This window comes from Bacillus sp. AM 13(2015), from assembly GCF_001518755.1.
GTDB lineage: Bacteria > Bacillota > Bacilli > Bacillales > Bacillaceae > Bacillus > Bacillus safensis.
In genome coordinates, this window is sequence record NZ_LKCP01000050.1 from 1 (window position 1) to 57,671 (window position 57,671).

Consider the following 57,671-nt stretch of genomic DNA (forward strand, 5'->3'; position numbering starts at 1 on the left):
CTGGCGCAACGGGTATTACTGGAGCTACTGGGTCTACCGGGGCTACAGGTATCACTGGTGCAACGGGTATTACCGGAGCCACCGGACCTACCGGCGCAACGGGTATTACTGGCGTAACGGGTAGCACTGGAGCTACCGGACCTACTGGCACCACAGGTATTACCGGGGCTACCGGACCTACTGGCGCTACGGGTATTACTGGAGCTACTGGGCCTACCGGCGCCACAGGCATTACAGGTGCAACTGGTCCTACTGGCGTGACAGGTGTTACTGGTGTCACTGGGGCAACTGGAACAGGTGGTTTTACAGATACTGCACTTTATGCTGCTAATAGTTCTGGACCTACCATTGTTACTGTAGCCGGTGGAACGAATATTCCTCTGCCAAACTTTCAAAACATTACTGGTTTTACGGCAAACGGCACAAGTACTGTTTTTACCGTTCTGCAAACTGGTAAATATTATATTACGTATCAAGTCAACACCACTACAGCTCTTTTGATTAGTACACGTTTGCTTTTAAATGGAGCAACTACTATTTCTGGTTCTGTTCAATCACCTGTTATCTCAACTTCATTTATCAACAACACTGTTATTGTTAATTTAACAGCTGGAAGCACTATTTCACTGCAGTTTTTTGGGGCAGTTGTCACAGCTATTTTAGTTGGCGGGGGCGGTGCTGCAGGAGCAGCCTTGACCATTATACGGCTAAGCTAAACGAAAAAAGAAAGGCTTTTTCAGCCTTTCTTTTTTATGTCTTCTATTACATTTATACACTGTTCAATATCATCAGATTGCAAAAGGTGAAAAACAGATTGGATGATTGAAAACTCTAAATTCCACCATTCTAATAACTGCAGTTTTTCGATTATTTCGGATGAAAATCGATATTTCATGAGCTGCTGGGGATTTCCTGCGGCTATTGCATATGGAGGCACATCTTTTGTGATCACACTATTTGCTCCTATCACAGCCCCGTTGCCTATACATACTCCGGACATAATCGTCGCACCATATCCAATCCATACGTCATGTCCAATATGAACATCCCCCTTCGATTTTGGGTGTCCTTTAATATGTGCAGCTTCTTTGAAAATTTGATTAAATGGATACGTTGTGACCCAATCTGTACGGTGTTCCCCGCCTAGAAAAATTTTCACTTCGTTTGCGATGGAACAAAACTTCCCAATATGTAATGTCGTTCCTTCCCCCCATGTCAGCACTTGGAAATCTGGTCCGGCATAAGAAAAGTCACCGATATTGTACGAGCTTAGTTCACTTCTTTGATTCAAAAACATAGAAGATCCGGCCTCCTTAAAAGTGATAGATCTTCGTATGTATATGCTACTTTACGCCTTCACATTATGATTGAACAAGCGCTACAATTTGTTTTTTCTTCCATACGAGCTGATAGTAGCTGTATTGGAGGAGTAAGTTCACAAAGAACGCAGCAGGGTAGCCAATCCATATTCCCTTAATGCCGAGGGATGTATAATGTGATAGCACATAGGCGACTGGTACTTCTACAAGCCAAATGGAACAAATACTAAAGATCGTCGGCCAAAGAACTGTCCCGCTTGCTCTCATTGTGGCTGCAACAATTTGGGCCGTTCCAAAAATGAGATAGCTCCATAGTGTAATGACAACCAAACTATAGGCAATGTCTATCGTCTTAGGATCTGTTAAAAAGATAGATAAAATCTGCGGTGCAAAAATATAAACGAAAATAATGATACATCCGCCTATGGCGAAGTTAAGTCCTAACCCAATTTTAATGACATCTTTCAGTCGATTCATATTCCCTGCACCAATGAATTGTGCTGCAAAGATTGAGACCGCAATGCCAAGACTCACTGCCGGCATCTGCACATAACTCACGACTTGATTGACAACACCATAGGCAGCTGTCGCCTGTGATCCATAATCGTTGACGAAAGAAATAACGGCAATTTCTGATAAAGAAATAAGGATCATATTAATGCTTGATGGGATACTGAGCTTTAATAACGTTTTTAATAGATCCCCTTTCATCAATAAATGCTTTCTCACCGATGCATCAATACGAAGTGGATGTTTTGTCTTATATAAGTAGATATGTAGAATGATAAACGTCACAATTGTTGAAATCACTGAAGCATACGCAGCGCCATATAAGCCGAACGCCGGTAGTCCCAGCCAGCCAAATAATAAAATGGGCAGCATCAGAATATTCGTTGCCGTACTAATCATTAAGAAATAAAAAGGTGTTTTCGAATCCCCTGTTCCCCGCAAGAATGTTGTATAAACAAAATAAAGAAATAAGATCGGCATTGAGATGAATAAAATTCTGGCGTAAGCCGCACTTTCCTCCACGATATTAGCAGGTGTTCCCATGAGGTTTAAGATGTCTGTTGCGAAAAAACCTCCAATGATCGCTAAAGAGACGCCGATCAAAAAAGTGAATGAAAGCGTTGTGCCAATGATTTCTTTTAATTTCTGTTCATTTTTTGCTCCATACGCCTGTCCAATAAGGATCGAGCTTCCCGATCCAATTCCAATGGAAAAAGAAACGAGCAAAAAGAAAAGCGGAAAGAATGCAGAAATGGCAGCTACTGCATCCTCTCCAATCCATCTTCCGACAAGAACAATGGACACTAACTGTCCGATCGATTGCAAAATATTGCTTAGCAAAAGCGGGATGAGAAAAATGGACATGGTTTTTACTAAAGATTGATTGTTATCTAACGTCATGATGGTTCTCCTTCTCTCTCTAAATCTAAAGGTTCTCAGCTAATATGCTGACAATACGGTCTTCTATCTCTTTCCCTTTTTCGTCATCAACAAGGTGATTTAATAAGATGGAAAAAGCGAGCGTTTTTCCGCCCTGCGTGTCAATATATCCAGAAAGTGTGCTGACCGTTGTTAACGACCCTGTTTTTGCACGTACTTTTTCTAGTGTAGCTGGTTCTTTCAATCTGTTCCTTAACGTGGCCCCCACCATTCGTTCACTCGCCCCTGCTAAAGGGAGCGCATGTTCATAGGTTTTAAACCATTTTTCCTTTTGAATGTTTGTCAAAAATAAAGTGAACTGGTTAGCAGAGACAAGGTTAATAGGTGATATCCCCGATCCGTCACGCAAAACTGCAAGCGAAGGATCGATGCCAAACGCAGGAAGCCGTTCATTCATGACGTCCAGCCCAGCTTCAAAGCTCCCTTTGTTCTTCACTTTTTTGCCTAGTTCCTTTAGCAAAATTTCTGCATGTGTATTGTTGCTTAATTTCATCATAGGAACGAGCAGCTCTGATAATGGCATCGATGTATGGGAGGCGATTTTTTTGGCTTTTTTAGGAACTTGTTTTGCTTTCAGTGGTCCTTTTACTTGAATGCCTTCCGCCTTTAACGCTCGTTTCATTAAGTCTAAAGCATAGGCGGCCGGATCCCATAAAGCGACCCATTGTTTAGATGAGCTTGCTTTAACCGGAATGGTCCCAGTTAACGTAATCTTGTTGGTTCCGTGAGAACGCTTAAAAGAGATTTTCTTTTTTCCGCCTTCAGGAACTGTTTTCACTTGATTGATGACTTGAGCGACATCCGTCTTCGGGATCATCTCATATGCGGCTTTCTGTCCTGCTTTTTTTCCTGGTTTTACTTCGAGAATTACGGTCCCTGCATCATAATCTTGATTCGGTGAAGCCGTGAGAGCAGAAATTTGTGCCCCGTAATATTGATCCTCATCACTCCAAGGCAGATCAATGGAGTATCTCGTGTCATCAAACCAAGTGTCATCTGCCGCAAGCTGTCCGCGAATGGTATGTATTCCGGCCCTTTTGACTTGTTTGGCAAGTGCTGCAAAATCCTTCTCTAATAAAGTCGGATCGCCGGTGCCGCGAAGATAAAGGCTGCCATGTAACGTTTTCTTTTGAATGGAACCATCCATCCAGATGTCTGTAGGGAATGTGTGTGTTTCTCCAAGTATATCAAGTGCGATGGCTGATGTGAGCAGTTTCATATTAGAAGCAGGAGTAAGACGAATATCGGCTTGATGTTCATAAAGAAGAGAGTTGTCAGAAGTATCGCGGACGCTGATGCCAGAGATCGCGCCCTCTAAATCAGGTGCTGTTCGTATGAGTTCGTCTAAAGCGGTCATCCAAGCCAGTGAATCGTCACGAGCTGTGAGCTGTTCATCTTTCGCTGAAAAAGGAAGAAATAAAATCGACAGGATACATATTTGTAAAAACATGAGCTGTGAAAAACGCTTCACGTAATCCCTCCTTATTGTAGCCGCCAAATTTAGAAGAATATGTTCATTATACACAAAAGAACGTTTGTTCTCAAAGGTTTTTTAAACAGAAAAGTCAGCTTTCTTTGACGAAAACTGACAAGCCCTTTACCTGTTTTCTGGATTCCAACCATCGGCTCCGCCAAGAACTGCTTGAACCGTGATCTGACTTGCTTCGTTATTGGTTAAAATAGTTGACCATTTTACGCGGTTTGCTGGACTGCTCCCTGCTCCTGTCGATCCAAATTCTTTATACCTGGCCGTTCTTTCGTTGTCACGGTTATCCCAGTTATGCCATCCCTCTGCTTTTATATGGTCATCCATTTTTGTATGGAGGAATGTCACAGCCGAATAAGGTCTCCACGGACGTCCTAAATAAACCGATTGCGCAGCTGCCGTTCCCTTTTTCAACGTAGAATCTATGAATACGTAACCGTACCTTTGTGCTTCTGTTGTGGATGCTGCAGTAATATACCCATTTCCAAGGCTTTTTATTTCAGCTCTTTTAAACACAGCCGTGGCTGATCCAAAAATAAAATCGACCGTGCCCTCGATATAGCAGTTTTCATAATATTGCCGCCCTGTGCCTGTTGCATAAAGTGTATCTTGATAGCCTAACACACGTATTTGTTTGAACACAGCCCGGTCGCCAGACACATACAGCGCCACCGCCTGACCAGCATGTCTGCCAGCTGTATTTTGGAAGGTAATATTTTCTGCATAAAAATCGTTTGCACGAATCATTGTGCTTGAGCTATTGGTTGTACTCCCAGTGCTTGCATTTGTGTCATCATACGTAAGGATCGTTTTGTGCTGGTTTTCACCGATAAAAGATACGTGTGGTTTATTTTGCGGAAGCAAAATTTTTTCTCTATATACGCCATTTTTAATATAGATCGTTGCCCGCTGTTGATTGTTTGTTGGAATCGCATCAATTGCAGACTGAACGGTGCGGTATGCCCCGCTTCCCTTTTGATCAACGACAAGGACGCGGTTATGCCCTGCTTCTGCTGCTTGAAGTGAAGTTGGGTCAAAAAGAAATAAAGACAAGACCATGACAATCCATACGTTTCTATATTTCATCACATATCTCCTCCTCATTTTGTGAACGTTTTCATCAAACATTCTTTTTGATCCTATTCCATACACACGCAAAAAAACACCCACGTTTTTATGTTGTGGATGTTTTTTTAGATTTTTCATATTGCATCGCATAAATTCCTTCATTTTCAATCCATTCACAAAAGAGAACGTCTCGATAAGAGGAAATATGCTGCTTTTTTAATTGATCACTCAGCCAGGATTCATCAAAGCCGGCTTCTTGTAAATCATCTTTTAAAATTTCGCCGTCAATAATAAACGTTCTAGGCAATTTCACTTCTTTTCCCTTCACGTTCACATCTTCTGCTGTGGCTGGTGCGTATTTCATTTTCGGAAGAACACTGACAGAGCCGTCAGTTTCCAAAATGGCATATTCAATTTCATTCAGGGCAAAATGGCCTTTTGCGCGAACCAGTGTCTGCAGCTGATTGATATCAAGCATATTCCTCTTCAACCGGTTGTAGTGAATCTTCCCCTTATCAATCACAAGCGTAGGTCTTCCTTCTAAAAACGCACGAATGGACTTAAAGCGCTGTGAAAGCCATTCAACTGTATATATGAGAACGCCCCATACCGCAACAGCAAATAAAATGTGCTGAATCTTGACTTCTGGGTCAAAAATGGCGTTTCCGACCATTTCGCCTAAAATAAGTGCAGAAATGAAATCAAACGGTGTGATTTGTGCAAATTGTGTTTTTCCTAATAATTTTGTAATTAAAAATAAAGCAAAAAATCCAATGAAGAGTTCAGTCAAAATATTAACGAACGGCACAAAAGTTCCTTCCTTTCTTACTGCATTTATAACAGCATATACATGAAAGGAGGGATCTAAACGTGTTCGTCATTTCCATCAATGCATCATTCTTCATCTCTATCTCCAATACATAAAAAGCCATGACCACACTTCGGTCATGGCTTTTCTTTATATTGTAACACCCTTTGTTTGACCTATTTTGGCAGAACCGAACTCCCCATTAAATAACGGTCTACCTCGTGCGCCACTTGTCTGCCTTCATTAATTGCCCAGACAATCAAGCTTTGCCCGCGTCTTGCATCTCCCGCTGCAAATACGCCTTCTACATTTGTTGTATATTCCCCATACTTTGCGTCAATGCGATTGTTTTTGCTGTCCACGCCAAAGTGTTTCACAAGCGGCTGTTCAGTTCCCTCAAAACCAATTGCAATAAAGACGAGCTGAGCAGGCCATACCTTCTCTGTCCCTGGAATCTCATGAAATTCAAACTTCCCTTGTTCGTTTTTCACCTTTTCCATTTGAATGGTATGAAGCTCTTTTAATTTCCCATTTTTATCTGCCACAATTTTTGTGGTTTGAATTGAATATTGACGCGGATCTTCTCCGAATTTTGCTTGTGCTTCTTCATAAGCATAATCCAGTGAGAAGACATAAGGCTGTTCTGGCCACATGTTATCCCCTACACGTGTATCTGGAAGCTTTGGATGCTTCCCGAATTGAACAACACTTTTTGCTTTTTGGCGAAGTGCAGTTGCGACGCAGTCAGCGCCTGTATCTCCTCCGCCAATCACAATCACATCTTTCCCTTTTGCGTCAATAAAGTTTTTGTCTTTGAATCCTGAATCAAGCATGCTTTTCGTTGCGAGTGTTAAATAATCCATTGCAAGGTGAATCCCTTTTGCTTCCCTGCCTTCAATTAACAGGTCACGCTGCTTTTGTGCACCTGTACAAAGGATAACCGCATCAAACTGCTCTTTCAGTTCGTCGGCAGTGATATCCACGCCGATTTCTGTGTTTGTCACAAAGTCAATGCCTTCTTGTCTTAGCAATTTGACTCTTCGCTCGACCACTTCTTTGTCGAGCTTCATATTTGGAATCCCGTAAGTCAGCAGTCCGCCAAGGCGGTCAGAACGCTCGAACACTGTAACAGCGTGTCCTGCTTGGTTTAATTGATCAGCACTTGCAAGTCCTGCTGGTCCTGAGCCGACAATGGCAATTTTCTTCCCTGTACGGCTTGAAGGGATCCTTGGCGTGATCCATCCATTTTCAAAACCTTTATCAATGATCGTGCGTTCGATATTTTTAATCGAAACAGCTGGATCATTAATAGCGACTGTACATGAACCTTCACAAGGCGCAGGACATACTCTCCCAGTAAACTCAGGGAAATTATTTGTTTTTTGCAGTCTTTCGAGCGCTTCTTTCCATCGTCCGCGATAGACCAGGTCATTCCACTCTGGAATTAAATTGTAGATCGGGCAGCCAGACACGCCGCCCCTGATCTCCATACCAATTTGACAAAACGGTGTTCCGCAATCCATACATCTAGCGCCCTGCTTCTTCAATACGTCATCTGTATAAGGAGCTGAATATTCTTTCCAGTCATTTTGACGAGTGAGAGGGTCACGTTCATTTGGCTTTTCTCTTTTATATTCCATAAAACCTGTTGCTTTGCCCATTGTCCTCTCCCCTTTCTTAATGAGCGAGGGCTGCTTTTTGCCCGTTTGCCGTTTCTTGATTTTTCGGTTTTGTATTTGCTTCAAAGGCAAACATCACCGCTTCTTCATGACTGAGGCCCGCTTGTTTTTGTTCTTCGATGCTTTGAAGCATCATTTTGTAATTTCTCGGAATGACTTTGATAAATTGATCCTTTTCTTGCTCCCAGTTTTCAAGAAGTGCTGCTGCTTTTGAGCTGTTTGTATAATCAAGGTGTTCCTTGATCATTTGCTTCACTTCTTGTTCTTCTTCATGATCTGTGAGCTTTTCAAACATGATCATTTCCATGTTGCACATTCTTTTGAACTGTTTGGCATCCGATGTATGGATGTAAGCCACACCACCAGACATACCTGCACCAAAGTTTTTCCCAACGTCTCCTAAAATGACGACACGTCCGCCAGTCATGTATTCACAGCCGTGATCTCCGATTCCTTCAACAACCACATGTACACCTGAATTACGAACAGCAAATCGTTCACCAGCACGTCCGTTAATATAAGCTTTTCCGCTAGTTGCACCGTAAAATGCGACGTTTCCTACAATGACGTTTTCATGTCCATTTTGTACAAAATGATCAGAGGTTTTAACAGCAATTTTGCCTCCTGAGAGTCCTTTGCCGATATAGTCATTTGAATCACCTGTTAAATAGAGAGACATACCCTTTGGCACAAATGCGCCAAAGCTTTGTCCAGCTGAACCAGTGAATCTTAGTGTGATCGTATCCTCTGGCAAGCCCTCTTCCCCGTAGCGCTTAGACACTTCACTGCCAGTGATGGTTCCGGCCACACGGTTGATATTGCGAATGCTCAATGATAGATCAACTGGTGTTTGATGATTCAGCGCTTCTTGTACATAAGGAAGGATTTCATTCATATCCAGCGATTCATCAATTTTATGATTTTGCGGTGTTCTGAATGTCCGCGCTCCTTCTGGCTGATAAAGCAGTGTTTCAAGGTTTAGCTGCCCTGCTTTCCAGTGAGCTTTTGCTCGTTCACTGACCGCTAGGACGTCCGTGCGACCAATTAATTCATCCATTGATGTAAAGCCGAGTTCTGCTAAGATTTCTCTTACTTCCTCTGCAATAAACATCATGAAGTTCACAATGTGATCAGGGTTACCCATGAATTTTTTGCGAAGCTCTGGATTTTGTGTGGCAACACCGACCGGGCAAGTATCTAAATGACATGCTCTCATCATTACGCAGCCCAGCACGACAAGTGGAGCTGTCGCAAAGCCATACTCTTCTGCTCCTAAAATCGCAGCCATGACAACGTCGCGGCCAGTCATTAACTTTCCGTCCGTTTCAAGAACAACTCTCTCGCGAAGACCGTTTAGCACAAGGGTTTGATGCGCCTCTGCCAATCCAAGCTCCCAAGGAAGTCCTGTGTGTTTAATACTCGTTTTCGGTGAAGCTCCTGTACCGCCGTCATAGCCGCTAATGACAATGACGTCTGCAGTTCCTTTTGCTACACCTGCTGCGATCGTGCCAACGCCTGCTTTAGATACAAGCTTGACACTGATGCGTGCATCACGGTTTGCGTTTTTCAAATCATGAATCAGCTGTGCCAAATCCTCAATGGAATAAATATCATGATGCGGCGGTGGTGAAATTAATCCGACACCTGGCGTAGAACCACGTACATCGGCCACCCAAGGATACACTTTATTTCCTGGAAGCTGTCCGCCTTCTCCCGGCTTTGCCCCTTGCGCCATTTTAATTTGCAATTCATCTGCATTGACTAAGTAATGACTTTTCACACCAAATCGGCCAGAAGCGATTTGTTTAATGGCGCTTCTGCGGTCATCACCGTGTTCATCTACTGTAAAGCGGGCAGGATCTTCTCCGCCTTCTCCGCTGTTACTTTTACCGCCAATTCGGTTCATCGCAATCGCAAGTGCCTCATGCGCTTCTTTACTTAAAGATCCAAATGACATAGCACCTGTCTTAAAGCGGCGCACGATGGATTCAGCAGATTCAACCTCTTCCAGACGAACCGGCTTTTGTTTTGGCTGAAATGCAAACAAATTTCTGAGGAAGCCGATTCTTTCTTCATCCGCTGCCTTTGTATATTGTTTAAATAGGTCGTAATCTTCATTACGGCATGCCCACTGGAGCGTATGGATCGTTTTTGGATTAAAGGCATGGTGCTCTCCATTTTTTCTCCACTGGAATTCACTGCCTGATTCAAGTGTCTGGTCAGTTGCTGCTTGGTACCCTGCTTCATGACGAAGTTTTGCCTCATGAGCAATGGTGTCAAGATCAATCCCGCCAAGCTGAGAAGCTGTTCCTGTGAAATACTCTTGAATGACGTCTTCACTAATCCCGACTGCTTCAAAGATTTGTGCGCCTCTATAGCTTTGCACAGTGGAAATCCCCACTTTGGACATGACTTTGACGACACCTTCTGTCACGCTTTTACCAAACTTTGTAACAGCTTCATCAAAGCTGATCGAAATCGCTTCGTCTGCAATTAGCTGTTTGTACGTTTCATAGACAAGGTAAGGATGGATCGCATCTGCCCCATAGCCAATCAGTGCGGCAAAATGATGAACCTCTCTCACCTCTCCAGATTCAACGATCAGACTGACCTTTGTCCGCAGACCTTGACGCACAAGGTGCTGATGAAGTGCACTTAGCGCAAGAATTGGTGGAATTGGTACTTTTTGTTCTGTCATTTCACGATCTGAAAGGATTAATAAAGAGACACCTTCTCTAATCGCTTTTTCTGCCTCTTCAAACATCGCATCCAGTCCGCGCTTTAAATCATCGGTGAAAAGTGTATGAATTGTTTTGCTTTTAAAGGCATTATGAACAATTGTTTTCAAGCCGTTAAATTGTCCGCTCGTTAAGACCGGAGTATAAAGTTTAATTCTTCGGCATGAATATTCATTCGGATGTAAAATATCGCCTTCGGCACCTAACCAAGTCATGGTTGATGTCACCAGCTGCTCACGAATGGCATCAATCGGCGGGTTCGTGACTTGTGCGAACAACTGCTTAAAATAAGAAAACAGAGACTGCGCACGATCTGATAACACAGCAAGCGGTGTGTCACTTCCCATTGAACCAATTGGGTCCTTGCCTTCCTCTAGTAAAGGAATTAAATACTTTTGAATGTCTTCGTACGTATAATGGAACGCACGCTGACGTGTCAACAAATCATCCATTATACTAGAATTTTCTGAATTTTCTTCCGAGCGATTGACGTGGACCATTTCTTCATCGAGCCATTTTTGATAAGGAAGTTCATTTGCAATGGTTGATTTCACTTCTTCGTCAGAAATAATTCTTCCTTCTTCTAAATCAATGAGTAGCATTTTGCCAGGCTCAAGACGATCTTTATACTTCACATCTTCTTCATTTGTGTCAATTACGCCGACCTCAGAAGAGAAAATGATATGATCATCATTCGTGACATAGTATCTAGCCGGTCTTAATCCGTTTCGGTCTAAGATGGCCCCGATTTGTTTACCGTCCGTAAAGGAAATCGCTGTTGGTCCATCCCATGGCTCCATGAGAGAACTATGGTATTCATAAAATGCCCGTTTCTCTTTTGACATGTGCGTGTTTTCCGTCCAAGGCTCAGGAATCAGCATCATTGCTGTATGAGCAGGTGTACGGCCTGCAAGCACAAAGAATTCAAAGGCATTGTCTAAAATGGATGAATCACTTCCGTCTGCATTCAGCACTGGCAAAATCTTGTCTAAATCGTCTCCGAAGGCTTCAGATACGAATTGTTGTTCTCTTGCTCTCATCCAATTGATGTTTCCTCTTAATGTGTTGATTTCTCCGTTGTGAATTAAGTAACGGTTTGGATGGGCTCTTTCCCATGTAGGAAATGTATTTGTACTAAATCTTGAATGAACAAGTGAAAATGCAGAAACAAATGTTTCATCCTGTAGATCAAGATAAAAAGCATCGACTTGATCTGATGTTAAAAGCCCCTTATATACGATGGTTTGACTCGACAGGCTGACAAAGTAAAATTGCTTTTCCTCTTTTGTTCCCCAGTTCTCAGCCTGTTTACGGATGACATATAATTTTCTTTCAAATGACAAACGATCTGTGATGTTGTCGTTTGCTCCGATAAAGACCTGCCTCACAACCGGACAGCTCTTCGCTGCGACAGTACCAATTTTCCCAGCATCGACAGGAACCGTTCTCCAGCCGATTAATGTTTGACCTTCTTGTTTAATGAACCCGTTGATTTTCTGTTCGATGGCTTGACGCGTTTTTTCGTCATCATCTTTTGAAAAGAAGACCATTCCTACCCCGTAACGGCCCTTTTCTGGAAGTGCAAATTCTTTGCAGTTCTTTCTAAAGAAAGCGTCTGGCAGCTGTACCATTAAACCGGCACCATCACCTGTATACGGATCACTGCCTTGCCCGCCGCGGTGATCAAGCTGGCACAGCATTTGTAATCCCTTTTTGACGATGCTATGTGTCGCCTCCCCTTTTAAATGGGCGTACAGTCCGATTCCACATGCATCATGTTCAAATTCAGGACGGTAGAGACCTTGTGGTTGTGGTAGTTGATTATAAGTCATCGTTTCTCTCCCCCGTTTAAAAGATCCGTTTTTCACAGTAATAAAATCTCACAAACTCTGTAACTTATTTTAAGTTTTCAAATTGATATAAACAATATATAATTTAGATCAAAACAATCTCTTTTTGAGATAGATGGGTGTGAAGTGCAAAAATGGAGCTTCGTCAGTTACGTTATTTTGTAGAAGTCGCAGACCGTGAACACGTGTCAGAAGCGGCTGAAAACTTACATGTTGCCCAATCTGCCATCAGCCGGCAGATTGCGAATTTAGAAGAAGAACTTGGAGTGGCCTTATTCGAACGAGAAGGACGAAATATCAAATTAACGAAGATCGGCAGACAATTTTTAGATCATGTCAGAACTGCACTCAAAGCCATTGATTACGCAAAAGAGCAAATTGATGAATACTTAGATCCGCACAAAGGGACGGTGAATATTGGCTTTCCTACAAGTCTAGCAAGCCAAGTGCTCCCTTCTGTCATCTCCGCTTTTAAGCAGGAATATCCTGAGGTCGATTTTTTACTTCGTCAAGGATCCTATAAGTTTCTCATTGAAGCCGTTAAAAATCGTGATATCGATCTTGCCTTTTTAGGACCTGTACCGACAAACGATTCTCAAATAGAAGGAAATATTTTGTTTTCTGAAAGCATTTATGCCCTTTTACCGGTTAGCCACCCCTTTAGCGGACAAAGGAGCATTCATTTAAGTGATTTAAGAAAGGATCATTTCGTGTTATTTCCTGAAGGGTATGTGCTGAGACAAATTGCGGTTGATGCTTGCAAGCAGGCAGGCTATGAGCCTACCATTTCATCTGAAGGAGAAGATTTGGATGCCATAAAAGGTCTCGTATCGGCAGGTATGGGCGTTACCTTATTACCCGAAAGTGCCTTTTATGAAACAACACCGCGATTTACAGTGAAAATTCCGATCGATTTTCCTCAAGTGAGAAGAACGGTTGGCATTATTGCATCTAAAACGCGAGAAATGTCTCCTTCTGCCCATGATTTTTATGTGTTTGTGAAGGATTTCTTTTCTAAAATTGAACAATATAAATAATTCACTAAAACAAGACATTTCATTTGTAGAAATAATCCCTCTTTGTATATGATGGGTTACAGAACAAAAGACTATATGGAAGAAAGGTATTTGTATGAAATCAATTTTATCATTTTTAAAGCCGTATCGGCTGTCCGTTGTGTCCATTGTTATTCTCACCTTTTTAAGCAGTATGCTCCAGCTGTATTTACCGACGTTAACAGCAGATATCGTTGATGTCGGAATCGTCCAGGGAGATATTGCTTACATATGGAAGGTTGGCGGTTGGATGGTGGCTTGTTCTTTACTCGCCATTTTGCTCACCATTTGGAAGTCTTACTTGTCATCAAAGACAGCACTAGGCTTCGGCCGTGATATGAGAAGACAGCTGTTTGTACATGTCGAACAATTTTCATTAGAGGAATTTCAAAAGATCGGCACGTCTTCCTTTATTACAAGATCAACAAATGATGTGAAACAAGTCCAAGATGTGACGATCATGATTTTACAAATGATGACGCGGGCTCCGCTTATGCTTGTGGGAGGAATCATTTTGGCTGTTTCCAGGGATGCTGTCCTGTCTCTTATCTTTTTAGCAGCCCTCCCCCTTCTTGGCGGATTTATTTATTTGGTGTCAAGAAAAGCCATTCCGCTATTTGGCCAGCTTCAGAAAAAAACAGACCGGCTGAATTTAATTATGCGAGAATCTCTTTCAGGCATCCGGGTCATTCGTGCATTTAACCGTGTGGATGATGAAAAGGAGCGATTCCAAGAAGCTAACACCTCCTATAAGGATACTGGCCTTAGAGTCAACCGATTAATGGCTTACTTGTTTCCATTTATGCTGATCATCATGAACTTCACGAATATCGGTATTGTCTGGCTCGGGGCAAACCGAATTGATGCCGGAGAAATGGAAGTTGGGAATCTCATTGCCTTCATTCAATATGCGATGATGATTTTAATGGCACTGATTATGCTGTCGATGAGCTTTATTATGGTTCCAAGAGCACAAGCATCAGCTAAACGTATGAATGAAGTGTTAAACATGGAACCAAAGATTAAAGACAAAGAAGTGTCTATGACTGAGCTTCACGAGCCCGCACAATCCATTCGCTTTGAGGATGTGTCATTTTATTACTCAAATGCAGAGAAACCGGCCGTTCAAAACATCACGTTTGAAGCCAAAACTGGCGAAACAACAGCCATTATCGGAAGTACGGGTTCTGGGAAAACTACCCTTCTCCAGCTGATGACGCGCTTTTATGAAGTGACAGAAGGCCGGATTACACTAGATGGTGTAGACATTAGAGAGCTGCCACAGGAGAAACTGAGAAACCAGATGGGCTATGTCTCGCAAAAAGCTGTTTTATTCAGCGGAACCATTGCCGAGAATGTGCGCTTTGGCAATCAGGATGCAAGCGATGAAGACGTCTGGCAGGCGCTGCGAACTGCGCAGGCCGAGGAATTTGTTTTGCAAAAAGATGGCGGAATTGATGCAGAAATTGATCAGGGTGGTTCAAATCTATCGGGCGGCCAAAAGCAGCGGCTTTCCATTGCAAGGGCGCTAGTGCGAAAACCATCATTCTATTTGTTTGACGATAGCTTTTCAGCACTTGATTACAAAACAGATGCAAAGCTGCGGGCATCATTAGAAGCAGAAAAAGCACATGCAGCCCTCATCATTGTCGCTCAACGAATCAGCACAGTGAAGCATAGTGATAAAATCATTGTACTTGATGAAGGGAAAATCGCAGGTATCGGAACACACGAACAATTAATAAAGGATAATCTTGTGTACCAAGAAATTGTCGCATCACAGGAAGGTCAGGAGGTGAGCGAGGATGAGTAAGAAAATGTCTTCCGGCATGGGCCATAAAGGCGCCCACCCTAAAGGGCCAGCCGCAAAACCGAAGGAATTTAAGAAAACACTGCTTCGGTTGACAGGCTATTTAAAACCAAGAAAATTTCAGCTGATCATCGTCTTTATTGCAGCAATTGGTTCAACTGTCTTTAATGTCATTAGTCCAAAGCTGCTTGGGGATGCCACCTCTTCCCTATTTGACAGCTTTACGAATGGAACAGCTGTTCAATTTGATGTCATTTCACGAATACTTTTGCTGCTTGTCGTCCTGTACGTCGTTGCTTCTCTCTTTTCATTCGTTCAGCAATATGTCATGGCCGGTGTCTCTCAACAGACCATTGCTGAATTACGCCAGGAAGCAAATGACAAGCTCACACGTCTCCCCCTTCGTTATTTTGATAAAACAACCCACGGGGACACACTAAGCCGTGTGATGAATGATATCGATAATATTAATACATCGCTTCAGCAGGCGCTCACCCAAGTGATTACATCTGTTATTACAGTCATTGGAATTGTCGTGATGATGCTCTTCATCAGTCCGCTGCTTACGCTGCTTGTTTGTTTGACGCTGCCACTCAGCCTGTTTGCGATTCGCGGCATTACGTCATTTTCACAAAAGCATTTTAAAGCGCAACAAAAAGAGCTTGGGACGATCAATGGACATATTAATGAGATGTTCACAGGTCATCAGACAGTCCGTGCGTATGGCTACGAAAAGAAAGCGATCGATACATTTGATCAATTAAACGAAAAGCTATATGAATCCTCAAGGAAAGCGCAGTTCATTTCTGGTTTAATGATGCCAATGATGACCTTTATCGGGAACCTTGGCTATGTGGCAGTCAGTGTAGCCGGCGGGATTCTTGTCATTAACGGGAATATTCGTGTCGGGGATGTGCAGGCGTTTATCCAATACACACAGCAAATGTCTCAGCCGCTTGTGCAAGCATCAAGCGTCGCAAACTTAGTTCAATCAGCGATCGCTTCTGCTGAAAGGGTCTTTGAAATTCTTGATGAGGAAGAAGAAAGTACCGAAGAAGATGAGGCAATTGATCTTGCATCACTCTCAGGTGATGTGAGCTTTGAACAAGTTCAATTCGGATATGAAAAAGATCATCCGATTATTAAAGATTTGAATTTAGATGTGCAAGAAGGACAAACGGTTGCCATTGTCGGACCAACAGGCGCAGGAAAAACAACCATCATCAATCTTTTAATGCGTTTTTACGAATTAGATCAAGGCTCCATACGCATTGGCGATGTCAAAACAACTGATCTCAGCCGTCAGCAAGTACGAGAATTATTTGCGATGGTTCTTCAGGATACGTGGCTCTTTGAAGGAACGATTTACGACAACATTGCCTACGGCAGGCAGCACGTTTCCAAAGAGGATGTCATCAAAGCCGCCAAACATGCCTATGCGGATGATTTCATCCGTACACTTCCAGATGGATATGACACACTGTTAACAGAAGATGCCGGCAACCTGTCACAAGGTCAGCGCCAGCTGTTAACCATTGCCCGTGCCATTTTATCTGATCCAAAGATCTTGATATTAGATGAAGCAACAAGCAGTGTGGATACTCGGACAGAGATGCATATTCAAAAAGCAATGAATGAATTGATGAAAGGCAGAACGAGCTTCGTGATTGCACACAGACTTTCAACAATTAAGGATGCAGACCTCATTTTAGTTATGAAGGATGGAAGCATCATAGAAAAAGGATCGCACAGCGAACTTTTAAAACAAAAAGGCTTCTATGCAGATTTATATATGAGTCAATTTGCCGAAAATCAAGTTGGTTAACATCAAAAAAGAGGGTAAACACGCATGTCACATGCTGTCTACCCTCTTTTCAATTGTTATCTGCTCGCTTCTTCACTTTTACACTGAGCTTCGTTATATACTCTGCTTCATCTTTAGACATGAGCGAATGAATTAAATACTCCTCAAATACATCTCCATCCAGCAACATGCCCTCTTTCTCGATTTCATCTAATAAATGCGAATAAGCAGACTCAATCTCATCATATGTTCCTTGATCATACATCACCGCATAGATCCCGCCAGGTTTTTTCACTGCCCCCGGTCCATCCATTCGGCAGAACAGTTGATCTGACTGATGATAGTGGCGCTTACGAAACTGTTCTTTTTTTAAGACAGAACCATTTGCCGCAGCCCCTTTTATGCCAACTTCCTTTAAAAATTCCCCTACAATACGCGATATTTCTTCTACAGGTGTATTTAAGTCGATCGGGTTTGATGCACTTAGTATGACTGGTTCTTCTGGCAGCTCTTGAAACAGGACCTCCCCTATTTTCACAGTTGATAATTCATGCGTTGTCTCGATCACCCGCATAAGAAAAGCTTGGATATCTTGCAGCTTTTCAATCTCTTGTTTGACCTTTTCTACTTGGTCGGCCGCTAGGCTTTGCAGTCTCTCGCGAGAAGGTTCTGTGAAATATTGTTTTAACTCTTTGATTGGAAATTGAACAGCCCGCAAGGATTGAATCGCAATAAAATGGTCAAATTGCTCAAGTGTATAGTAACGGTAGCCATTTTCATGAACACCAGCCGGCTTAAATAAATCGATTTTATCATAATACAGAAGCGTATCTTTTTTTACATCAAATAGCTTGGCAAATTCTCCAGTGAAAAACGTTTTTTGCACATCATTGATCATGATGAAGGCTCCTTTCTTGACTATGGAGTTACTCCATCCTTTATCATAACATGCAGAAACACCATTACGCAGGGAAAGGATAAGAAAATGAACAAAATAACTCAACATGAAGTGACATTAGCACATGCAAATAAAGAAGATTTCCCTTCTATGAAAAAAGAGCTTCAGAAAGCTTTTACAGCTGGCGTGATCGATGCATTCGGCGATGCGCAGGATGGACCGATTCCACCAGATGAAGTGATTGATGAATCTTTTCATTCGAATGAACACATTGTTTATCATATTATGCTAAATGGTGAAAAGGCAGGCGGCGTTGTCATCAAAATCAACCAAGAGACACATCACAACTCGGTTGATTTGCTATACATCTCCTCATCCTCTCACGGCCGGGGCATTGGTCAGGCAGCATGGAAAGCCATCGAGGCGCAATATCCAGAAACAATTGTATGGGAGGTTGTGACCCCATATTTTGAAAAACGCAACATTCATTTCTATGTCAACAAGTGCGGCTTTCAAATTGTTGAATTTTATCACTTACACCATCCAGACCCAAACGCACCTCGTGAAGCAGATCAGGGCAATGGCCCTTTAGCACCTGAGGAATTTGAATTTTTTAAATTTGAAAAGGTGATGAAGAAAAACGGTTCAAACGGATGATAACGAGCATTTCTTTAAGATAAAGTTAAAAACACTACCTCATAAAAAGGTAGTGTTTCTTGAATCTTCTCTATCTTCTAATCTGACCGTCGCCACATAGAAGCAGCTTAGTTGTCGTGAGTGCAGGAAGTCCCATTGGCCCTCTTGCGTGGAGTTTTTGAGTAGAAATACCGATTTCAGCTCCATAGCCAAGTGCGCCGCCGTCTGTAAAGCGAGTCGATGCGTTATGATAAACAGCCGCCGCATCGACTTCGTTTAGAAACGTGAGTGCATGTTTTTCATCTTCTGTCACGATGGCTTCTGAATGCTTTGTGCCGTACTGATCGATATGGCTGATCGCTTCCTCGATTGAATCGACTACCTTTACCGCAAGATCAAGACTTAAATACTCATCTGTCCAATCTACTTCCCCAGCAGGAACCGCATGTGAAAAGTAAGACTCTGCTGCCTGATCTCCATGTACAGTGACACGGTGCTCCTGCAAAGCTTCATTTAATGAGGCTGCATTCTCTTTCAGCCAATCGCGATGAATAATCAGCGTCTCAAGTGCATTACATACAGCCGGACGATTCGTTTTCGCATTGATCACAATCTCAATGGCTTTTTTCACATTCGCGGTTTGATCAATAAAGACATGACAGTTTCCTGTCCCTGTTTCAAGCACTGGAATAGTGGATTCCTCCACCACTGTTTTAATTAAAGAAGCGCCGCCTCGCGGAATTAACACATCGATCCATTCTTTAAGTTGAAACATCGCCTGAACCGATGAACGGTCTGTTTGTTCAATCAATTGCACCGCATCACGAGGAATTGTTGTTTGATCCAATGCTTCATGAATCACACTGACAATGGCTTTGTTGGAAGAAATAGCGGAGGAACCGCCTTTTAAAATCACTGAGTTGCCTGCCTTTAAGGCAAGGCCTGCTGCATCGACAGTGACGTTCGGTCTCGCTTCATAGATCATCCCGATCACGCCGAGCGGTACTCTTCGGCTTTTCACATGTAAGCCGTTATCAAGAGTCCATTCATCCAATATTTCTCCAACAGGATCTGTTAATCTCGTCACAAGCCGCAAACTTTCAGCAAACTCATGAATTCTTTCTTCATTTAACATTAACCGATCTAAGAGTGCCTCCGAGAAGCCCTTTTCTTTCCCAGCATTTAAATCCTTTTGATTCTCCTGTAAAATGAAGCGGCTTTTTTGCTCTAACGCTTCTGCCATTTTAAGCAGCGCGTCATTCTTTTCCTCTGTCTGAAGTAAACTTAGTTTTTTTGAAACGTACTTTGCTTTTTTCGCTTTTTCTTTGACCGATGTGACAACTTCAGCTGTCAGTGTCATGGAATTCCTCCCTTTTGGTTAACAAACTGGAATCGATAAATCTAAATGACAAACAAATGCTTCAAGATCGACGACATGCACGATTTCATCTTGTAACAAGTCACTCTTACGTGCGAGTTCATCTGACGCATAATTCACAATGCCAAGCCCTATTTCTCTTTCATCTTGATCTAAAATACGGACGACATCGCCTTTTTTAAATGAACCTTTCACACTGACAATCCCATCAGAATCAAGACTTCCCTCTCGGTGCATGAGAAATTCCTGTGTTTTCTCTTGAACCACGATCTCACCTTTTGGTCCAGAATGAAAGGCAATCCACTGTTTCTTATAGTTCAGCGGCGCTACATTTTCGTCAGCGGTAAAATAAGTCCCGTCCTCTGTCCCATTGATCGCTTTGTCTAAAATGTGAGGCGTATCTGCTTTTCCTAAAAAGCCATTGATACCTGCGGCCATTGATATTTTAAAAGCATCGAGCTTTGATTTCATTCCGCCTGTACCTACACTGCTGCCTGCGTCTCCAGCAGCTGCTTCGATGTCTTCTGTAATGTCAGTGACTTCAAGAATTCTCTTTGCATTTGGATTTGTATGAGGATTATCTTCATACAAGCCATCAATATCAGATAAAATGGCAAGGAAATCCGCATCAATTAAGCCAGCTACTTTTGCAGACAATGTATCGTTGTCTCCAAACTTCAACCGATTGATCGTCACTGTATCATTTTCGTTAATAATGGGGATGATGCCTCGATCTAATAACACATTCATTGTGTTGCGCACATTTTGATAGCGCGTTTCATCAGAAAAATCACTTCTTGTGATTAAGAGCTGTGAGGCAATATAACCGTGTGATAAAAATAAAGTAGAATATGATTCCATTAAAAGCCCTTGCCCAATTGAGGCAGATGCCTGCTTTTCCGGCAGTGTTTTCGGTCTATCGATAAATCCTAGTTTTCGGTAACCAGCTGCAACCGCACCAGATGAAACCAAAATGACTTCGTGTCCCTCATCTTTCAGTTTCACAATTTGATTGACGAGGTTTTCTAGTTTTTTCAAACTAATCTCACCTTGAAAGCTAGTAAGAGAGCTGCTTCCGATTTTCACAACAATTCGTTTTCTCTCTTTATCTGCGTACACCTTATCACTCCTGCATCTGAATTCTATTTATATAGATACTTTTTGTTTTTGCTGATTGCTTATTTCTTTTGATCGATTGGCAGCATGTTTAACGGCCTGCTTGATCGCTTCTCCTCCGCCAAAATCATCTAATGCATTCAGTCCAGCAGCAGTTGTTCCATTTGGTGACGTAATTTTCTCTCTTAGGACTGAAGGATTTTCCTCTGTTTCTTGGAGCATTTTTGCCGCACCGAGGAGTGTCTGCGCGCCAATTTGGCGAGACAATTCCTTTGATAAACCTGCCTCTTCTCCTGCTTCTTCGATTCTTTCCATTAAGAAATAAAAGTAGGCGGGCCCGCTTCCAGCAATTCCAGTGAAGATATCCATTTGCTCTTCCTGAATGGTATAGACTTCGCCCATTTCAGATAAAAAAGCCTGACTTATGCTCATATGGTCGTTTTTCACATAACGTCCAGCAGATAAAGCAGTCGCTGATGCCCCGATCGTACTTGAGGTATTTGGCATGACCCTTATAACAGGCTGGCCTTCGTGCAGCATGTCTTCAATATACGATAGCTTAACACCTGCAAGGACAGACATGATAAGCTGATGTGGCTGAATACGAGATTTTAATGATTCCAGTGCTGCTTCAGCATCCTTTGGTTTCATGGCCAGGATCAACATATCCATTTCTTCAAAAGGAAATGAATCCATTGCGGCTGTTTGAATTCCGTATTGTTTCGTTAGTTCATTCAATCGATGTTGATTTTGTCTGTTTGTTGCGTAGATTTGGCCTAGCGGCATCTGTCCTGATCGCACAATCCCTGCAATCATTCCTTCCGCCATAGAACCTGCTCCAATGAAAGCAACTTTCTTTTGATCAATGATATTGATCCTCTCCCTTGTTCGCTTTTTGTTCGCGTTTTTCACACGTTAGTTATCGTAACATGATGAGAAATCGTGTCAAGAAAGAGCCAGCGCTTTTCAAAAGTCCCGAATGCATGGCGGACAGCTTGCTGTAAGTATGTTAGCCGTGTTTTTCAAATTCAGCGATTTAGATCAAAAGAACTATGATCATTTGAATCATAGGACCCTTTCGTTCGACTGAATTCCCCATTTTATTTTTGGTTTCGGTGACTTCAATTCTATTTTTTAGAAAGCGCTCTCATTTTAATCACTTTCTATTTTCCTATTTGGTGAATGTGCTTGAATCTTTCGATTAGACTATTGACATATTTTAGAAAACATGTCCGTTGAAATGATATTTTACTGGTGATACCGTGAAAGAGAAATCATGTGAAAAAGGAGCGTTCATAATGAAAGTGAAAGAAAACTATATCAATGTGATTCCAATGAAAGAAATCCGTTCTACCGATGACCTTCTTTTCCCATTCTCTATTTACAATGAGCTGCGTGCTGAAAGTGATATTAGATATGATGAGACAAGAAAGTGCTGGGATCTCTTTCGATATGCGGATATCCAGTCTGTTTTAAAGCAGCCTAAAGTGTTCTCTTCACAGCGGGGAAGAAGCACGTCTAAAACAAGTATTTTAACGATGGATCCTCCAAAACATACAAAGATGAGAGCGCTCGTGAATAAAGCATTCACTCCAAAAGCGATCAAACAATTAGAAGATAAGATCAAAGACCTGACACATGATCTATTAAATCAAGTCAAGGATCAACGTACGTTTGATATCGTGCAAGATTTAGCAGCTCCCCTGCCAGTGATGATCATCGCTGAGCTTCTCGGTGCAGAGGTGCAGGACAGAGAGCTGATTAAAAAACATTCTGATGCCCTTGTGGCAGGTGCTAAGGATGAATCAAAAGAAGCCATTCAGGCTGTTGTAGATATGCAAAAACGCGCTGAAGAAGAGCTGTCCATTTATTTTGCTCATCTGATCAAAAAACGAAAAGAAACGCCTGCGGATGACTTGATCTCGCTTCTCATTCAAGCTGAAATCGATGGAGAGCGTTTAACCGAGAATGAACTGCTTGGCTTTTGTATTCTATTACTTGTTGCAGGCAATGAGACAACGACCAATTTAATAACCAATGCCGTACGACTGCTGACAGAGCAGCCGGATATCGCTGAATCCGTTCGACAGGATCCCTCTCTTATTCCTCAATTAACTGAGGAAACATTGCGGTATTATCCGCCTGTTCAAGCCATTGGCCGAATCGCCGCAGAGGATGTTGAAATTGCTGGCGCACGCATTGAAAAGGGAGACTACCTCATCGGCTGGGTTGCTTCAGCAAATCGGGATGAACAGAAGTTTGAAGATCCAGATACGTTCCGGCTTGATCGGAAATCAAATCCGCATATGAGCTTTGGGTTTGGCATTCATTTCTGTCTCGGTGCACCGCTTGCCCGGCTTGAAAGCAACATTGCGCTTGACGTTTTACTCCATACGTTTCAAGACATCACCTGCGCTGCAGATCAGCTAATACCTATTCAAAGCACGTTTGTGTTTGGTGTGAAAGAATTTCCTGTACAAGTCACCCGTTTTTAAAAGTCCCTTTTTCAGGGGCTTTTTTTCATTTTCTTCAATTCATCATCTCTTTCTTACCTTCCACCTCCGAACATGCTAAAATAAAGTCCATACAAAGCGATAACGGAATGCAGAAAGGAAGCCGAAAACTCATGACCGATTATACAGCGATGAAAGACGGAATATTCAAATCAGTTTGTTCGTTAGATTGCCCGGATCAGTGCGGTCTTTTAATACATAAAGAAAATGGAAAGATCGTGAAAGTGCAGGGAGATCCGGACCACCCTGTCACACAAGGAAACATATGTAACAAAGTGCGTAATGTCACAGCCCGTTTATACGATGAAAAAAGACTGACCACTCCTTTAAAACGTGTTGGCCAAAAAGGCGAAGGTCAGTTTGCACCGATTACGTGGGAAGAAGCCATTGAAACCATTCGTCAAAAATGGACAAAGCTGATCGAAGAAAAAGGGTCAGAAAGCATTCTGCCTTACAGCTTCTATGGGAACATGGGCAATCTCAACGCAGAAGGAATGGACCGCCGCTTTTTTTATCGTCTTGGTTCAAGTCAGTTAGACCGGACGATCTGTCAGTCAGCGGGAACGACTGGCTATAAATATACAATGGGTGCAAGCATTGGGACAGACCCTGAAGACACCATTCATACGAAACTATTTATCTTTTGGGGCATCAATGCCGTATCGACCAATATGCACCAAATCACATTGGCACAAAAAGCGCGAAAGCAAGGAGCTAAGATTGTCGTGATTGATGTTCACAAGAACCAAACCGGCCGGATGGCAGATTGGTTCATTCCGCTTCGACCTGGTACTGACAGTGCGCTTGCCCTTGGCATCATGCATATCCTTTTTAAAGAGGAACGTACAGATGAAGCCTTTTTAGAGACTTACACGGTCGGCCATAATGAGCTGCGCGAGCATGTGAAGCAGTATGATCCAGACACAGTTGAGCGAATCACGGGTGTCCCTAAGGATGACATCATGACACTAGCTAGAATGTACGCTGAGACATCACCATCTCTCATTCGCATTGGGAATGGCTTGCAGCACCATGATAATGGCGGGATGAGTATTAGAACGATTTCCTGCCTCCCTGCCCTGACTGGTCAATGGCTGCACAAGGGCGGCGGCGCGATGAAATCAAACTCGTCTTTTCTTAGCTATAATGAAACAGCTCTTCAGCGGCCGGATTTATTAAAAGAACGCACACCTAGATCATTTAATATGAATCAGCTGGGAAGTGTGCTGACAAGTGCAGAGCCTTCCGTTGATTCTCTCTTTATCTACTCGTGCAACCCAGCAGTTGTAACACCTGAAGCGAATAAAGTCAGAGAAGGTTTGCTAAGAGAGGACTTATTTACAGTGGTTCATGATTTATTTCTAACAGAAACAGCGGCGTATGCAGACATTGTCCTGCCGGCGACATCTGCCTTTGAAAATGAGGATTTCTATACATCATATTGGCATCATTATATTCAAATTCAGGAGCCAGTGATAGAACGCTACGGAGAAAGCAAATCCAATACTGAAGTATTCCGCCTACTAGCTCATGCGATGGGCTTTGAAGATGAAGCCTTCCGAGAGACAGATGCTGAGCTCATGGAACAAGCTCTTCATCATCCAGAAAATCCGCATTATGAGGACATTTCATACGAAGCATTAAAAGAAAAGAAATGGATCAAAGCAAAACGTGGATCTTTCGAGGAATTAAAGCTTCAAACCCCAAGCGGGAAAATTGAGCTTTATTCTGAACAAATGAAAAAAGACGGGTATCCAGCACTTCCAACCTATGTGCCCCTTTATCAGGAAAGCGATTATCCGCTTACCTTTATACCGGGGCCAAACCATAATTTTCTGAATTCCACCTTCTCACTTCATGAAAAGCATCAAAAGCTTGAGAAATTTCCGAAGCTGCACATGAATGAACAAGATGCAAAGGAAAGAAAGATTGAAGATGGTGACATGGTGCGTGTGCTGAACGATCGAGGAGAATGTGAGCTTGTCGTGTCAGTCGGTCAAAATGTTTTATCTGGTGTTGTGGTCAGTCAAGGATTATGGGCAGATCAAAAAGGCAAAAAGCATTTAGTGAATGGATTAACACCTGATCGATTGGCAGATATGGGCGGCGGCGCGACGTTCTTTTCTGGAAGAGTGGAAGTTGAAAAATTATCATAGAAAAAGTAAAAGCCAGCAAAAAACTGCTGGCTTTCAGATTGTTGACAAAGGGCTAAAATGATTTTGATTTTAGCCCTTTGTCTTCTTTTCAGCGTGATAGAAAACCTTTGAAGTCTAGGAAGCTCGAGCACTGGAGCGGAGCGAATTTGACATTCGTGAGCACCAGCGCGCAGAGCTGACAACGAATGCGAGGGTTTGTCTACACGCTGAAAGCCAGCAAAAAATGCTGGCTTTTTTATCTGCTTTTATCGTCCAATAAACAGCTGGTTGGTCATCACATTCGCACTTCCGCTGCTTTGGTAGCCTTCTACAGTAAATGCCGTTTCATACATTTTACCCATTGGCATGCCTAAGCTTTCCCATTTATTAAAATGCGCACTGACGGAGACCGTTCCGCTTGTACGTTTTGTTTGACGTACACTCCAATATTGCTTGAAGGTCGCAATCCCGATAATGGAAGGCTGATTGACGCGGGTCGTTTCATAAATGTCATATGTGCCTCCATCGGCATAAAATGATCCTTTATACGCTCCTGTTGGACGATATGTGCCCCATGAATCAACAATGTAGTATTCTGCTAATGGAGATTGTGTCCAGCCATAGACACATAAATAGGAATTCCCGCCTGGGTTAAAGTTTGCGTTGTAGTTGATGGAGATGTTGCCAAGCTGATGATGAGTTTTAGTGGAATCAAACTTCTTTCCTTTCCGAAATAAAGCATTTCCGATACTGTTCCAGCCTGCAGTAAATGCCCCGCCGTTATTGAGTGTCATCGAGGTGTTTCCATAATCCTTCCATAATTCATAATCGTATCCGCTATGTGTACCCATTTCATTATTATAAATCGTTTTCGCATCAACTGGCACAGCCGTCAGTGTCAGCACAAATCCAATACACACCACAAACAATAGCCTCAATCTTTTCAAATTCATTTTCCATCCCTCTCCTTTTTTCATCCGTATTGTTCTGTCATCCCTAAGGTGAAAAAACCATCACCTCCTTTCATGCAGCCTTCTCAGTTAGATGGAACGATACTGCTTTAACCCGGCATGGATATCTCTTGTTTGTGTATAAATCCTTTGATACAAATGAAATAGATCAGCATATACTTCCGCATGCTGCTGATTTGGCTCATAAACAGCAGCTTGATGGATCAACTGATGGGCACATACTTCAAGTGACGGATACCATCCGCAGCCAACCGCAGCAAGCATGGCTGCACCTAAAGCAGGCCCTTGTTCATTGTCTAACTGGATGACGTCAGCCTGAAAAATGTCCGCTTGCATTTGAAGCCAAGTCCGGCTTCTCGCACCGCCGCCAATGGACACAATAGAATCTATGTTTTTTCCTGCCTGCCGGAATAATGCGATAGATTCATTCAGCGAAAAGGTAATTCCCTCTAACACAGCCCTGACAACATGTGCCCTTTCATGCCTACTGTCTAATCCTATCAAGCTGCCGCGAATGACCGAATCCGCATGAGGTGTTCTTTCCCCGACTAAATAGGGAGTAAAAAGCAATCCTTTCGCTCCTGGCGCAACATGAGCCGCACCTTCTAAAAGTGATTGGAACGATTCCTCAGGTGACAGTAAGTGTTTTGCCCAGTTAAGACTATATCCCGCTGAAAGGGTGACGCCCATTGTGTAAAAAGCGTCTTTTTTTGCATGATGAAACAAATGCAAATTCCCCTGAAGTTCCCTTTCATGATCTTCTTCATAGGAGAGAATGACACCCGATGTGCCGATGCTGCATAACGTGCGGTCAGAGGATAAGATACCAGCACCAATTGCTCCGCAAGCATTATCTGCCCCGCCGGCAAAAACCTTCACGCCTTCTTTCATCCCAACATCACGTGCAATGTGCGGCAAAAGTGTACCAACCTCCGCCTCTGATGTGACAAGCGGCGGGCAAATATGAGGAGAAATGTCAAATGCCTGACAAATCTCCTCACTCCACGTCTGTTCACCGATATTTAACAGCAAAGTGCCCGCCGCATCAGAATAATCAATATGGACAGCGCCTGTTAAACGAAATCTGACATAATCTTTTGGGAGTAAAAACATGTCGATTTGTTGATCAATATGTGGTTCATGTTCCTTTACCCATAGTAATTTAGGCAGTGTGAATCCTTCTAACGCCTGGTTTTTTGTGATCTTTTGCAGCCGGTCCCCCAGCTTTTTTGTCATGTGTTCACATTGTGCTGTCGTTCGTGTATCATTCCATAAAATTGCAGGGCGTAGCACTTCGCGAGATTCATTTAATAGAACCAACCCATGCATCTGTCCGGAAAAGCTGATGCCTTCGACTTGCCTTGAATGAACAGGCTGCTTTGCCATCAGTTCTTTCATCACAGCTATTGTCTGCTCTACCCAATCCTCGGGGTGCTGCTCACAATATCCCGGTTTCTCTTGAATGAGGCGGTACGGCTTAGAGGCTTCGTAGCACACCTTTCCGCTCTCATCGACTAATATCGCTTTGACCCCGCTCGTTCCAAGATCAATTCCCATCACATATTTCATGTTTTCACTCCTTCAAAACAGGTCCGCCCATTCAATTAATCTTCTAACAAGTATTGATTTAAACGGGCCTTCAGCTGTTCCTCTCTTCCCGATTCGTTTCTGATCAAAGGATGTTTCAGCGCATATTCTTCTAATGTATGAAAGTTTGCCTTCCCTTCTGAAATGTCACGTCCAATTCCTTCAGAAAAGCTGCGATACCGGTGCTTTATCACATCTTCAAACACACGATCTTCTATGAGTCTATGAGCGACCCGCAGTCCCTTTGCGAATGCATCCATTCCGGCAATATGGGCATATAAAATATCTTCAAGTTCAAAGGAAGCTCTTCTCACTTTTGCATCAAAGTTGAGACCACCAGCCCCTAGCCCGCCATTTTGCAAAATTTCATACATGGCAAGAGTTGTGGCATACAGATCGGTTGGAAATTCATCTGTATCCCACCCAAGAAGCGAATTCCCTTGGTTCGCATCAACAGAACCGAGCAGCCCATGAATTCTTGCGACACGCAATTCGTGCTCAAACGTATGGCCAGCGAGTGTCGCATGATTGGCTTCGATATTTAATTTAAAATGAGAATCTAATCCGTATTGCTTTAAAAAGGCGATGGATGTCGCTGCATCTGTGTCGTATTGATGAGTTGTGGGCTCCTTTGGTTTTGGCTCAATTAAAAATTGACCTGTGTACCCAATTTCTTTTGCATAATCAACAGCCATATGCAAGAAGGCCGCCATGTGATCAAGCTCTCTTTTCATATCTGTATTAAGCAGCGTATCGTACCCTTCTCGTCCACCCCAGAAAACATAATTTTCTGCACCAAGTTCTTTGGCAGTTTCGATGCCTTTTTTAACCTGTGCGGCCGCATAGGCAAAGACATCTGCATGACAAGATGTCGCAGCACCGTGTACAAATCTAGGATGCTTGAACATATTGGCCGTGTTCCACAGCAGCTTTACTCCGCTTTGCTGCATGTATTCTTTCATTCTTTCTAAAATGATGTCTAATTGTTGATTGGTCTCTTGAAGCGTCTCTCCCTCTGGCGCGATATCGCGGTCATGGAATGAAAAATACGGTACATCTAGTAGGTCAAAAAGCTGAAAAGCGACTTCCAATCTAGCTTTTGCTAAATCCATTCCGCTATAGGAGTCCCATGCTCTCTGCATCGTGCCAGTTCCAAACATGTCAGTTCCATCAGCGGTTAATGTATGCCAATAAGCGACTGAAAAACGCAGGTGGTCTTTCATCGTTTTTCCGCCAATCACTTCGCTTGGATTATAGTATTGAAAGGCGAGTGGATTTTTTGATTGTTTTCCTTCATATTGAATTTTGCTGATTCCTTCTAAGCTGTATAACGTTTTCATATTTGATTTAGCCATTCTTCATTCCTCCTGAGTACACTTTATAAGTTGATTCAACAAACTAATGATCAATGTATGAGAAAATCTCTTTGAATTTTCCATATTTTTTAGTTTTTTAGAAATATTTTCGTTATAATAAAGTTAAAATCATCTTTTTTATCGAATACATACGGAAAAAAGCAGCTCTTCTCAACTTAATCTAAAGACGAAACAAATGGAGTGGATAACGTGGATATCGCTGATCAGAACTTTGTAAAAAAAATAAATCAAAAACTATTATTAAAAGAAATTCTCCAGCATGCGCCCATTTCGCGAGCAAAATTATCTGAACGCACTGGATTAAATAAATCGACTGTTTCTTCTCAAGTAAGTACGTTAATGAAGGAACATCTTGTCTATGAGATCGGCCAAGGTGAGTCTAGCGGCGGGAGAAGACCGGTTTTACTGATGTTTAATAAACGTGCTGGCTGCTCCATCGGGATTGATGTTGGTGTTGATTATGTCAATGGCATATTAACAGACCTTGAAGGGTCCATTCTTTACGAAGAGCAGATCAAGCTCCCACCGAGCTCTCCTGATGTAACGATACGTAAATTAATTGAATTAATACAGCAGCTCATCACACAAATGCCCTCTTCCCCATACGGGCTCATTGGCATTGGTCTATGCATACATGGGTTAGTGAATGCAGATGAACAAATCGTGTTTACGCCTCATTCCAAATGGAAAAATGTTGATCTGAAAAAGCCGCTCCAAGACACATTCCAAGTTCCGATCTTCATTGAAAATGAAGCAAATGCCGGTGCATATGGTGAAAAAATCTTTGGTGCCGCTAAACACTATGACCATTTGATCTATGCAAGCATCGGCACTGGCATAGGGATCGGAATCATTATCAATCATCACTTATACAGAGGAGCGTACGGCTTTTCTGGTGAAATGGGACATATGACGATTGATTTTAATGGACCAACATGCAGCTGCGGGAACCGTGGGTGCTGGGAATTGTATGCATCTGAGAAAGCCTTGTTTCAGTCTCTTCAAACAGATGGTCAGCCCATCTCCCATCAAAACCTGGAACAGCTGGCCAAGTTAAATGATATGAGAACGCTCAATGCTCTGCGCAACTTTGGTTTTTACCTTGGCGTCGGCCTCACAAACGTTCTTCATACCTTTAACCCGCAAGCCATCATTTTAAGAAACAAAGTGATCGAATCACATCAGACGGTTCTACATGTGATTGGGGAGGAAGTATCCTCACGAATGGATACGCAATTCAGCTCACAGATAGAGCTGCTCCCCTCATCATTAGGACACAATGCACCAGTATTGGGGATGACATCTCTTGTCATAGAAGCTTTCCTGCAAGATGCCACCCTCACAACATGACCTATTTATTTTCCAATAAAGACAGCCCGTAGCGCGTTGTCTTTTTTTTATTCATCTGTTTCCTCGTAGCGAAAATAGTGAAAATCAGCAGGCAGACGCTCGCCGCTCGTATCTTGACACTGCATACCGACAAATGCTCCTGTAAAAAATCCCCCACCTCTAATGAAATCATCGGATAAATGGATGGATTCAAGCGGCACATCAATTTCCTTCCACTCTTTTTGATCAAAAGAATAAGAATATTTATATGTCTCTTTCTGAACGGTCACTTTTAAATAGACATAAGTGACCTCGTCTGGAATGATGATTTTATGTGTCAATGGCTGAGAAAAGGCAAGGTTTTCACAGACAGATAGCTCAAGCGTGCGCCCAAGTTCCTCATCATATGTCACCTGGAGTGCTGTCCAGTTTTCCGTATTATAATAATTCACAAGACCAGCGGCTTGCTGAAAGTTTTCTGGGAAGAACGAAACAGCTGTCTCTGCTTCAAAATAAAAGCTTTGCCAGCGCCTTGCAACAAAAGCTTGGGTAAACTTAGACGTTAAAGATTCGTGACCGAATAACCTTAAATGCTGAGGTTTCTCCGTTAACGAACCAATCTGATCGGTAAACGGAATTCTTAATGTTTGGAAGTGTCTATTTAGTGTTGATTCTTTAAATTCATCGACTGTATGATAGGTTGGTGCAAAAACCTTTTCTTCGATCTTTGGCGCTTCAACCTCAAGCGTCCCCCCTTTTCCGCCAACAACATAAGGCCAGCCATCCTTCCATTCTAGCTTTTGTATGGCTGTTTCTCTTCCTAAAGGGCACCACCCTCTCTGTTGAAAAATAGATTCCTTGCTTGATTGAATTGGGCGGCCAGTGAGATGAGCGAGATACCATTCATTTGTATGCGTTTGAACGATTGAAGCATGCCCGCATTTTTGAAGCGGATGTTCAGGCGCATGGAAGGCACTTAAAATCGGGTTATCAGGATGAACCTCATAAGGCCCTTCAATATGTGGGGACCGGGCGATCGTTGCCGCATGCTCATACCTGGTACCTCCTTCTGCCGTTAATAAATAGTAGTAGTCACCGATATGATACAGATGCGGCGCTTCTGTCAGTCTAATCGGTGTGCCTTTAAAAATGACCTTCCTTTGACCGATGAGCTTCTTTTCAGCCACACTATATTCCTGCAAGGCAATACCTGCAAAAGAATGGTGCTTTTCCCTATGATCCCACAGCATATTTAAGACGTATTTCTTCCCGCTTTGATCATGGAATAAAGATGGATCAAACCCAGAGCTGTTGAGCCGGATCGGTTCACTCCAATCGCCGTCCACTTCGCTTGCCGTGACCAAATAATTATGACCGTCTTTAAATGGACCATCCACTACTTTGATATCTGAATAAATAAGCCAAAACTGTCCATCTGCATAGCTTAAACACGGTGCCCATACTCCGCCAGAATCAGGATTTCCCTTCATATCCAGCTGCGAGGTTTTTTGCAAAGGACGCGCAGCAAGGCGCCAATGAACGAGATCCTTTGAATGATAAATTTGCACCCCTGGAAACCACTCAAATGTAGAGACGGCCATGTAATAATCTTCTCCGACACGACAAATACTTGGGTCGGGGTTAAACCCTTTGAGCACTGGATTGGTAATCTTCATTGAACTTCCTCCTCTTTCAGAGACCTACATTTTAAAATCGTCCATATGATCGATATATACCTTGTCTCTGTTCTCAAGCTCCCGTACGACTTTTTTATGTTTTTCTTCATCTAGGTTATAAAAATTAATATCCACCATCGCTAAAATCAGTAAGCATACAGGAATCACCGTTGTCGTGATTAAAATGCCAAGTAATGCTTCTGGTGTTTGCACTTGATTCGCAATATAGCCAAAGCGATCGAGTACAAGCCCTGGCACAATCCCGCCTAATGCCATTCCAAATTTAAAGAAGAATCCGATGATGGCATAGATGAGTCCACCCATCCTTTTCCCTGTTTTATATTCGCCATATTCAACGGTTTCAGGAATGAGCGCCCACATATATGCACCGGCTGTAATACTTCCTGCAGCTGCAACGAGCCTGAAAATAAGTATTAAAGTGATTTGACTCGGCGGTATCACAAGTAATGCAAGAAGACCTACGATATTCAGCAATAATGAATAATTCAGCAGCTTTTTCTTTCCTAACAGCTTGTGCAGTTTTGGAATAAACGGCAGCACCATTAAAGCTGGCAGACTCCCAATGAGTCCGTACCATTTCACTAAATCTTCTCTGCCGAGGTTATACGTCACATAATAGATCCCAACAGAGTTGCTGATCGAGTTCACGCCAAAAATAATAATAAAGAAAATGCTTAATACAACAAGCGGACGATTCACACGTAACTGGACAAAGATATCACTGAACTTAATTTTTTCCTCCGGCTTTTGAAGCGTGACACGTTCATTCGTGCTTTTAAAACAGAAAATAAGTAATGCACCGCCAAGAACGCCGAGAAAAGCCATCGTCATCTGCCAGCCGAGGGCTGTATTTCCTGTTTTATCACTCAAAAAAGTCGCAAGAAAAGGAACAAAAAAAGCAACAACTAGACCTCCGAGATTAGCAAAAAGCATACGAACAGACGTAATACTGACAACCTCTTGGTTATTTCTTGTCATTGCGGATGTTAAAGCACCATAAGGAACATTGATGAATGTGTATGTAAGCGATAAACCAACATACGTGATGTAGGCATAAACGAGTTTACCCATTTCAGAAAGATCAGGTGTTGTAAAGCAAAGGATGGCGAGTACCACAAAAGGAAACGCACCGAATAACAAGTAAGGTCTGAACCTGCCAAAACGGCTGTTCGTTCGATCCACCAATGCACCAATAAACGGATCTGCAAGCGCATCAATGGCCCGAACAACTAAAAACATCGTCCCTGCTGCTGCCGCTGATAAACCATACACATCTGTATAAAAAAATAATAGATACGTAGAGACAGTTGCATAAATTAAGTTACATGCGAAATCTCCTGAAGCATATCCCACTTTTTCAGACATACGAATCTTTTTTAAATTCTCACTTACCATGAGCTTTCTCCCTTCTTCTCTTAGCCTCTTCTAATGAACAGATGATGGAGGGCAGCAGCAGTTAATACAATGAATATAAAGCGCTTTCAATTTGTTGTAAAAATGAAGCTGAACATCTAACCCTTTCAGCTTAGCCCACATACGCAGCAAATGATTTGAATGACAGAATCATCCCCTTTAATAGTCGGATTATCACTTAGAACTCATCTTAGTTTATCGACTAAACAAACTAAGATGAGTTCATTTTATAAAATCTGATCTGACTTTTCAATATTTTTTGAAAAAATAATCCAAATAATTGATTTCTTGTCATTTTTCTGCTGAAATGACGTGAAAAACTGAAGTGAATCATTTAATGGTTGCATTTCAGCTCATCCCATGCTATATTTATCAAGCGATGAGCTGAATTGTGTAAGTCGGGTAACATGTCTCCTTGAGACACACACGAATGTGGCGTGTGGTTATTCCGCCTCAATACGCAAAAGACATCTTCTCAGGAAGATGTCTTTTTTCTTATCCTATTTTTGTCCCATTTTCTACAGGCTCATCTGTTGCTAGTAATACTACGTCTTCTTTTGACGGCATGCCCCCTAATACAAGCACTTCTGACTTGAACCCTGCAATTCTTCTTGGCGGAAAATTGACGACTGCTACGATTTGCCTGCCAATGATATTTTCAGCTGTATACCGTTTTGTCAGCTGAGCACTGGATTGTTTTAGACCAATCTCTTCACCAAAATCAATCTTGAGTTTTAATGCAGGTACTCTTGCCTCTGCAAAGAATTCTGCTTCGATAATCGTCCCAACACGAATATCTAACGCTAAAAACTGTTCAATATCTGCCATCTGATTCTCTCCTCTTCATTCAAGGGTAAGTTCATTTACTAGAGTCATCGATTGTTTTTTCATTGTAGCACATTCATTTCGTAAAAAAAGTGAGTCAAAAAGCCGATTCACCGCAAAATCCACCCTTTAGTTTACATAATGTTTTTATTGTCTTGTATTAAATGTTTGCATCCTGAAAATGAATTCAGTAAAATGGCAAATAATCCTACTGCTTCCTCCCAAATATATTGGGGAGGGGTTAACACTTGTTTACATTATCGGATATGTGGACATTTTGCTGGTCGTTTTTCGTCATTCTTCCTATCGTTGCCATCTTGCATCAGGTTGGCCATATTATGGTCGCGTGGATGTTTGGCGCAAAGGTTTCTTTTGCTCTTGGCAGAGGCAAAAAAGTATTGAAAATAGGCGTTGTTGAAATTAGACGTATCTATTTTCTAGATGCATTTTGCCATTATGAAGAAATGAGGAAAAATAACCGATTCTCGCACATTCTTGTCTACCTAGGTGGATCATTATGCAACCTGCTCAGTGTTCTCATCCTGAATACAATGATCGCCAATGATATCCTGCCAGAACATCAATTTTTCTATCAATTTGCTTACTTCTCTGTCTACTATGTATTTTTTGCACTGCTGCCAGTCCAGTATGCAGATCATCATCCGAGTGATGGGCAAGCGATTGTGAACATCATTCGGCACGGTGAACCATGTGACATTATTGACTAACAGGATGGCTTCCGGCTTTCAATTTGATAATGAATCGTTAAAAAGGGAATACCGAATAGCTTCATTTGATGAACTGCTGTGAGACTTTTATCTGTCTCCGGCTTCATATGAAAGCTTTCTTCCATTGGCAGTTTCATGGTGATAAAAGGCGTATGCAAATACAATCCTTCGTCACCGGTACTGCCTTTTGGACATGCACTTTTTAAGAGCAAGTCTTCCTTTTCATTAAAAGGTTTTAAAATGGCGGTCATCTGAGAATATGGAAGTGGCAGCGCAATATTCATATAGCCCGCAGCTGAATCGTGATGATGAGCATAAAGTGCAAAAAAGACCTGCTCCCCTTTTTCGTTGTGACGAATCCACGCCCTGACATTCTTTCGCTCTTCTTTAGGATGTTGAAATGTTGTCAGACGTCCCTTCATTTCATAAGGGATACGAGATGTTCCTAAATAGAGCTGCCCTATTTTTTTTAACATGGGCTGAAGTAAAAAAACAAACGGCCTCACCCACCAATGAAAACAGACTGCTGCTTTTAAAGTAAATACCGTCGGATTTTCATAAAACCTTCGAATCACAGGTGATACCCTTTCAGCTGAAAACGTCGTTCCATTTAAATCATCAAGTGAATCGACTAAACCGAGCTTCTCGCGATCATGCATTCTTTCCTTTTGAAAAGAGATCTTATGAAAACGGCCATGCACGCTTGATATCGGAAAGTTCTTCTGTTTCAATTGATCCTTTGGCCCTTCGATCAGCCATCCAATCAGACCTGGTAAAATCACAAAAAAAGCATTAATACTACCATGAAACCAAATCATCTGATCAATACTGATATAGGTCACGCGCATGAGCATGCCGGCGGAATAAAGCAGAGATAGCACGATCGTCGCCATTAAGATGCAGCTAGAAAACAGAACCAGCCTTTTTGCCACAGTCGATCGAAACCTTGTTTTCATACAAAGAATGCCGTACAAATAGAGTGCAATGACATATAGCATAACGCTGAACGTATCAAATAGACGGGAGAAGCTAATCCCAACAGCAATCATCACAGGCGACAGCAAAATCCCCCAGCCTGCCGCTTTGTATAAAGCTGTCTCTTTTTCTCTCTGTCTCCCTAATAATCCATAGAAAAGCGGGATAAAAAAAGCAGAGTAATGAAAATGAATAGCAGTCAAAAGCACGATGATTGGTGAAAAGGTCATCACCTGTATATCTGCTGTGTACAGCCAAAACCAAAGCCCGCCTAAAGCGAGATACATCCATGCACCATCGATCATCAATTCATGAAGCGGAAAGGTTCCCCTTTTCAGCAAACGAGTAAAGCCATATAACGCCAAGATGATCGTATACAAAAACCATCCCGATGCAAACAAAGCAGAATGATAGATAAATGCAGCCGTTGCACAAAAAGCAGCTAATGGAAAGGCTTTCATTAAAATACCGAGCAGTACTCCCGGCTTACTCTCACTCTCTTCCTTCGCAAAAAAAGCTAACACTGCAGGAAGGAAAAACAGAATCGCTATCAGTACAAAAAACTCTGCTATCGGACCTGTCATCAAACGGGCGGCGATAAAACAACACATGAAGAGAAGGCTTGATATCAAGTGCCATTTATTCATCATGAGACTCCACCCTTTCAGTAAATCGGCCTTTATATGTAAAAAGAGTGCCAAACAGTCGATTTTTCACATGCACATGAATGGTATACTCATCTGTACGCTCGTCGTAGCCTTCTGTGACATCTGACACACCATAAAGCCATGAAGGCAGCGGCCACTCACGTCCTAATAACAGCAGCCTCTGCTTACCGGATTGAATGTGGAAAAAACCATGCTTTGTTACTGTAAAATGAAGCTCTGACATAAGAAGTCTAGGCTTTCCAAAATAGTCTAGTACTTTATGACTCTTCTGATCAATGATCATATCTGCATCAAAGTGCCTTTGCTTCTTTGGGAAATAAAACGTACGGAACCAGTGCATGCCTTCCTCTCCCTTATTTGTCATAAAGGGTTTATTCACAATTCGGAAGGGAATGTTTTTTCCTCTCTCGGGGAAAAAACAGCGAAAGTGTGGACCAATTTTGAAGAAAAATCGAATGAGCCTCGTTCCGCCGCCTATTTCCTCCATAGTGCCTTCGGCGGTAAACGCACGGTTGTATCTCTCTTTTAATTTTGGATGAAGCTTATCGTAATCCTTTACTTGATGACGATGAACGACCATGTCTACCTCCCCTTTTCCGTTTGATCGAAAATACATCTATACAATCTTTTAAATTAATCATTCCTCCAATGGATAGGATCAAAAATGCACTCATCACAAGCGGTTCATGAAGTGTCGATTGTGGGGATACAATCCCGATACAAAGCATCATCAGAAGAAACACGCTTTGAAGAATGAACAGATATTTCTTTGATAGCTTAGGTATCAGCCACGATACGCCTATCAGGGCATAAAACAACCGAAATCCGGTACTATGATCAAAAGCGGAATGTGAAAATGGGATGACCGCTTGGCATAGCCAGACGATGGCAAACAGCAAACAAATTCCATAATGGGCAAGGGTTCTCTCCAGTAACAACCGAGGATGCGTTCCCTTTTCAAGCCACGTCTTTAGTGCGCCAAAACTAAAGGCCGTCATAAACCCCATCATCGGGCGAAAAAGAAATCGATCTGCCCACGCCCATCCTTTTCCTTCTTTCGTTTCGTAATCAAATTGAGTTTGAAACACAATTTGATCGTTCATTTTCACATATTTCCAATAGCCGCCGCCTTCTTTGATAAAAGACAACGGGTGTGACGATTTAAATTTCAGCGAGGATGCCCGTTCATTCCGTTCATCCATCATTCTAGTTCGATATGCTCCTGTCCCTGTGACACTTACACCAAATCCAAGATGCTTTTCATACAAAAAGGTTTGGGGCTGTTCATCTTGAGGTTCATTTAATGAAATGGTTGAAAAGCGCAAATCCCACTGTTCATGAAGCTTTGGATTTTGCGTATATTCCCATACTTTCTCTAAAGGTGCATGAATGGTTGTTTCCACATAAACAGGCTTTCTTTTCATCTGCCTCTACTCCTCTATGTGAATTATTTCACATAATAAGCATACCATGTTTCACAAAACTGTCAAATCTTTATTCATTTTTTCTTAAAAAATTGTGCCATTTATGATATCGGTTCGCTGCAAAAAAAAGACCTGTCATATAGACAGATCTTCTTTTTGCAATACTCCTGTGATATAGAGCCGAACCGCATAGCTCACACTTTCTTCAAGCTGTTCTTTTCGTTGAAATCCCTTTTTATTAGAAATATCACCGAAGCCGTGCAGTAAGCTTCTCAGTCCTCTGACAACATGCGTCATTTCCTCTTCCTTTACACCAAAGCGTGACATAATGGATTGAACAAACTGAACAAGGCGCTCTGCTGCAAGTCGTACTTCTTTTTCGTTCATATGTGAAAAGGCAGCTTCATAAAGACCGGGGTGTTCTCGGACAAATTGCACATATTGTCTGGCAAAGGCTAAAACAGCTGCTTCTTTTTCCAGCCCCTCTGTGACTTGCATCCCTTCCTCACAAAGCATGGACAGCCCCCTTACTGCGAGTGCTGCCTGAATCTCATGAAGGCCGGATACGTGATTGTAAAGAGAAGGCGGTCTGATGTTCAGCCTTTTAGACAATGTAGCAATGGTCAAAGCGGAAAAGCCCTCTTCATCAACAAATGCTGCCGCTGTATCCATAATTTTTTCTTGTGTAATTCCCATTCTTGGAGACACGGTTTACTGCCCTCCTTTTTTTAGCTGGTGCTGCCTTTTACGGACGGCAGCTTGAAGCTTTTCATGAGGTTCAATCATAAGGTCACCATGTCCGGCAGCAAGACAGGATAAGCGCAGCGATAGTAATTTTTCAGCGCTTTTTAGTGCGGTTTCTGCATCCCATGTGGCAAATGCCGGGAACGGAAAGCTCCACCGAAACTCACCCGTTACCGATAAGCCGCCTTTTGTCACAAGTGCATCACCTGCAATGACAACTCCTGACTTTTCATCGTATAAAGAAATGCTGCCAGGTGTATGGCCAGGTGTTGCAATCACTTTGAAGGGCCCAATCTCATCTCCTTCTTCGACAAGCACATCTGGTTTTGTATGAATATTTTTCATAAAACTGCCTTTGATTTTTTGCTGGGGTTCACTAGGCAGCAAGGAAAAGTCACCTTCAAAAAGGCGGGCATCACGTTTTGATAAATAGACGACTGCCTCGGGAAAAGCCTTTTTCACCTCATCTAATGCACCGATATGATCCATATGGCTATGAGTGAGAATAATCTTATGAATTGGTTTGTTCTTTTTACGGGCAAATTCGATGATCGAGTTCGCCGCCATTTTTAAAGCAGCATCAATTAAAATGAGTCCTTCCTCTTCCTCAAATACATAGCAATTTACCGGAAATAATCGCGGCATCAATGTAAGCTGGTGCAGACGGTCAAAAGTTGTTAATCTCATGATTGCCCTCCTAAAACTAATGTCGTTAGTTTTATATTAACTAATGGTATTAGTTTTAGCAAACATTTTTTCATCCACCGCAATATAAATATCAATTTGCGCTTCTTTTGGATCAATAGATCTTTCATCATACCATTCAAAATCACCTGTATAAGTGCGGTATTGTCGCTGATCCCACGTCCAAATCTTGTGCCATGCTTCAAGCACAACCTCTTCAATTGGTCCCTTTCTCGTTTGAAATCTTGCGTAGGTGGACGCAGGAATCTCTATGACATGATCTCGATGCTGCCTCGCGAACTGCCCAGCCGTGAATAAATACGAGCCATGTTCATCTTTTTCATAATCTGAATAAAGCCCTATGACTGGGGCTTGTCCCCCATGAAGCTGCTGCGCAAAAAATTCCTGCCAAAGCGGCGCAATCTTCCGCTCTTTTGTTTGCTCTATTTCGTTTGTAGTTCGAACAGACAACCCTTTGATCCATTGTTTTTCTAATGTCACGATATCGTACATACATTCTCATCTCCTTTTCTCCCATCATATAAAAAGAAACCTGACAACTGTGTGTCAAGTTTCTAATCTCTTCATAAATTGTTTTAATTTGAGATCAAACGCTTCCTTGATGTGCTGAGGTGAAAGAATGTCGACGTCCGGTCCTAAATGGAATAGGAAACTGTGCAGCCAATCATCTTGCGGCACGGTCAATGCTGCCAAATAGGTTCCATCTGAACAGACGATCAATTCGTTCTCATCCACCCATTCCTTCACTTTGCCAACTGATACTTCCGTTAACCTGAGCGTGAGCGTTGTGACTGAAGGTTCTTCATGCCAAGAGTCATTCCAAGGCTTCTCTTCATTTTTGATTCTTTTCGGCCTGAAATATGCTGAAATGGTGATGAGGTCTGTCATTCTTGTCAGCTTGAACAGACGAAAAGCTTTTTTCACACAACAGAACGCATACAAATACCAATGCCTTCCTTTTAAGACTAGCGTATAAGGCTCCACTTTCCGTGGAAGTGTTTCACCTTTTGCATTGCGATAAGTGAACTGGATGAATTGATGCGCGGAGGCAGCGGTATGGATCAGCTGCAGCTTCTTCTCAGCCTGACTGTCTTTCCCCCATGAGCTTAAATCAATAAAGACATGGTGCTGTTTCTCACTTTCATGAGTTTGTCGCGGAATAAGAGATTTGATTTTTTTCAGTACATGTTCACTTTCTTTAAAGGAATATGCACTCGTCATGCTTTCAAGAGCTGTTAAAATAAGTTCAATGTCATCATCGGTAAATAATTTTTTCTCTAAACGATAGTCATCAACAAGTGAAATGCCTCCGCCTGCTCCTTGTGTTGTCACAACAGGAATCCCGGCTTGATTGATGGTCTCAATATCGCGATAAATCGTCCTCACGCTCACTTCATGAAGTTCAGCAAGGTCTTTCGCTTGAACTTGCTGCTTGCTAATAAGCAGCATCACAATAGATAAAATACGATCGATTTTCATGCCTTTTCCTCTTTTTCATAAATGTAGGTTTTGATTTGATAAAAAAAGAAAGAATGGTAAAGATAAGGAACAGCCAGCATTCGTTTACATCCCTGCACATGCAGGAGGAGGTTGCATCATGACACATCACGTGTGGCAGTTATTCATAATTGGAGGCATTATGCTGATCTGCATCATTTTTCGAATGAATCGTATGAGACGCTATCAGCTTGTGCGCCCAATCAGTCTTTTGATGAGAATGTATGTATTTGGACTCACTGCTCTTATTCTCTTATTAGAAGGCTGGCAAAATCACAGCATTTTCATCTATGCCGCTATTGGTATGCTCTTTGGAAGCAGTCTGGCCGTTCATGCCTATGAGACGATCCGGATGAAAGAAGAAAATGGCCGTCTTTATGTGAAAACGAGTAAATGGATTGAAAGCTTCATTTTATGCTTATTTTTATCTAGACTTAGTTTTAAGCTGGGTGAGCTGACAAACTATTCGCTCACAAAGATTGGTGTCGTTGAACTGTATCAGCATATTGTGAGTGATGATGCCATGACCATGCTCAGCTTTTTTCTGTTAGCTGCTTACTATGTCGTTTTTTCTTATCAAATGATGAAAGCAGGTAAACGATCAGCACATATGCATCATGCGTAAAAACCTTCCTATATGAGTAGGAAGTTTTTATTAGTCATGCTGCGCATGGTGAATCATTTGTTCAAGTACTTCCATCACATGCTGATCTTCAGGGCTGTAAAAAATCGATGTCCCTGCTCGTCTAGATTTCACGAGACGAAGGTTTTTAAAAAACGGAGCTGATGAGAAACAGTTGATTGCATGAGATTCAGCGTTTCCGCGATATCATTGACCGAGTATTCACCTTGAGACAGCAGGTGCAGAATGCGAATACGTGTCGGATCAGATAAGGCTTTAAACGTTTGGGAGACAAGAAATAAGCTTTCTTCATCCAGCTCCATCCGTTCCTGTTCTTGATTTGTATTCAGTTCTTCCTTCATTTCGCTTCACCTTTCTTGTTAGTCAAATCACGACTTATTCTATGTATCATCATATACTAAAACGTGCGGCGTGCAAAGCGGGCACACTTTAGAAAAAAGATTTATTCAAATAGCATTGACACTTGGTAGCATTCTTTTTAAAATGAGCATTATTTATTCATTTTTTTAGAGGAGCTGATAGGCAAATTGACTGAAGAGCCAAGACTAAAACGCAGCCTGACTGTCTTTCCACTTGTTGTGATCGGGCTTGCTTATATGGATCCACTTGTCGTATTTGATTCATACGGCATTGTTGCTCAGCTGACGAAAGGACACGTAGCTGCAGCTTATATATTTACGTTGCTGGCATTACTATTGACAGCGCTTAGCTATGGGAATATGGTGAAGGCTTTTCCAAAAGCAGGATCTGCTTATACATATGCGCAAAAAAGTATTCATCCTCATGTCGGCTTCCTTGTGGGCTGGACACTTTTACTGGATTATTTATTTCTGCCTATGGTGAATTTTGCGATCGGAAGTGCTTATTTAACCGCAGCCTTTCCTGATGTACCTCATTACATTTGGATCATCATACTTGCTATCGCCATAACGACTGTCAATGTAATCGGTATTCGGCTTACAGCCAACATAACGGCACTATTTGTGACGTTTCAGGTCATTGTCGCCGTCACCTTTGTTGGGTTTGTTATTTATGGGCTCACGCAAAACGCTGGCAGTGGAGAGTTATTGTCAGCCCGGCCTTTTTATTCAGCGAGCTTAGATCCAGCGCTTATTTTTTCAGGAGCGACCATTTTATGTTTCTCATTTCTTGGATTTGATGCCATTTCGACGATGTCTGAGGAAACCATTAAACCAAAAAAGACGATTCCGCTTGCCATTTTCTTAACAGTTGCGATTGGAGGCGTACTTTTTACGTTGACGTCTTATTTTTTGCAGCAGGTGTTTCCAAATTTTCAGCAGTTCAAACATCCTGATGCAGCCTCACTTGAAATTGCAGAATTCGTGGGCAGCGCATTTCTCCACTCGTTCTTTTTAGCTGGCACAATGGTCGCTGTTATTTCTTCCTCCTTATCGTCACATGCGAGTGCAGCAAGGCTTTTATATGCAATGGGAAGAGATCAATCGTTACCGAAGCGTTTCTTCGGGTATATTCATCCGACATTAAAAACCCCTGTTTTTAATATTTTATTAATCGGGGCTTTCTCCTTAACCGCAGTCGTTGGCGAACTTGTAGTCATTTATTCCTTTATCAGCTTCGGCGCGTTAATTGGATTTACCTTTGTGAATTTGTCTGTTTTTGCGTACTTTTTCGTCAGACAAAAACAAAGAGGTGTTCTGAATACATTGAGATATGCAGTGATCCCTCTATGCGGGACGGCGTTTTGTATTTGGCTGTTAACGAGCATCAGTACAAATGCATTAATCATTGGCATGATTTGGCTGATGATCGGTTTTATTTATTTCTGCTTCAGGCTGAAAACAAGGTCTGAATTTACGTTTGGATATGATTGATTATAAGGTTTTCACTTGGTATCCTGCTTAGGATATGTCATAATAAAAAGGCTGTACTTCCCTTTTAAAAGCGGGGCAAAACAGGGGTGAACTGACCTTGAAAAAGAAAAAAACAGGATGTTTTGCCATTTCAGGCTGTTTCACGATTTTTCTCTTTGTTTTCGTATTAGCAGCCATTGCCATCTCCTTTAATCAAAAGGAGTTAAAAAAGCTGCCGATTGATACGGAATCAATTGTTTTGTCGAGATTGGATGATTACAAACCGCTTGTAGAAACAGAGTTAAGAGATCAAGATTTAGATCAGTATACCGCGTTAATCCTCGGTATGATGTATCAAGAATCAAAAGGCAGAGGCGGAGATCCAATGCAGTCCTCTGAATCTCTTGGTTTGAAACGAAATGAAATCAATGACCCTCAGAAAAGCATTAAACAAGGAGTCCATCATTTTTCGACTATGTACAAGCATGGGAAGAAAAAAGGCGTTGATTTGGAAACCATTATTCAAAGCTATAACATGGGAATCGGCTATATTGATTTTGTTGCAAAAAACGGGGGAAAACATTCCGAGAAATTGGCAAAGCAATACTCCAAAAAGCAAGTGAAACGAAACCCCAAGGTCTATACGTGTGGCGGCAACAAAGATAACTTCCGCTATCCGTATTGCTACGGTGATTTCACTTACGCTGAAAAAGTAAAAGAAAAAACGAAAACAGTTGAAGAAAAGATGAAATTGGCTTCATCATCCACACCATCATCGTAAAAAAAGCACTTCCGTCAAGGAAGTGCTTTTCATTTTATCGCTGTTCTTTCCCAATTTCCGGAAGGATCGTTTTTGCTAACTGCTGATCCATTTCCTCATACTCATCATAATGAATCGTTTCATACAGCTCTTTTCTCGTTTGCATATCCCCAAGTATCCCCTGCTGCGTTCCCTTTTCCATGATTTCTGTAAATAAACGCTCATACGCTTTTGCAGCGACTCTGAGTGATGACACAGGGTAAATGACCATTTGAAAGCCAAACATTGAAAATTCGTCTGCATGATAATAAGGCGTCTTGCCAAACTCCGTCATATTGGCAAGGAGCGGACCTTTAATATTGTTTGACGCATGCGTGAAGTCCTCTGCTGTGATGAGTGCCTCAGGAAAAATAGCATCAGCTCCTGCTTCCACGTAAAGATTGGCACGGCGTGTGACATCCTCCATCCCATTTACGGACTTTGCATCGGTTCTCGCAATCACCAAAAGCGTTGGTGCCGCTTGTTTGATGGCTTTGATTTTTGCGACCATTTCTTCTACTGGAACGAGTGATTTCCCATTTAAATGCCCGCATTTTTTCGGCATTTGCTGATCTTCAATTTGAACAGCTGCCACCTTGCTCTCAACCATTTCTTTTGCTGCTCTTGCTGCATTTAAAACACCGCCATAGCCTGTGTCCATATCGACCAAAAGCGGCAGCTGGGATGCTCGAATAATCTCCTTCGCTTTTTCAGCCATTTCTGTTGAATGGATCATGCCGAGATCAGGCAGTCCTTTGCTGGCGCAAAAAGCGGCACCTGATAAATAGAGCCCTTGAAAGCCCATTTTTTTTGCATAGAGCGCAGACATTCCATCGTGAACGCCTGGAATTTGAAATAAAGCCGATTTGTTCATTTGTTCTTTAAAGGCTGCGGCTAAATCAGCCTGACTTCTTTCTTCATTCACGATCCACACGCTAGCTCCCCCTTATATGACGAATAGGTCCATAAATGCTGGTACTGTTGTTGTTTTTAATTGATTTGGATTTTGGCAAAGTGACACAATTTGATCTACTTGTTTTTGTGGAAATCTTGTCTTTAAATGATAGAGCCATTTCTTTTCAAGCAGCGGAATGCCTTCCTGTCTTCTTCTGCGATGACCAAGCGGGTATTCAATTTCAATTCGGTCTGTCATCGTCCCGTCCTTAAAGAAAATTTGTACACAGTTTGCAATTGATCTCTTTTTCGGATCTAAATAATCCTCTGTATAACGCTTATCCTCTTTCACAACCATTTGATCACGCAGACGATCAATGGCTGGGTTTTGCGCCGTTTCTTCTTCATAATGGTCAGCTGTTAGCTCACCATAAATCAGTCCAATGGCTGTAATATACTGCAAGCAATGATCACGGTCTGCCGGATTATAAAGCGGCCCTTTCTTATCAATAATTCGAATTGCTGACTCATGTGTCGTAATCTCTACCCGGTCAATTTCATCTAAACGATCTTTTACAGCGTCATGCAGCATCACAGCCGCCTCTGCAGCAGTCTGCGCATGGAATTCAGCAGGATAAGCAATTTTGAAAAGAACATTTTCTATGACGTATGATCCAAGAGGCTGGGCGAGCGTAAGTGGTTTTCCTTTCATAAGAACATCTTCAAAGCCCCACTTCTCTGCACTAAGCGGCGTTTGATAGCCCATTTCCCCTTTTCGTGTCATCATTGCCAGTCTCACTCCGCGGCTTGTTGCATCCCCTGCTGCCCATGATTTCCTAGATCCTGTGTTTGGGGCGTGGCGATATGTTCTAAGCGGGGAATTATCAACAAACGCTTGTGATAACACATGCTGGACTTCTTCCTTTGTTCCACCAAGCATTGCACATACAACTGCACTTGTTGCCACTTTGACAAATAGCACATGGTCCAATCCATTTCGATTCAGACAATTTTCTAAAGCGAGCACACCTTGAATTTCATGTGCCTTGACGATTGCATGCAGTACGTCATTCATCGTTAGCGGCTCTTCTCCGTTTGCAAGACGATTTCTGCTAATATAATCACTTACAGCTAATATTCCGCCTAAGTTATCTGACGGATGGCCCCACTCCTGTGCAAGCCATGTGTCATTATAATCTAACCAGCGAATCATACAGCCAATATTAAAAGCCGCTTGAACAGGATCTAGCACAAACGAAGTGCCTGGAACTCTTGCTCCGTTAGGTACGACTGTTCCAGGTACAATGGGACCAAGGTGCTTCGTACATTCTGGAAAATTGAGCGCCAGCATTCCGCACCCGAGCGTGTCTATGAGCACATAACGCGCGGTTTCAATGGCCTCTTTGCTCGTAATTTCTCCGTCTACTGCATAGGCAGCAATTTCTTCTAATAGCTGATCTGTTTGATTGGCGACTGCTGTTTTGTTCATATTCATTCCCCCGTTTTTCCATCATCATTTGAAACCTTTAATCCTCTTGGCCCTAAATACCGGACTCTCGGTCTAAAAATGCGATTATGCAAATGCTGTTCAATAACATGAGCGGCTAATCCACTAGCCCTTGCAGCAAAGAAAATGGGTGTATAAAGTGAAATAGGAATTCCAAGCACGTAATAAATAGGAGCGGCGTAATAATCAAGATTCGGATAGAGGTTTTTCTGCTCTTTCATGTATGCCTCTCCTGCTACACACATGTCATATAGCGTTGTATCTCCCTTTGATTCAGTAAGCGTTTTCAATGAACGTTTTAAAAGAGCGGCACGCGGATCCATTTTTCTCATGTATACTCTGTGGCCAAAACCCATCATTTTTTCTTTTGCGGCTAATTTTCGTTCAATGAGCGCAAGAAATCCTTCCGTTGTTTTTCCTTCAAGAAGCATGTGCATGACAGCTTCATTTGCTCCTCCGTGGAGGTCACCTTTTAATGAAGAGATCGCTCCAGTAAAAGCACCATACATGTCAGAATGCGTGGATGCAATGACTCTAGCTGCAAACGTTGAATTCGGCAGCTCATGTTCACTATATAATGTAAGTGTTTGGTCAAAAGCGGTGATTTCGTCTTGGGTCGGGGTGCGTCCAGTTAGCATGGATAAAAAGTTTTCAGTGTAGGATTTGGTCTGATCTGGAGAAATAGCGGCGTCTTTTGTGAGAATATGATAGCTTCCAGCAACAATGGCCGGCAGCTGGCCTAGTAATCGAACTGCACGCTTCACTTGGCACGCTTCTGATCGATCATGTAATGCATCATCGTACCCTGCAAGAGCAGATAAGCATGTTCTCATCGCATCCATAGGGTGAGTGGTTTTTGGCAGCTTCGTTAAAATGGTTTGAATGGTTGGATGTAAGTTCGTTTGTGAGGATATATCTTGCTGAAATTGGTGATATTCCATCGTATCTGGTAATCTTCCATAAATAAGCAGATAGGCTGTTTCTAAATATGTCTTGTTTTGTGCTAGCTCAATGAGGTCGTACCCGCGAATCACAATTTCCTCTTGCTCCACATCTAAGTATGATATGGATGTTTCGCTTGCCACAATGTCTTCAAGCCCCGGTTTATACTGCAATTGTTCAGTCATCATATAACCCCCGTTTCGTCCAATTGTTGATCTCCAAACGAGCAAACGGCCAGAAATGATGTGAATCTATAGATGGGAAGATACCGTGCAAGTCGGATATCCAATTTCCATTCTATCCAAAGCACTTCATCTTGTAAATAAAAGAACGTATGTCCAGTTGGACATACGTTAGCTGTAGTATGGAGAAATCATGATATAGACAATGACGCCAGTGAGACTAACATAGAGCCAAAGCGGCATCGTCCAGCGGGCAATTTTACGGTGACGCTCAACCTGCATCTGTGCGCCTCTAAATAGTGTAATCAATGCAAGCGGTACAATAATTGCTGAAAGCACAATATGTGTAATCAAAATAAAGAAGTAAATTGGACGGATGATCCCTTCTCCTCCGAAGTGTGTATCAGCTGCCATTGAATGATATGTCACATAGGAAATTAAAAAGACAAGTGTTGTTGAAAATGCAGCAAAGATAAATCGTCTATGTGCTTTAATGTTCTTTTGTTTAATCATAATGAGTGCTGAAAGTAAGAAGATAAACGTAAAGCTGTTCATCACGGCATTCAGTAAAGGAAGAAATGTAATGTCCAGATGACTAAATTTATCTGTTTTTGGCATTAAAAATAATAAAGCGATTAATCCGTTTATGGCAATTGTTAAAATGACAACAATGCCGGTGAAATTTTTCGGTTTTTGATTCTGTTCGTTCATGTTTGAAAACCTCTCTTTATTAGTTCCGACTAAGAGTATGTTATTTAACTTTCTCTATAAAGTCAATGAATTCGCTGTCTTCGTCGAATTTTAGACAAACTTGCCGATTACTGGCGTTCTAACGGCTTGAAAGATCCATCCACTTCCTTTAGAATTGGAATTTATGTGGTTTTTATGATTTCTTATATGAAAGGAGTAATGGACTTGTCAATCTTACAGGAAACAACCAAAGATGTGAAGACGTTAGAGCAAGAATTACAGCAATTGCAGTTTCAAATGTATCGAATGCAAGAAAATATGAAAGATATTTCGAAAAAAGCAAAGATCATTGGCATTGATCAGGCAAAAGAAGACGAATGGATGATTGTCTCTGCCATTGAAAGTGCGGATACATGCAAAATCATGCTCAGCGATTGTGAAAAAGCTTTTCGCGGACAATCTGATTTTTCCTTAATCGCGGAATATCCTGAAGAAGGAAAGATTCACATTGCTGATATTAAAGGCCCTCCCGATAATGGATACGGCTCAATCTGCATGAAGCATTTAAAAGAAATCGCAAGAGAGCAGAACATTCCAGTCATCACAGGTGACCTCGTCAAAAGAGATTGGAATCACGTGGACCGCTTGATTCACTTTTATGAAAAGCACCAATTTGATGTCCAAATTAATTGGGAAGAACAAAGCGGGGAAATTTATTGGGTGGACAGCTAACGCCAAAAAACCAGCGTGTGTGATAGAATATACGCTGGTTTTTGTCGAAAATGCAAATTTTTCTGAAAAATATGTGTTTTTTTGACCAAAAAAAGGGTACAATAAAAGCATCAGGCCGCCACCTGATGCTTTCTTCCAAAAAACAATAGATTACTAGTTAAGTACTTTCACTTTGACTGATTTTACGCCCCAATTTTTTGCTTGGGATTTGCTTGGTACATGTACATCAATTTTGTTACCTTTAATTGCGCCGCCAGTATCTGCTGCGGTAGCTTCACCGTAGCCTTCAACATAAACCTTACTTCCTAATGGAATGACATTAGGATCTACTGCAATGACTTTCGCATTTGGGTTTTTGTTTAAGTTTACCCCTGTTGCAGTGATACCTGAGATGCCACCATCATTTGCTGTATAAGCCGTAGCCGTTACAGTCAATTCTTTTTGTACACTTTGACTAGCAGAAGATGATTCTGCTTTAGCTGTTTCCTTTTTAGGAGCAGCTTTTTGTGTTGTTTGCTCTTTTTGGACAGGCTCCTGTTTTTGTACAGGCTCTGAGCTTACCGGAGCTGAGCTTTGACCAGCAACACTTAGTGTTGAACCAGTCACAATTATATCTGAGTTTAAGTTATTCCAAGACTTAATATCGCTAATTGACACATTGAATTTTTGAGCGATTTTCCAGAGGCTGTCCCCCTTCTGGACTTTATACTGCTCCTGAGTTTTCTCTTTTGAAGAGATTGTCAATTTATCACCTACATAAATCATGTCTGTAGATAAATTGTTCCAACCCTTTAGGTCCTTTAGAGACACATCATTTTTTTGAGAGATTCCCCAAAGTGTATCACCTTTCTTCACAGTGATTTCCTTTGCAGAAGCTTGCTGTGCTCCAAATGCTGTTGTTGAGATTGCTGCAACAGCAACCAAGGACATAATAGTCTTCTTCATAAAGTAAATCCTCCCTTGTTAGCTTTTTATGGCGGCTAACGAGTGCTATCGTAACATATGTAAATGTCAATTCAATAACAAAACGATATGTTTTAGATTACAGTTCCTTTACATGAAACATCTCTCTCCATTGGTAAATCAGACCACAAAACAGCTCAATTACCCGCCATATCAAGGTTTTGAAAGGATCAGAAACCTCCTGTTGAAAACGTGTCCAAACGCAGCGAAAAAAATTTATTTTTCTTCTTCAACCTCTTTATTTTTCTCTTTTTCTATAAATAAACGGATTTCTTCTAGAAAAACATCCCCATATTTCTCTCTTTTTTGAGCGCCTATCCCCTTAATATGGAGAAGTTCTTCTTCTGTTTTAGGTTGAACAGCTGACATTTCCTTCAATGTTTGATCAGAAAATACAACAAATGGCGGAACGCCCTGCTCTCTCGCCAGCTTCATTCTCACCGCTCTCAGCTGCTCAAATAATGCATCGTTTTCTTGAATCGCCTCTCTTTTAACTGCCTGCTTTTTATACACAGCCTCTTGTCCGACTAACACTTTCTTCCCTTTATGTGTCACTTTTAATGTTGGGTAAGCCCCTTCAGACATGTGCAAATACTCTTCTGTAATTAGGAATTCGATGAAATCACTGATTTGCTGGGCTGATTGCTGCTTCATTAAAGCGTATGTAGGAAGACGGTCGAAACCAAGATCAAGCACTTTTTTATTTTTAGAGCCTGCCAGTACTTGAGCAATCATCATTTTTCCAAATCGCTCGTTCATTCTAACCGTACACGATAAAACCATTTGCGCTTCTCGAGTGACCTCTTCACGCTCTCTTTCATCAAGGCAATTGCTGCATTTTTGGCAAGGAGTACTTGTTGATTGATCAAAGTAGTCCATTACAAATTGCTGCAAACATTGCTCAGTATGACAGTAATCCACCATTTGTCTTAGTTTAAGCAGTTCATGCTGATAGCGCACTTCATCTTCTGTTGACTGTTCAATGAGGAAGCGCTGCATTCGTACGCCCTGCGGCGAAAACAGTAAAATACATTCACTTTCAAGACCGTCTCTACCTGCGCGCCCAGCTTCTTGATAGTAGCTTTCAATATCCCTTGGAATTTGATGATGAATGACAAAACGGACATTTGATTTATTAATTCCCATGCCAAATGCAGATGTAGCGACCATGACCTGGATGTCATCATTTAAAAACAGGTTTTGCTGCTCTTCTCTCACATCGTCATCTAACCCGCCATGATAAATGCCAGCTTTGATCTTTTGTTTCTTTAGCCGATTGTAAATGTTTTCAGCTTCTTTTCTTGTAGCTGTATAGATAATGCCGGACTCAAGCTTGTTTTTCTTCATATAATGTGTGATAAAGCGGTCACTATTTTCTCCTTTGACCACCTGAAAAGACAAATTCTCTCTAGCAAACCCAGTAAAAATGGTTTCTTCTTCGTTCATGCCAAGCTGTTCACATATATCTCGGTGGACCTTTTTCGTGGCTGTAGCCGTTAGTGCGACTATCACTGGCCTTTTTGTCAATTTATCTAAGCATTCTTGAATAAAGCGATAGCTTGGCCTAAAATCATGTCCCCACTCAGATATACAGTGCGCTTCATCAATTGCGATTAAAGGGATCGTTAACCGATCAAGTAGCTGAAAAAAACGTTCATTTTGTAAACGTTCAGGTGTGATATAAAGCAGCTGATATTCCCCATCTGCACATTTTTTTAGCCTTTTATTCATTTCAGCTGCAGAAAGTGTGCTGTTTAAAAAGGACGATCGTATGCCCATCTCATTTAGCGCATCGACCTGATCTTTCATTAAAGAAATTAGCGGGGATACAACGATCGTTGTTCCTTCCATCATCAGGGCAGGAATCTGGTAGCAAACCGATTTCCCTCCGCCTGTCGGCATAATACAGACGGTATCCTTCTGTTTGTTTACAATCGATTCAATGGCTTGTTTCTGTCCCTGCCTAAAGGTGTCAAAGCCAAAGTATTGTTTCAGGAGTGCTTCTGCTTGTTCTAACATCCATTTCCCTCTCCGTCTTTTGTTTTGTCTATTTTAACATACATTCCTTCTTCATCCGGCGGTCTGTGCAATTTCGTTTTTTCACAAAATAAAAAGCCATTTTCCGAAATGGAAAATGGCTTGAATCATCCTAGGAAAAGCTGCGGATGCCGTAATCTAAGTAAGAAAGTTTTAAACCACCACTCCTCAAAGTGGGTGTTTGCAGAAACGTTCCTGTCTTCCTCTCTAAGGAGGCATGACATTCCGGCTTCAATATAAAACTCCCTATTACAGCTTAAAGGTTAAAACTTAATTAACATTACGCGCATCGCAGCCTTTAAACTATACTACACGAAAGTTAATTAAATTTCAAGAGATCTTTTCTCTTTGAAATACTCATGTATACAAGATTTTTATCCACGAGTATATATGGAAACATTATTCTGAAAAAATTTAACCTTCTCATATATTGCTATTTTTCTTCCTCCACATCAACATCCTGCTCTTCCTCCAGTCTTTCATACGTATCTGAATGCATTTGATCCATTGTTTCTCTATTCGTTAAATCACGCATTTGATCGGAGAATGAACGGTCAAACTCGTTTGGATCTTGAGTTGTTTCCTCATTTTTCTTTGCACCAATTGAAAAGCGTGTATATGGAACTGCTTTTAAACGCTCATATGGGATCTCTTTTCCTGTTTTCTCACAAATCCCATATGTTCCGTCTTCCATTCGTTTCAGTGCTGCATCGATTTCACCTTCAAGTTGATCATCGACTTGATCCAGCGTTTGTTCTGTCATGCGGTCTAAATAGATGCTCCCATGATCAGCGATATGATTCCCAACACCATTTGATATCTCACTCGATTCAACGAGCATCGATTCTTCTTTCTTTTTTGATCCCTTCACATCTTCTTTTAGTTGAATCAATCTTTCGTATAAATCAGCTTGTTGTTCTTTCGTTAAGCCCACGGTCAATCACTCCTTTCTCATTACCTTCCCGCTGGAAGGGAAAAGAAAACATCAAAAAAGCCGCCGCCTATTTGGCAGCAGCTTTTTTCTCTTAAAGATGGCGAAGTGCTTCTTCGATTGGTTTATCGCCTTTAATCAAGTCAAAGGACTTATTTTTCACATTCGATTCTGTTAAGCTCTCCACAAGAACAATGGCTACGTCCTCTCTTGAAATCTCGATGTTCTGATCATCTGGAATATGCTCGGCAGCTTTAATCTTTCCTGTCTTCTCCTCATGCAGCAGGGCGCCGGGCGGACAATCGTATAGGAAAGACCAGACTGTTTTAAGTGTTCATCAGCTTTTCTTTTCGCTTCATAATAAGTTTCCATACTTCCTTGCCCTTTTCCCTGGTTCGGGTCATCGGCATTATAGGAACTGAGCATAACAAAATGCTGGATGTTTTCTTTTTTCGCTGTATCAACGAGGCGTTTTGCACCTTCTTGATCGACCGCAATGGTCTTATCCGCACCTGTTTTTGAGCCTGAACCAGCTGCAAAGATGACAGCGTCTGCTTGTTTCACAGCATCTGTCACATCTTTTTCAAGATCACCGATGACAGGTGCTGCACCAAGTTCTTTTAGCGCATCAGCTTGTTTTTCATCTCGAATGAGAGCAAGCGGCTCATGTCCTTTTTCTTTTAAATAACGAACGACAAGTCTACCTGTATGTCCATTTGCTCCTGCAACTAACACTTTCATTGTTCATTCTCCTTTCTGTATCTGTTTCATCTTTAACCTTTTTTGCTATCATTCAAACACTTAAGCAGAAAAAAGCCCTTCCCATCAGATGGGAAAGGCTCAGAAATGTGCGATCTATGAAAATAAGAACGAAGAATGAGAAAAGTGCATATGATCTATGTAATCGCAAGATTGATCAGCAAAGATGTTTTGTCAAAATGGCTTGCACATCACTCAAATCCGTCTCTTTGGAAAAGTCGAGTTCAAATACTTTTGAGCTTGTGACAAGCAGCATACCTGTGTCCTGATCAAACACGCCAGCTTCTTGAATGGCAAAACTTTCAATTGATCGATACGGCAAGGAGACCCTGACTTTCTTCTTAGAAAATACGCGGTTATCGCCAAAGATCAGTCGTTTATTTGTAAAGCAAATTTGGTCGTGACGCAGTCTGTAAACAGCCTCAATTCTTTCCCCTTCAATCAATAAGGATTCGAATTTCTTATCATTTTGTTTACTGACAGAAAAAATACCCACGTAAACCCCCTCTTCCTGCATCAAATTCCTTTATGACAAAACGGCCACACGGCTCTGTGGGTACGTTTTATTCTCACTTATAGAATACGCTATAAATGATCGTTATTCCATTACGAATAGATTAAATTTCATTTAACTTTTTCTTTTTGATCCGATGCTCTTTCCTCTATTTATTTAGACTGTTAAAGCAGGAAAAAAGTTTCAGTTCTTTTCTAGAAAAAATGCTGAATCATTCCAATAAAAAAACAGTGATTATGACAAATCACTGTTTTTAAATGCCTATTCGTCTTTTGGTGTGTCAATCGTTCCCTCGGCATACACATCAGAAATCTGTTCAAGCGTAATCGCCATATCAGCATCTTCGTGTTCATGCCATGCATTTTGATTTTGCTGCTCATCATTTTGCTGCTTTTTCATCATCATCACCCTTTACTGTTTTTCTTAGTATGAGTGATGACCCTCAAAATCATTCAGCCGAAATATCTTCAAAATACTCTTTGTAATACCCGCCTACTTTACCCGTATTATCAACGACAAACAGGAATTCCTCTGTTTCATTTTTCACTTCATATGTGCTTCCAACCGTTAATGCCCGGTCGACCATATATTTTTTCGCGTTTGTATGTACACATTTTACTTGTTTTAACGTTTGAGCCGTTTGCCAGTTTTGATGGTTCATGATTTAAAAACTCCTTTTTTCATCTATACATTTATTGTAGCCAAATTTTCACGAAATGCAATGAGTGTTATGGATTGCTTTCAAACATGTCGTGTAATATGATGATTGTATACGTTTACATTTTTGTGCGTATACAGTTTCGTTGCATGTCCGCTTTTCTCACCTAGAACTCGCAGAAAACAATCCATATCTTTAAGGAGGTTTGTTTATTTATGAGCTCTACAACACTTCAAATTAGTTCAAAACTCGAATCTTTTCTCCAAGGGACGAAAAAACTCTACATTAACGGTCAGTTTGTCACAAGTCACGACAATAAAACCTTTGCTACTCCTAACCCAGCCACAGGCGAAACCCTTATTGATGTATATGAAGCAGGTGAAAAAGATATTGATGAGGCAGTAAAAGCTGCTAAAAAAGCCTTCCATGGTCCTTGGCGCTCAATGTCTGCCGCTGAACGCGCCCGCCTCATGTTCAAGCTTGCTGATTTAATGGAAGAAAATCAAGAAGAGCTTGCACAGCTTGAAACTTTAGATAATGGAAAACCAATCAATGAAACAACAAATGCAGATATTCCCCTCGCTATTGAGCACATGCGCTATTATGCGGGCTGGACGACAAAAATGAATGGACAAACCATTCCTGTCAGTCAAGGATATTTTAATTATACCCGCCATGAGCCGGTTGGCGTTGTAGGACAAATCATCCCATGGAACTTCCCGCTACTCATGGCCATGTGGAAAATGGGTGCCGCACTTGCAACAGGATGCACCATCGTTTTAAAGCCAGCCGAACAAACTCCACTCTCTGCTCTTTATTTAGCAGAATTAGTGGACAAAGCCGGCTTCCCAGAAGGCGTGATTAACATTGTTCCTGGATTTGGTGAAACAGCCGGAAATGCCTTAACTGAACATCCTGATGTGAACAAACTTGCCTTCACAGGGTCAACAAGCGTTGGAAAATTAATTATGGAGAAAGCGGCTAAAACCATTAAAAGGGTCACATTAGAGCTTGGCGGAAAATCACCGAATATTATTTTACCTGATGCCGATTTAAAGAAAGCCATTCCAGGTGCTTTAAATGGCGTCATGTTTAACCAAGGCCAAGTATGCTGCGCGGGCTCCAGAGTCTTTGTTCACCGAAGCCAATATGATGAAGTGGTCGATCAAATGGCCAAATATGCAGGATCCCTCAAGCAAGGCGCTGGTCTTCATCAAGATACACAAATTGGACCTCTTGTAAGTAAAGAACAGCACGAACGCGTATTAGGCTATATTGAAAAAGGTAAATCCGAAGGGGCAACAGCCGTTGTCGGTGGCGATTGCCCTTATGAGGCTGGCTATTTCGTCTCCCCTACTATTTTTAAAGATGTAGAAGATGAAATGACCATTGCCAAAGAAGAAATCTTCGGACCTGTTTTATCTGCAATTCCTTACGATTCCATTGATGAAGTGGTCGAACGGGCCAACCAGTCTGAATATGGATTAGCAGCAGGACTTTGGACAGAAAACTTAAAGCATGCCCACGATATTGCTGCACGTCTTGAAGCAGGAACAATTTGGGTCAACTGCTATAATGTCTTTGATGCCGCCTCCCCGTTTGGAGGATATAAGCAATCAGGTCTTGGCAGAGAAATGGGGTCATATGCCCTTAACAACTATACAGAAGTCAAAAGTGTATGGATTAATCTCCAAGACTAATGACGTCAAGAAAGCCTTTGACCCTGTCATCGGCTCAGATCGTTGACAAAGTGCTAAAATGATTTTTATTTTAGCATTTTGTCTTCTTTTCAGCGTGATAGAAAACCTTTGCAGTCTAGGAAGGACGAGCACTGGCGCGGAGCGAATGGACATTCGTGAGCACCAGCGCGCAGACCTGACACCGAATGCGAGGGTTTGTCTACACGC

The 57,671-nt window shown here is 41.9% G+C and carries 48 protein-coding genes, 1 other RNA gene and 2 pseudogenes; 14 read left to right on the forward strand and 37 right to left on the reverse strand.

The genetic code is table 11. The features are described 5' to 3' along the window. On the forward strand, nucleotides 1-716 hold a 716-nt coding region (locus AOQ70_RS07460; RefSeq protein WP_442854375.1), incomplete at its 5' end, for a BclA C-terminal domain-containing protein. Between the two features lie 20 nt (nucleotides 717-736). Here AOQ70_RS07460 and AOQ70_RS07465 read toward each other — a convergent pair. The 7 genes from AOQ70_RS07465 to gltB form a co-directional block, all read right to left on the reverse strand. Further along, nucleotides 737-1,297 carry a CatB-related O-acetyltransferase gene (locus AOQ70_RS07465; protein ID WP_039179171.1) on the reverse strand — a complete coding sequence of 187 codons (561 nt, stop codon included), beginning with the start codon at nucleotides 1,295-1,297 and terminating at the stop codon, nucleotides 737-739. Nucleotides 1,298-1,361: 64 nt separating this feature from the next. Continuing rightward, on the reverse strand, nucleotides 1,362-2,729 hold the full coding sequence (locus AOQ70_RS07470; RefSeq protein ID WP_044333002.1) for an MATE family efflux transporter: 1,368 nt from the start codon (nucleotides 2,727-2,729) through the stop codon (nucleotides 1,362-1,364). Nucleotides 2,730-2,754: 25 nt separating this feature from the next. Next, complete coding sequence (gene dacB, locus AOQ70_RS07475; RefSeq protein WP_059375487.1) at nucleotides 2,755-4,239, reverse strand: D-alanyl-D-alanine carboxypeptidase/D-alanyl-D-alanine endopeptidase; 1,485 nt, start codon at nucleotides 4,237-4,239, stop codon at nucleotides 2,755-2,757. Nucleotides 4,240-4,365: 126 nt separating this feature from the next. Beyond that, nucleotides 4,366-5,340, reverse strand: coding sequence for a pectinesterase family protein (locus tag AOQ70_RS07480; protein ID WP_059375488.1), 975 nt, complete (start codon nucleotides 5,338-5,340; stop codon nucleotides 4,366-4,368). 88 nt (nucleotides 5,341-5,428) lie between these two features. Then, the gene (locus tag AOQ70_RS07485; protein WP_039179181.1) at nucleotides 5,429-6,130 is read right to left on the reverse strand and encodes a DUF421 domain-containing protein; all 702 of its coding nucleotides are present in this window, start codon (nucleotides 6,128-6,130) and stop codon (nucleotides 5,429-5,431) included. A 176-nt stretch (nucleotides 6,131-6,306) separates the two neighbouring features. Then, a complete protein-coding gene (gene gltD / locus AOQ70_RS07490) occupies nucleotides 6,307-7,791 on the reverse strand; it encodes a glutamate synthase small subunit (RefSeq protein ID WP_039179183.1) in 1,485 nt (494 codons plus the stop codon). A 16-nt stretch (nucleotides 7,792-7,807) separates the two neighbouring features. Continuing rightward, nucleotides 7,808-12,379 (reverse strand): glutamate synthase large subunit, encoded by a 4,572-nt coding sequence (gltB, locus tag AOQ70_RS07495; RefSeq protein WP_059375490.1) that lies wholly within the window; start codon nucleotides 12,377-12,379, stop codon nucleotides 7,808-7,810. Nucleotides 12,380-12,531: 152 nt separating this feature from the next. On the opposite strand from gltB, the gene AOQ70_RS07500 reads away from it, so the two are divergent. From AOQ70_RS07500 to AOQ70_RS07510, 3 genes are all read left to right on the forward strand, one after another. Beyond that, a complete protein-coding gene (locus tag AOQ70_RS07500; RefSeq protein ID WP_034280677.1) occupies nucleotides 12,532-13,434 on the forward strand; it encodes a LysR family transcriptional regulator in 903 nt (300 codons plus the stop codon). 94 nt (nucleotides 13,435-13,528) lie between these two features. Continuing rightward, nucleotides 13,529-15,265 (forward strand): ABC transporter ATP-binding protein, encoded by a 1,737-nt coding sequence (locus tag AOQ70_RS07505; protein ID WP_058837894.1) that lies wholly within the window; start codon nucleotides 13,529-13,531, stop codon nucleotides 15,263-15,265. Then, a complete protein-coding gene (locus AOQ70_RS07510) occupies nucleotides 15,258-17,087 on the forward strand; it encodes an ABC transporter ATP-binding protein (protein ID WP_058837895.1) in 1,830 nt (609 codons plus the stop codon). Before AOQ70_RS07505 ends, AOQ70_RS07510 begins: the two co-directional genes overlap by 8 nt. A gap of 49 nt (nucleotides 17,088-17,136) precedes the next feature. Here AOQ70_RS07510 and AOQ70_RS07515 read toward each other — a convergent pair whose 3' ends face one another. Beyond that, complete coding sequence (locus tag AOQ70_RS07515) at nucleotides 17,137-17,964, reverse strand: MerR family transcriptional regulator (RefSeq protein ID WP_059375491.1); 828 nt, start codon at nucleotides 17,962-17,964, stop codon at nucleotides 17,137-17,139. 87 nt (nucleotides 17,965-18,051) lie between these two features. Here AOQ70_RS07515 and AOQ70_RS07520 point away from each other — a divergent pair, with 87 nt between their 5' ends. Next, on the forward strand, nucleotides 18,052-18,621 hold the full coding sequence (locus tag AOQ70_RS07520; protein ID WP_059375492.1) for a GNAT family N-acetyltransferase: 570 nt from the start codon (nucleotides 18,052-18,054) through the stop codon (nucleotides 18,619-18,621). Nucleotides 18,622-18,691: 70 nt separating this feature from the next. On the opposite strand, the gene AOQ70_RS07525 is transcribed toward AOQ70_RS07520, so the two are convergent. From AOQ70_RS07525 to proC, 3 genes are read right to left on the reverse strand one after another with little or no spacing between them, the layout of a single operon-like run. Next, complete coding sequence (locus tag AOQ70_RS07525; protein WP_059375495.1) at nucleotides 18,692-19,960, reverse strand: glutamate-5-semialdehyde dehydrogenase; 1,269 nt, start codon at nucleotides 19,958-19,960, stop codon at nucleotides 18,692-18,694. An 18-nt stretch (nucleotides 19,961-19,978) separates the two neighbouring features. After that, the gene (proB, locus tag AOQ70_RS07530) at nucleotides 19,979-21,097 is read right to left on the reverse strand and encodes a glutamate 5-kinase (protein ID WP_059375497.1); all 1,119 of its coding nucleotides are present in this window, start codon (nucleotides 21,095-21,097) and stop codon (nucleotides 19,979-19,981) included. A 27-nt stretch (nucleotides 21,098-21,124) separates the two neighbouring features. Beyond that, nucleotides 21,125-21,970 (reverse strand): pyrroline-5-carboxylate reductase, encoded by an 846-nt coding sequence (proC, locus tag AOQ70_RS07535; protein ID WP_269433596.1) that lies wholly within the window; start codon nucleotides 21,968-21,970, stop codon nucleotides 21,125-21,127. Between the two features lie 422 nt (nucleotides 21,971-22,392). Between proC and AOQ70_RS07540 the strand changes: the two genes are divergently transcribed. Then, nucleotides 22,393-23,589, forward strand: coding sequence for a cytochrome P450 (locus AOQ70_RS07540; RefSeq protein WP_059375501.1), 1,197 nt, complete (start codon nucleotides 22,393-22,395; stop codon nucleotides 23,587-23,589). 131 nt (nucleotides 23,590-23,720) lie between these two features. Next, a complete protein-coding gene (locus tag AOQ70_RS07545; protein WP_059375503.1) occupies nucleotides 23,721-25,763 on the forward strand; it encodes a molybdopterin oxidoreductase family protein in 2,043 nt (680 codons plus the stop codon). Nucleotides 25,764-26,008: 245 nt separating this feature from the next. Here the strand turns inward: AOQ70_RS07545 and AOQ70_RS07550 are convergent, their stop codons facing one another. The 3 genes from AOQ70_RS07550 to xylA all read right to left on the reverse strand — a co-directional run bounded on the left by AOQ70_RS07550 (nucleotide 26,009) and on the right by xylA (nucleotide 29,655). Continuing rightward, nucleotides 26,009-26,695 carry a glycoside hydrolase family 11 protein gene (locus AOQ70_RS07550; RefSeq protein WP_059375506.1) on the reverse strand — a complete coding sequence of 229 codons (687 nt, stop codon included), beginning with the start codon at nucleotides 26,693-26,695 and terminating at the stop codon, nucleotides 26,009-26,011. A gap of 87 nt (nucleotides 26,696-26,782) precedes the next feature. Further along, complete coding sequence (gene xylB, locus AOQ70_RS07555) at nucleotides 26,783-28,282, reverse strand: xylulokinase (RefSeq protein WP_059375508.1); 1,500 nt, start codon at nucleotides 28,280-28,282, stop codon at nucleotides 26,783-26,785. A gap of 35 nt (nucleotides 28,283-28,317) precedes the next feature. After that, nucleotides 28,318-29,655, reverse strand: coding sequence for a xylose isomerase (gene xylA, locus AOQ70_RS07560; protein ID WP_058837903.1), 1,338 nt, complete (start codon nucleotides 29,653-29,655; stop codon nucleotides 28,318-28,320). Between the two features lie 210 nt (nucleotides 29,656-29,865). Here xylA and xylR point away from each other — a divergent pair, with 210 nt between their 5' ends. After that, on the forward strand, nucleotides 29,866-31,026 hold the full coding sequence (gene xylR, locus AOQ70_RS07565; RefSeq protein WP_039179219.1) for a transcriptional repressor XylR: 1,161 nt from the start codon (nucleotides 29,866-29,868) through the stop codon (nucleotides 31,024-31,026). Nucleotides 31,027-31,073: 47 nt separating this feature from the next. On the opposite strand, the gene AOQ70_RS07570 is transcribed toward xylR, so the two are convergent. The 3 genes from AOQ70_RS07570 to csaA form a co-directional block, all read right to left on the reverse strand. Then, nucleotides 31,074-32,681: a glycoside hydrolase family 43 protein gene (locus tag AOQ70_RS07570; RefSeq protein WP_059375511.1), complete on the reverse strand. Its 1,608-nt coding sequence runs from the start codon at nucleotides 32,679-32,681 to the stop codon at nucleotides 31,074-31,076. Nucleotides 32,682-32,705: 24 nt separating this feature from the next. Next, a complete protein-coding gene (locus tag AOQ70_RS07575) occupies nucleotides 32,706-34,097 on the reverse strand; it encodes an MFS transporter (RefSeq protein ID WP_039179225.1) in 1,392 nt (463 codons plus the stop codon). A 513-nt stretch (nucleotides 34,098-34,610) separates the two neighbouring features. Next, nucleotides 34,611-34,943 (reverse strand): chaperone CsaA, encoded by a 333-nt coding sequence (gene csaA / locus AOQ70_RS07580; RefSeq protein WP_039179228.1) that lies wholly within the window; start codon nucleotides 34,941-34,943, stop codon nucleotides 34,611-34,613. Nucleotides 34,944-35,188: 245 nt separating this feature from the next. Between csaA and AOQ70_RS07585 the strand changes: the two genes are divergently transcribed. Continuing rightward, entirely contained in the window at nucleotides 35,189-35,668 is a 480-nt protein-coding gene (locus AOQ70_RS07585; RefSeq protein WP_039179231.1) for a hypothetical protein, read from the forward strand. On the opposite strand, the gene AOQ70_RS07590 is transcribed toward AOQ70_RS07585, so the two are convergent. The 7 genes from AOQ70_RS07590 to AOQ70_RS07620 form a co-directional block, all read right to left on the reverse strand. Then, complete coding sequence (locus AOQ70_RS07590) at nucleotides 35,665-37,293, reverse strand: YndJ family protein (protein ID WP_231730844.1); 1,629 nt, start codon at nucleotides 37,291-37,293, stop codon at nucleotides 35,665-35,667. The two genes, AOQ70_RS07585 and AOQ70_RS07590, sit on opposite strands and share 4 nt — an antisense overlap. After that, nucleotides 37,283-37,891 carry a DUF4166 domain-containing protein gene (locus AOQ70_RS07595; protein ID WP_059375513.1) on the reverse strand — a complete coding sequence of 203 codons (609 nt, stop codon included), beginning with the start codon at nucleotides 37,889-37,891 and terminating at the stop codon, nucleotides 37,283-37,285. The genes AOQ70_RS07590 and AOQ70_RS07595 overlap by 11 nt, the downstream gene beginning before the upstream one ends. Beyond that, entirely contained in the window at nucleotides 37,854-38,735 is an 882-nt protein-coding gene (locus tag AOQ70_RS07600; protein ID WP_059375514.1) for a hypothetical protein, read from the reverse strand. Before AOQ70_RS07600 ends, AOQ70_RS07595 begins: the two co-directional genes overlap by 38 nt. Nucleotides 38,736-38,870: 135 nt before the next feature. Continuing rightward, nucleotides 38,871-39,443, reverse strand: a complete 573-nt coding sequence (locus tag AOQ70_RS07605) for a TetR/AcrR family transcriptional regulator (RefSeq protein ID WP_058837910.1) — start codon at nucleotides 39,441-39,443, stop codon at nucleotides 38,871-38,873. 3 nt (nucleotides 39,444-39,446) lie between these two features. Further along, complete coding sequence (locus tag AOQ70_RS07610) at nucleotides 39,447-40,166, reverse strand: MBL fold metallo-hydrolase (protein WP_059375516.1); 720 nt, start codon at nucleotides 40,164-40,166, stop codon at nucleotides 39,447-39,449. Between the two features lie 36 nt (nucleotides 40,167-40,202). Continuing rightward, complete coding sequence (locus AOQ70_RS07615; protein ID WP_039179246.1) at nucleotides 40,203-40,676, reverse strand: GyrI-like domain-containing protein; 474 nt, start codon at nucleotides 40,674-40,676, stop codon at nucleotides 40,203-40,205. Between the two features lie 54 nt (nucleotides 40,677-40,730). Beyond that, nucleotides 40,731-41,663: a helix-turn-helix transcriptional regulator gene (locus tag AOQ70_RS07620; RefSeq protein WP_058837912.1), complete on the reverse strand. Its 933-nt coding sequence runs from the start codon at nucleotides 41,661-41,663 to the stop codon at nucleotides 40,731-40,733. 118 nt (nucleotides 41,664-41,781) lie between these two features. Between AOQ70_RS07620 and AOQ70_RS07625 the strand changes: the two genes are divergently transcribed. Next, nucleotides 41,782-42,306: a hypothetical protein gene (locus tag AOQ70_RS07625; protein ID WP_058837913.1), complete on the forward strand. Its 525-nt coding sequence runs from the start codon at nucleotides 41,782-41,784 to the stop codon at nucleotides 42,304-42,306. A gap of 30 nt (nucleotides 42,307-42,336) precedes the next feature. On the opposite strand, the pseudogene czrA reads toward AOQ70_RS07625, so the two are convergent. Next, nucleotides 42,337-42,665: pseudogene (gene czrA / locus AOQ70_RS07630) on the reverse strand (Zn(II)-responsive metalloregulatory transcriptional repressor CzrA). Nucleotides 42,666-42,851: 186 nt separating this feature from the next. Between czrA and AOQ70_RS07635 the strand changes: the two are divergent. Then, entirely contained in the window at nucleotides 42,852-44,177 is a 1,326-nt protein-coding gene (locus AOQ70_RS07635; RefSeq protein WP_059375517.1) for an APC family permease, read from the forward strand. Nucleotides 44,178-44,274: 97 nt separating this feature from the next. Next, nucleotides 44,275-44,937: a lysozyme family protein gene (locus AOQ70_RS07640; RefSeq protein WP_039179260.1), complete on the forward strand. Its 663-nt coding sequence runs from the start codon at nucleotides 44,275-44,277 to the stop codon at nucleotides 44,935-44,937. Nucleotides 44,938-44,971: 34 nt separating this feature from the next. On the opposite strand, the gene prpB is transcribed toward AOQ70_RS07640, so the two are convergent. From prpB to AOQ70_RS07660, 4 genes are all read right to left on the reverse strand, one after another. Beyond that, nucleotides 44,972-45,889, reverse strand: a complete 918-nt coding sequence (gene prpB, locus AOQ70_RS07645) for a methylisocitrate lyase (protein ID WP_059375519.1) — start codon at nucleotides 45,887-45,889, stop codon at nucleotides 44,972-44,974. Nucleotides 45,890-45,901: 12 nt separating this feature from the next. Further along, nucleotides 45,902-47,338 (reverse strand): bifunctional 2-methylcitrate dehydratase/aconitate hydratase, encoded by a 1,437-nt coding sequence (locus AOQ70_RS07650; RefSeq protein WP_058837916.1) that lies wholly within the window; start codon nucleotides 47,336-47,338, stop codon nucleotides 45,902-45,904. Between the two features lie 2 nt (nucleotides 47,339-47,340). Then, complete coding sequence (gene mmgD, locus AOQ70_RS07655; RefSeq protein ID WP_047203849.1) at nucleotides 47,341-48,483, reverse strand: citrate synthase; 1,143 nt, start codon at nucleotides 48,481-48,483, stop codon at nucleotides 47,341-47,343. A gap of 168 nt (nucleotides 48,484-48,651) precedes the next feature. Further along, complete coding sequence (locus AOQ70_RS07660) at nucleotides 48,652-49,191, reverse strand: DUF420 domain-containing protein (protein ID WP_024422676.1); 540 nt, start codon at nucleotides 49,189-49,191, stop codon at nucleotides 48,652-48,654. Between the two features lie 198 nt (nucleotides 49,192-49,389). Between AOQ70_RS07660 and AOQ70_RS07665 the strand changes: the two genes are divergently transcribed. Further along, complete coding sequence (locus tag AOQ70_RS07665; protein WP_039183160.1) at nucleotides 49,390-49,902, forward strand: GNAT family N-acetyltransferase; 513 nt, start codon at nucleotides 49,390-49,392, stop codon at nucleotides 49,900-49,902. A 153-nt stretch (nucleotides 49,903-50,055) separates the two neighbouring features. Here AOQ70_RS07665 and AOQ70_RS07670 read toward each other — a convergent pair whose 3' ends face one another. From AOQ70_RS07670 to AOQ70_RS07700, 8 genes and pseudogenes are all read right to left on the reverse strand, one after another. Next, a complete protein-coding gene (locus AOQ70_RS07670) occupies nucleotides 50,056-50,847 on the reverse strand; it encodes a LysM peptidoglycan-binding and 3D domain-containing protein (protein ID WP_039179273.1) in 792 nt (263 codons plus the stop codon). Between the two features lie 234 nt (nucleotides 50,848-51,081). Next, nucleotides 51,082-52,884, reverse strand: a complete 1,803-nt coding sequence (recQ, locus tag AOQ70_RS07675) for a DNA helicase RecQ (RefSeq protein ID WP_039179275.1) — start codon at nucleotides 52,882-52,884, stop codon at nucleotides 51,082-51,084. 133 nt (nucleotides 52,885-53,017) lie between these two features. Continuing rightward, nucleotides 53,018-53,203, reverse strand: a non-coding RNA gene (gene ssrS / locus AOQ70_RS07680) — 6S RNA. 132 nt (nucleotides 53,204-53,335) lie between these two features. Next, nucleotides 53,336-53,836, reverse strand: coding sequence for a TraR/DksA family transcriptional regulator (locus AOQ70_RS07685; RefSeq protein WP_047203851.1), 501 nt, complete (start codon nucleotides 53,834-53,836; stop codon nucleotides 53,336-53,338). Nucleotides 53,837-53,927: 91 nt separating this feature from the next. Then, nucleotides 53,928-54,574 (reverse strand): annotated as a pseudogene (locus AOQ70_RS07690) (SDR family oxidoreductase). Nucleotides 54,575-54,749: 175 nt separating this feature from the next. Continuing rightward, nucleotides 54,750-55,088, reverse strand: coding sequence for a PH domain-containing protein (locus AOQ70_RS07695; RefSeq protein WP_024422682.1), 339 nt, complete (start codon nucleotides 55,086-55,088; stop codon nucleotides 54,750-54,752). Between the two features lie 279 nt (nucleotides 55,089-55,367). Then, the gene (locus AOQ70_RS19210) at nucleotides 55,368-55,505 is read right to left on the reverse strand and encodes a YozQ family protein (RefSeq protein WP_080967843.1); all 138 of its coding nucleotides are present in this window, start codon (nucleotides 55,503-55,505) and stop codon (nucleotides 55,368-55,370) included. 49 nt (nucleotides 55,506-55,554) lie between these two features. Continuing rightward, the gene (locus tag AOQ70_RS07700) at nucleotides 55,555-55,767 is read right to left on the reverse strand and encodes a DUF6501 family protein (protein ID WP_059375522.1); all 213 of its coding nucleotides are present in this window, start codon (nucleotides 55,765-55,767) and stop codon (nucleotides 55,555-55,557) included. 212 nt (nucleotides 55,768-55,979) lie between these two features. On the opposite strand from AOQ70_RS07700, the gene AOQ70_RS07705 reads away from it, so the two are divergent. Continuing rightward, complete coding sequence (locus AOQ70_RS07705) at nucleotides 55,980-57,464, forward strand: aldehyde dehydrogenase family protein (protein ID WP_039179283.1); 1,485 nt, start codon at nucleotides 55,980-55,982, stop codon at nucleotides 57,462-57,464. Nucleotides 57,465-57,671: the final 207 nt, after the last annotated feature.

Excerpts from the sequence above, each read along its gene's own strand:
- AOQ70_RS07465 (WP_039179171.1), bottom strand. The coding sequence starts at position 1,297 with ATGTTTTTGAATCAAAGAAGTGAACTAAGCTCGTACAATATCGGTGAC.
- AOQ70_RS07470 (WP_044333002.1), bottom strand. The coding sequence starts at position 2,729 with ATGACGTTAGATAACAATCAATCTTTAGTAAAAACCATGTCCATTTTT.
- AOQ70_RS07480 (WP_059375488.1), bottom strand. The coding sequence starts at position 5,340 with ATGAAATATAGAAACGTATGGATTGTCATGGTCTTGTCTTTATTTCTT.
- gltD (WP_039179183.1), bottom strand. The coding sequence starts at position 7,791 with ATGGGCAAAGCAACAGGTTTTATGGAATATAAAAGAGAAAAGCCAAAT.
- gltB (WP_059375490.1), bottom strand. The coding sequence starts at position 12,379 with ATGACTTATAATCAACTACCACAACCACAAGGTCTCTACCGTCCTGAA.
- AOQ70_RS07500 (WP_034280677.1), top strand. The coding sequence starts at position 12,532 with ATGGAGCTTCGTCAGTTACGTTATTTTGTAGAAGTCGCAGACCGTGAA.
- AOQ70_RS07505 (WP_058837894.1), top strand. The coding sequence starts at position 13,529 with ATGAAATCAATTTTATCATTTTTAAAGCCGTATCGGCTGTCCGTTGTG.
- AOQ70_RS07510 (WP_058837895.1), top strand. The coding sequence starts at position 15,258 with ATGAGTAAGAAAATGTCTTCCGGCATGGGCCATAAAGGCGCCCACCCT.
- AOQ70_RS07515 (WP_059375491.1), bottom strand. The coding sequence starts at position 17,964 with ATGATCAATGATGTGCAAAAAACGTTTTTCACTGGAGAATTTGCCAAG.
- AOQ70_RS07520 (WP_059375492.1), top strand. The coding sequence starts at position 18,052 with ATGAACAAAATAACTCAACATGAAGTGACATTAGCACATGCAAATAAA.
- AOQ70_RS07525 (WP_059375495.1), bottom strand. The coding sequence starts at position 19,960 with ATGACACTGACAGCTGAAGTTGTCACATCGGTCAAAGAAAAAGCGAAA.
- AOQ70_RS07540 (WP_059375501.1), top strand. The coding sequence starts at position 22,393 with ATGAAAGTGAAAGAAAACTATATCAATGTGATTCCAATGAAAGAAATC.
- AOQ70_RS07545 (WP_059375503.1), top strand. The coding sequence starts at position 23,721 with ATGACCGATTATACAGCGATGAAAGACGGAATATTCAAATCAGTTTGT.
- AOQ70_RS07550 (WP_059375506.1), bottom strand. The coding sequence starts at position 26,695 with ATGAATTTGAAAAGATTGAGGCTATTGTTTGTGGTGTGTATTGGATTT.
- xylB (WP_059375508.1), bottom strand. The coding sequence starts at position 28,282 with ATGAAATATGTGATGGGAATTGATCTTGGAACGAGCGGGGTCAAAGCG.
- xylA (WP_058837903.1), bottom strand. The coding sequence starts at position 29,655 with ATGGCTAAATCAAATATGAAAACGTTATACAGCTTAGAAGGAATCAGC.
- AOQ70_RS07570 (WP_059375511.1), bottom strand. The coding sequence starts at position 32,681 with ATGAAGATTACCAATCCAGTGCTCAAAGGGTTTAACCCCGACCCAAGT.
- AOQ70_RS07575 (WP_039179225.1), bottom strand. The coding sequence starts at position 34,097 with ATGGTAAGTGAGAATTTAAAAAAGATTCGTATGTCTGAAAAAGTGGGA.
- csaA (WP_039179228.1), bottom strand. The coding sequence starts at position 34,943 with ATGGCAGATATTGAACAGTTTTTAGCGTTAGATATTCGTGTTGGGACG.
- AOQ70_RS07590 (WP_231730844.1), bottom strand. The coding sequence starts at position 37,293 with ATGATGAATAAATGGCACTTGATATCAAGCCTTCTCTTCATGTGTTGT.
- AOQ70_RS07595 (WP_059375513.1), bottom strand. The coding sequence starts at position 37,891 with ATGGTCGTTCATCGTCATCAAGTAAAGGATTACGATAAGCTTCATCCA.
- AOQ70_RS07600 (WP_059375514.1), bottom strand. The coding sequence starts at position 38,735 with ATGAAAAGAAAGCCTGTTTATGTGGAAACAACCATTCATGCACCTTTA.
- AOQ70_RS07610 (WP_059375516.1), bottom strand. The coding sequence starts at position 40,166 with ATGAGATTAACAACTTTTGACCGTCTGCACCAGCTTACATTGATGCCG.
- AOQ70_RS07615 (WP_039179246.1), bottom strand. The coding sequence starts at position 40,676 with ATGTACGATATCGTGACATTAGAAAAACAATGGATCAAAGGGTTGTCT.
- AOQ70_RS07620 (WP_058837912.1), bottom strand. The coding sequence starts at position 41,663 with ATGAAAATCGATCGTATTTTATCTATTGTGATGCTGCTTATTAGCAAG.
- AOQ70_RS07625 (WP_058837913.1), top strand. The coding sequence starts at position 41,782 with ATGACACATCACGTGTGGCAGTTATTCATAATTGGAGGCATTATGCTG.
- AOQ70_RS07650 (WP_058837916.1), bottom strand. The coding sequence starts at position 47,338 with ATGAACAAAACAGCAGTCGCCAATCAAACAGATCAGCTATTAGAAGAA.
- mmgD (WP_047203849.1), bottom strand. The coding sequence starts at position 48,483 with ATGACTGAACAATTGCAGTATAAACCGGGGCTTGAAGACATTGTGGCA.
- AOQ70_RS07660 (WP_024422676.1), bottom strand. The coding sequence starts at position 49,191 with ATGAACGAACAGAATCAAAAACCGAAAAATTTCACCGGCATTGTTGTC.
- AOQ70_RS07665 (WP_039183160.1), top strand. The coding sequence starts at position 49,390 with ATGGACTTGTCAATCTTACAGGAAACAACCAAAGATGTGAAGACGTTA.
- AOQ70_RS07670 (WP_039179273.1), bottom strand. The coding sequence starts at position 50,847 with ATGAAGAAGACTATTATGTCCTTGGTTGCTGTTGCAGCAATCTCAACA.
- recQ (WP_039179275.1), bottom strand. The coding sequence starts at position 52,884 with ATGTTAGAACAAGCAGAAGCACTCCTGAAACAATACTTTGGCTTTGAC.
- AOQ70_RS19210 (WP_080967843.1), bottom strand. The coding sequence starts at position 55,505 with ATGAAAAAGCAGCAAAATGATGAGCAGCAAAATCAAAATGCATGGCAT.
- AOQ70_RS07700 (WP_059375522.1), bottom strand. The coding sequence starts at position 55,767 with ATGAACCATCAAAACTGGCAAACGGCTCAAACGTTAAAACAAGTAAAA.
- AOQ70_RS07705 (WP_039179283.1), top strand. The coding sequence starts at position 55,980 with ATGAGCTCTACAACACTTCAAATTAGTTCAAAACTCGAATCTTTTCTC.